General features: G+C 62.3%; 53 protein-coding genes, 1 pseudogene and 1 riboswitch (2 of these 55 running past the window's edge). Of the genes and pseudogenes, 29 read left to right on the top strand and 25 right to left on the bottom strand.

Features of this window, described 5'->3' with window-relative positions:
• On the top strand, nt 1-1,423 hold the 3' end of the coding sequence (gene pyc / locus QN224_RS18665) for a pyruvate carboxylase (RefSeq protein WP_283977894.1). It extends 2,036 nt beyond the left edge of the window; the window shows 1,423 of its 3,459 coding nt (coding positions 2,037-3,459); its start codon lies off the left edge, out of view; the stop codon is at nt 1,421-1,423.
• A 225-nt stretch (nt 1,424-1,648) separates the two neighbouring features.
• Complete coding sequence (locus tag QN224_RS18670) at nt 1,649-2,206, top strand: GrpB family protein (protein WP_283977895.1); 558 nt, start codon at nt 1,649-1,651, stop codon at nt 2,204-2,206.
• A 66-nt stretch (nt 2,207-2,272) separates the two neighbouring features.
• On the opposite strand, the gene QN224_RS18675 is transcribed toward QN224_RS18670, so the two are convergent.
• The 3 genes from QN224_RS18675 to QN224_RS18685 all read right to left on the bottom strand — a co-directional run bounded on the left by QN224_RS18675 (nt 2,273) and on the right by QN224_RS18685 (nt 4,777).
• The gene (locus QN224_RS18675; RefSeq protein WP_283977896.1) at nt 2,273-3,034 is read right to left on the bottom strand and encodes an amino acid ABC transporter ATP-binding protein; all 762 of its coding nucleotides are present in this window, start codon (nt 3,032-3,034) and stop codon (nt 2,273-2,275) included.
• Nucleotides 3,031-3,690 carry an amino acid ABC transporter permease gene (locus QN224_RS18680; protein WP_173508672.1) on the bottom strand — a complete coding sequence of 220 codons (660 nt, stop codon included), beginning with the start codon at nt 3,688-3,690 and terminating at the stop codon, nt 3,031-3,033. Before QN224_RS18680 ends, QN224_RS18675 begins: the two co-directional genes overlap by 4 nt.
• A 313-nt stretch (nt 3,691-4,003) precedes the next feature.
• Entirely contained in the window at nt 4,004-4,777 is a 774-nt protein-coding gene (locus QN224_RS18685; RefSeq protein WP_269284408.1) for an amino acid ABC transporter substrate-binding protein, read from the bottom strand.
• Between the two features lie 277 nt (nt 4,778-5,054).
• Here QN224_RS18685 and QN224_RS18690 point away from each other — a divergent pair, with 277 nt between their 5' ends.
• The 4 genes from QN224_RS18690 to ispG all read left to right on the top strand — a co-directional run bounded on the left by QN224_RS18690 (nt 5,055) and on the right by ispG (nt 8,893).
• The gene (locus QN224_RS18690; protein WP_283977897.1) at nt 5,055-5,837 is read left to right on the top strand and encodes a DeoR/GlpR family DNA-binding transcription regulator; all 783 of its coding nucleotides are present in this window, start codon (nt 5,055-5,057) and stop codon (nt 5,835-5,837) included.
• Complete coding sequence (locus tag QN224_RS18695; protein ID WP_283977898.1) at nt 5,834-6,220, top strand: VOC family protein; 387 nt, start codon at nt 5,834-5,836, stop codon at nt 6,218-6,220. Before QN224_RS18690 ends, QN224_RS18695 begins: the two co-directional genes overlap by 4 nt.
• A gap of 32 nt (nt 6,221-6,252) precedes the next feature.
• Complete coding sequence (locus tag QN224_RS18700) at nt 6,253-7,446, top strand: MFS transporter (RefSeq protein ID WP_283977899.1); 1,194 nt, start codon at nt 6,253-6,255, stop codon at nt 7,444-7,446.
• 193 nt (nt 7,447-7,639) lie between these two features.
• Complete coding sequence (gene ispG / locus QN224_RS18705) at nt 7,640-8,893, top strand: flavodoxin-dependent (E)-4-hydroxy-3-methylbut-2-enyl-diphosphate synthase (protein ID WP_173508676.1); 1,254 nt, start codon at nt 7,640-7,642, stop codon at nt 8,891-8,893.
• A 9-nt stretch (nt 8,894-8,902) separates the two neighbouring features.
• On the opposite strand, the gene QN224_RS18710 is transcribed toward ispG, so the two are convergent.
• The 3 genes from QN224_RS18710 to QN224_RS18720 all read right to left on the bottom strand — a co-directional run bounded on the left by QN224_RS18710 (nt 8,903) and on the right by QN224_RS18720 (nt 11,838).
• The gene (locus QN224_RS18710; protein ID WP_283977900.1) at nt 8,903-9,541 is read right to left on the bottom strand and encodes a LysE family translocator; all 639 of its coding nucleotides are present in this window, start codon (nt 9,539-9,541) and stop codon (nt 8,903-8,905) included.
• Nucleotides 9,542-9,865: 324 nt separating this feature from the next.
• A complete protein-coding gene (gene hisC, locus QN224_RS18715) occupies nt 9,866-10,921 on the bottom strand; it encodes a histidinol-phosphate transaminase (protein WP_283977901.1) in 1,056 nt (351 codons plus the stop codon).
• Nucleotides 10,922-10,926: 5 nt separating this feature from the next.
• Nucleotides 10,927-11,838, bottom strand: a complete 912-nt coding sequence (locus QN224_RS18720) for a polyprenyl synthetase family protein (RefSeq protein ID WP_283977902.1) — start codon at nt 11,836-11,838, stop codon at nt 10,927-10,929.
• Between the two features lie 310 nt (nt 11,839-12,148).
• On the opposite strand from QN224_RS18720, the gene mtgA reads away from it, so the two are divergent.
• The 3 genes from mtgA (at nt 12,149) to rpmF (ending at nt 13,936) form a co-directional block, all read left to right on the top strand.
• Nucleotides 12,149-12,850: a monofunctional biosynthetic peptidoglycan transglycosylase gene (gene mtgA / locus QN224_RS18725; protein WP_283978049.1), complete on the top strand. Its 702-nt coding sequence runs from the start codon at nt 12,149-12,151 to the stop codon at nt 12,848-12,850.
• 76 nt (nt 12,851-12,926) lie between these two features.
• The gene (locus QN224_RS18730; RefSeq protein WP_283977903.1) at nt 12,927-13,574 is read left to right on the top strand and encodes a glutathione S-transferase family protein; all 648 of its coding nucleotides are present in this window, start codon (nt 12,927-12,929) and stop codon (nt 13,572-13,574) included.
• Nucleotides 13,575-13,750: 176 nt separating this feature from the next.
• Nucleotides 13,751-13,936: a 50S ribosomal protein L32 gene (rpmF, locus tag QN224_RS18735; protein WP_012067326.1), complete on the top strand. Its 186-nt coding sequence runs from the start codon at nt 13,751-13,753 to the stop codon at nt 13,934-13,936.
• A 221-nt stretch (nt 13,937-14,157) separates the two neighbouring features.
• On the opposite strand, the gene phaR is transcribed toward rpmF, so the two are convergent.
• Entirely contained in the window at nt 14,158-14,736 is a 579-nt protein-coding gene (gene phaR, locus QN224_RS18740; protein ID WP_136505331.1) for a polyhydroxyalkanoate synthesis repressor PhaR, read from the bottom strand.
• Nucleotides 14,737-14,755: 19 nt separating this feature from the next.
• On the bottom strand, nt 14,756-14,962 hold the full coding sequence (locus tag QN224_RS18745) for a hypothetical protein (protein WP_173508681.1): 207 nt from the start codon (nt 14,960-14,962) through the stop codon (nt 14,756-14,758).
• Between QN224_RS18745 and QN224_RS18750 the strand changes: the two genes are divergently transcribed.
• The 7 genes and pseudogenes from QN224_RS18750 to QN224_RS18780 all read left to right on the top strand — a co-directional run bounded on the left by QN224_RS18750 (nt 14,961) and on the right by QN224_RS18780 (nt 24,039).
• Nucleotides 14,961-16,142: an acetyl-CoA C-acetyltransferase gene (locus tag QN224_RS18750; protein WP_283977906.1), complete on the top strand. Its 1,182-nt coding sequence runs from the start codon at nt 14,961-14,963 to the stop codon at nt 16,140-16,142. The two genes, QN224_RS18745 and QN224_RS18750, sit on opposite strands and share 2 nt — an antisense overlap.
• Before the next feature lie 178 nt (nt 16,143-16,320).
• Nucleotides 16,321-17,046 carry a beta-ketoacyl-ACP reductase gene (locus QN224_RS18755; RefSeq protein WP_283977907.1) on the top strand — a complete coding sequence of 242 codons (726 nt, stop codon included), beginning with the start codon at nt 16,321-16,323 and terminating at the stop codon, nt 17,044-17,046.
• A gap of 697 nt (nt 17,047-17,743) precedes the next feature.
• Nucleotides 17,744-20,710, top strand: coding sequence for a helicase-related protein (locus QN224_RS18760; protein WP_283978050.1), 2,967 nt, complete (start codon nt 17,744-17,746; stop codon nt 20,708-20,710).
• Nucleotides 20,711-20,717: 7 nt separating this feature from the next.
• Nucleotides 20,718-21,132, top strand: a pseudogene (locus QN224_RS18765) (RNA-binding S4 domain-containing protein).
• 299 nt (nt 21,133-21,431) lie between these two features.
• Nucleotides 21,432-21,770, top strand: coding sequence for a ferredoxin FdxA (gene fdxA, locus QN224_RS18770; protein ID WP_283977908.1), 339 nt, complete (start codon nt 21,432-21,434; stop codon nt 21,768-21,770).
• A gap of 412 nt (nt 21,771-22,182) precedes the next feature.
• Complete coding sequence (locus QN224_RS18775; RefSeq protein WP_173508686.1) at nt 22,183-22,752, top strand: CarD family transcriptional regulator; 570 nt, start codon at nt 22,183-22,185, stop codon at nt 22,750-22,752.
• Nucleotides 22,753-23,172: 420 nt separating this feature from the next.
• Entirely contained in the window at nt 23,173-24,039 is an 867-nt protein-coding gene (locus QN224_RS18780; RefSeq protein ID WP_173508687.1) for an RNA polymerase factor sigma-32, read from the top strand.
• Nucleotides 24,040-24,171: 132 nt separating this feature from the next.
• Here QN224_RS18780 and QN224_RS18785 read toward each other — a convergent pair whose 3' ends face one another.
• From QN224_RS18785 to thiB, 4 genes are all read right to left on the bottom strand, one after another.
• Complete coding sequence (locus tag QN224_RS18785; protein WP_173508688.1) at nt 24,172-25,683, bottom strand: M48 family metalloprotease; 1,512 nt, start codon at nt 25,681-25,683, stop codon at nt 24,172-24,174.
• A gap of 395 nt (nt 25,684-26,078) precedes the next feature.
• Nucleotides 26,079-26,807 (bottom strand): ATP-binding cassette domain-containing protein, encoded by a 729-nt coding sequence (locus QN224_RS18790; RefSeq protein ID WP_283977909.1) that lies wholly within the window; start codon nt 26,805-26,807, stop codon nt 26,079-26,081.
• Nucleotides 26,804-28,432 carry a thiamine/thiamine pyrophosphate ABC transporter permease ThiP gene (gene thiP / locus QN224_RS18795; protein WP_283977910.1) on the bottom strand — a complete coding sequence of 543 codons (1,629 nt, stop codon included), beginning with the start codon at nt 28,430-28,432 and terminating at the stop codon, nt 26,804-26,806. Before thiP ends, QN224_RS18790 begins: the two co-directional genes overlap by 4 nt.
• A 7-nt stretch (nt 28,433-28,439) precedes the next feature.
• The gene (thiB, locus tag QN224_RS18800; RefSeq protein WP_283977911.1) at nt 28,440-29,465 is read right to left on the bottom strand and encodes a thiamine ABC transporter substrate binding subunit; all 1,026 of its coding nucleotides are present in this window, start codon (nt 29,463-29,465) and stop codon (nt 28,440-28,442) included.
• A gap of 48 nt (nt 29,466-29,513) precedes the next feature.
• Nucleotides 29,514-29,627: riboswitch (TPP riboswitch) on the bottom strand.
• Nucleotides 29,628-29,810: 183 nt separating this feature from the next.
• Here thiB and QN224_RS18805 point away from each other — a divergent pair.
• The 5 genes from QN224_RS18805 (at nt 29,811) to QN224_RS18825 (ending at nt 34,799) form a co-directional block, all read left to right on the top strand.
• Nucleotides 29,811-30,296, top strand: coding sequence for a GNAT family N-acetyltransferase (locus QN224_RS18805; protein ID WP_173508692.1), 486 nt, complete (start codon nt 29,811-29,813; stop codon nt 30,294-30,296).
• A gap of 178 nt (nt 30,297-30,474) precedes the next feature.
• Nucleotides 30,475-31,125: a thiamine diphosphokinase gene (locus QN224_RS18810; RefSeq protein ID WP_283977912.1), complete on the top strand. Its 651-nt coding sequence runs from the start codon at nt 30,475-30,477 to the stop codon at nt 31,123-31,125.
• Between the two features lie 4 nt (nt 31,126-31,129).
• Nucleotides 31,130-32,956: an ABC-F family ATP-binding cassette domain-containing protein gene (locus QN224_RS18815; RefSeq protein WP_283977913.1), complete on the top strand. Its 1,827-nt coding sequence runs from the start codon at nt 31,130-31,132 to the stop codon at nt 32,954-32,956.
• A gap of 116 nt (nt 32,957-33,072) precedes the next feature.
• The gene (locus QN224_RS18820) at nt 33,073-33,564 is read left to right on the top strand and encodes a MarR family winged helix-turn-helix transcriptional regulator (RefSeq protein WP_173508695.1); all 492 of its coding nucleotides are present in this window, start codon (nt 33,073-33,075) and stop codon (nt 33,562-33,564) included.
• The gene (locus QN224_RS18825) at nt 33,561-34,799 is read left to right on the top strand and encodes a multidrug effflux MFS transporter (RefSeq protein ID WP_283977914.1); all 1,239 of its coding nucleotides are present in this window, start codon (nt 33,561-33,563) and stop codon (nt 34,797-34,799) included. The genes QN224_RS18820 and QN224_RS18825 overlap by 4 nt, the downstream gene beginning before the upstream one ends.
• 76 nt (nt 34,800-34,875) lie before the next feature.
• Here QN224_RS18825 and QN224_RS18830 read toward each other — a convergent pair whose 3' ends face one another.
• Nucleotides 34,876-36,093, bottom strand: a complete 1,218-nt coding sequence (locus QN224_RS18830; RefSeq protein ID WP_283977915.1) for an argininosuccinate synthase — start codon at nt 36,091-36,093, stop codon at nt 34,876-34,878.
• A gap of 221 nt (nt 36,094-36,314) precedes the next feature.
• Here QN224_RS18830 and QN224_RS18835 point away from each other — a divergent pair, with 221 nt between their 5' ends.
• Nucleotides 36,315-36,956, top strand: coding sequence for a LysE family translocator (locus tag QN224_RS18835; RefSeq protein ID WP_173510114.1), 642 nt, complete (start codon nt 36,315-36,317; stop codon nt 36,954-36,956).
• Between the two features lie 221 nt (nt 36,957-37,177).
• Here the strand turns inward: QN224_RS18835 and QN224_RS18840 are convergent, their stop codons facing one another.
• From QN224_RS18840 to QN224_RS18870, 7 genes are all read right to left on the bottom strand, one after another.
• Nucleotides 37,178-37,972 carry an ABC transporter ATP-binding protein gene (locus QN224_RS18840; RefSeq protein ID WP_283977916.1) on the bottom strand — a complete coding sequence of 265 codons (795 nt, stop codon included), beginning with the start codon at nt 37,970-37,972 and terminating at the stop codon, nt 37,178-37,180.
• Nucleotides 37,969-38,847 carry an ABC transporter permease gene (locus QN224_RS18845; protein ID WP_283977917.1) on the bottom strand — a complete coding sequence of 293 codons (879 nt, stop codon included), beginning with the start codon at nt 38,845-38,847 and terminating at the stop codon, nt 37,969-37,971. Before QN224_RS18845 ends, QN224_RS18840 begins: the two co-directional genes overlap by 4 nt.
• A gap of 239 nt (nt 38,848-39,086) precedes the next feature.
• Nucleotides 39,087-40,040 carry an ABC transporter substrate-binding protein gene (locus QN224_RS18850; protein ID WP_173508700.1) on the bottom strand — a complete coding sequence of 318 codons (954 nt, stop codon included), beginning with the start codon at nt 40,038-40,040 and terminating at the stop codon, nt 39,087-39,089.
• 260 nt (nt 40,041-40,300) lie between these two features.
• Entirely contained in the window at nt 40,301-41,536 is a 1,236-nt protein-coding gene (gene rlmN / locus QN224_RS18855; protein WP_283977918.1) for a 23S rRNA (adenine(2503)-C(2))-methyltransferase RlmN, read from the bottom strand.
• A gap of 335 nt (nt 41,537-41,871) precedes the next feature.
• On the bottom strand, nt 41,872-42,375 hold the full coding sequence (locus QN224_RS18860) for an invasion associated locus B family protein (RefSeq protein ID WP_173508702.1): 504 nt from the start codon (nt 42,373-42,375) through the stop codon (nt 41,872-41,874).
• Nucleotides 42,376-42,778: 403 nt separating this feature from the next.
• Nucleotides 42,779-43,159 (bottom strand): YkvA family protein, encoded by a 381-nt coding sequence (locus QN224_RS18865; RefSeq protein WP_283977919.1) that lies wholly within the window; start codon nt 43,157-43,159, stop codon nt 42,779-42,781.
• Between the two features lie 97 nt (nt 43,160-43,256).
• Nucleotides 43,257-43,574, bottom strand: a complete 318-nt coding sequence (locus QN224_RS18870; RefSeq protein ID WP_173508704.1) for a 4a-hydroxytetrahydrobiopterin dehydratase — start codon at nt 43,572-43,574, stop codon at nt 43,257-43,259.
• Nucleotides 43,575-43,770: 196 nt separating this feature from the next.
• On the opposite strand from QN224_RS18870, the gene QN224_RS18875 reads away from it, so the two are divergent.
• Nucleotides 43,771-44,250 carry a low molecular weight protein-tyrosine-phosphatase gene (locus QN224_RS18875; protein WP_283977920.1) on the top strand — a complete coding sequence of 160 codons (480 nt, stop codon included), beginning with the start codon at nt 43,771-43,773 and terminating at the stop codon, nt 44,248-44,250.
• Here QN224_RS18875 and thpR read toward each other — a convergent pair.
• A complete protein-coding gene (thpR, locus tag QN224_RS18880; RefSeq protein WP_269280402.1) occupies nt 44,187-44,777 on the bottom strand; it encodes an RNA 2',3'-cyclic phosphodiesterase in 591 nt (196 codons plus the stop codon). The genes QN224_RS18875 and thpR overlap by 64 nt on opposite strands.
• A 114-nt stretch (nt 44,778-44,891) precedes the next feature.
• Entirely contained in the window at nt 44,892-45,533 is a 642-nt protein-coding gene (locus QN224_RS18885; RefSeq protein ID WP_283977921.1) for an arylesterase, read from the bottom strand.
• Between the two features lie 73 nt (nt 45,534-45,606).
• On the opposite strand from QN224_RS18885, the gene QN224_RS18890 reads away from it, so the two are divergent.
• From QN224_RS18890 to QN224_RS18905, 4 genes are all read left to right on the top strand, one after another.
• Nucleotides 45,607-46,332, top strand: coding sequence for an ABC transporter ATP-binding protein (locus QN224_RS18890; RefSeq protein WP_283977922.1), 726 nt, complete (start codon nt 45,607-45,609; stop codon nt 46,330-46,332).
• Entirely contained in the window at nt 46,329-48,884 is a 2,556-nt protein-coding gene (locus QN224_RS18895) for an ABC transporter permease (protein WP_283977924.1), read from the top strand. The genes QN224_RS18890 and QN224_RS18895 overlap by 4 nt, the downstream gene beginning before the upstream one ends.
• 215 nt (nt 48,885-49,099) lie before the next feature.
• A complete protein-coding gene (locus tag QN224_RS18900; protein ID WP_173508710.1) occupies nt 49,100-49,837 on the top strand; it encodes a Bax inhibitor-1/YccA family protein in 738 nt (245 codons plus the stop codon).
• Between the two features lie 195 nt (nt 49,838-50,032).
• Nucleotides 50,033-50,593 (top strand): N-acetyltransferase family protein, encoded by a 561-nt coding sequence (locus QN224_RS18905; RefSeq protein WP_283977925.1) that lies wholly within the window; start codon nt 50,033-50,035, stop codon nt 50,591-50,593.
• Nucleotides 50,594-50,706: 113 nt separating this feature from the next.
• Here QN224_RS18905 and QN224_RS18910 read toward each other — a convergent pair whose 3' ends face one another.
• The 3 genes from QN224_RS18910 to acnA form a co-directional block, all read right to left on the bottom strand.
• Nucleotides 50,707-51,114: a DUF2794 domain-containing protein gene (locus QN224_RS18910; protein WP_283977926.1), complete on the bottom strand. Its 408-nt coding sequence runs from the start codon at nt 51,112-51,114 to the stop codon at nt 50,707-50,709.
• 331 nt (nt 51,115-51,445) lie between these two features.
• Nucleotides 51,446-52,219 carry a thioredoxin family protein gene (locus tag QN224_RS18915; RefSeq protein WP_283977927.1) on the bottom strand — a complete coding sequence of 258 codons (774 nt, stop codon included), beginning with the start codon at nt 52,217-52,219 and terminating at the stop codon, nt 51,446-51,448.
• Between the two features lie 174 nt (nt 52,220-52,393).
• Nucleotides 52,394-55,084: an aconitate hydratase AcnA gene (gene acnA, locus QN224_RS18920; protein WP_283977928.1), complete on the bottom strand. Its 2,691-nt coding sequence runs from the start codon at nt 55,082-55,084 to the stop codon at nt 52,394-52,396.
• 267 nt (nt 55,085-55,351) lie between these two features.
• Between acnA and ccmA the strand changes: the two genes are divergently transcribed.
• The gene (gene ccmA / locus QN224_RS18925) at nt 55,352-55,975 is read left to right on the top strand and encodes a heme ABC exporter ATP-binding protein CcmA (protein ID WP_283977929.1); all 624 of its coding nucleotides are present in this window, start codon (nt 55,352-55,354) and stop codon (nt 55,973-55,975) included.
• Nucleotides 55,972-56,150: the beginning of a heme exporter protein CcmB gene (ccmB, locus tag QN224_RS18930; protein ID WP_173508716.1), read on the top strand. Its footprint extends 481 nt past the window's final position; only the first 179 of its 660 coding nucleotides appear in the window; the start codon lies at nt 55,972-55,974; the stop codon falls past the right edge of the window. Before ccmA ends, ccmB begins: the two co-directional genes overlap by 4 nt.

The following is a 56,150-nucleotide window of genomic DNA, read 5'->3' on the forward strand; positions in this document are numbered from 1 at the left end:
GATCTGCTATACCGGCGATATTCTCAAGTCCGCCCGGCCGAAATACGACCTGAAATACTATACCGCGCTGGCGGCGGAACTTCAGAAAGCCGGCGCTCATATCATCGCCGTCAAGGACATGGCGGGCCTTCTGAAGCCGGCGGCGGCGCGCGTGCTGTTCAAGGCGCTGAGCGAGGCAACCGACCTGCCGATCCATTTCCATACGCACGACACTTCCGGCATTGCCGCCGCGACCGTGCTTGCCGCCGTCGAATCCGGCGTCGACATCGTCGATGCGGCGATGGATGCGCTCTCCGGCAACACCTCGCAGCCCTGCCTCGGCTCGATCGTCGAGGCTCTTTCCGGCTCGGACCGCGATCCCGGCCTCGATCCGGAATGGATCCGCCGCATCTCCTTCTACTGGGAGGCGGTGCGCCATCAGTACGCGGCCTTCGAAAGCGACCTCAAGGGGCCGGCCTCGGAAGTCTATCTGCACGAAATGCCGGGCGGCCAGTTCACCAACCTCAAGGAGCAGGCCCGTTCGCTCGGGTTGGAAACCCGCTGGCACGAGGTCGCGCAGGCCTATGCAGACGCCAACCAGATGTTCGGCGACATCGTCAAGGTGACGCCGTCGTCCAAGGTGGTCGGCGACATGGCACTGATGATGGTCTCCCAGGACCTGACGGTGACCGACGTCGAGAACCCGGCAAAGGACATTGCCTTCCCCGAATCGGTCGTCTCGATGCTGAAGGGCGATCTCGGCCAGCCGCCGGGTGGCTGGCCGGAGGCGCTGCAGAAAAAGGCGCTGAAGGGCGACAAGCCCTATACCGCCCGTCCCGGCTCGCTGCTTGCGGACGCCGATCTCGATCAGGAGCGTAAGGACATCGAAGAGAAGCTCGGCCGCGAACTCACAGACTTCGAGTTCGCGTCCTATCTCATGTACCCGAAGGTCTTCACCGATTACGCAATGGCTGCCGAGACCTATGGACCGGTCAGCGTGCTGCCGACGCCCGCCTATTTCTACGGCATGGCACCGGGCGAGGAACTCTTCGCCGACATCGAGAAGGGCAAGACGCTCGTCATCCTCAATCAGGCGCAGGGCGAGATCGACGAGAAGGGCATGGTCAAGATGTTCTTCGAAATGAACGGCCAGCCGCGTTCGATCAAGGTGCCGGACCGCAACCGCGGCGCCTCGAGCGCCATCCGGCGCAAGGCCGAGGCCGGCAACGCCGCCCATCTCGGCGCGCCGATGCCGGGCGTGGTCTCCACCGTCGCGGTTCACGCCGGCCAACCGGTCAAGGCCGGAGACGTGCTGCTCTCGATCGAGGCGATGAAGATGGAGACGGCGCTGCATGCCGAAAAGGACGGCGTGATCGCCGAGGTGCTGGTGCGCGCCGGCGACCAGATCGACGCCAAGGACTTGTTGATCGTTTTCGGGGTGTAACACCACCTGATCTTGTGGGGAACGGCCGGGGCGATTCCGCTTATCGCTTAACGGATCGCAAGCAACCGCTCGCGACAGCCTGCCGCGAGCGGTTTATGGCAAAAGCGATTCCCGGTGCGACTGCCAATCGCGACAGTCGCAAGCAGCTCTCCCGCGAAATCGCTAATGTCGGTCGTGAAAGCGTCGCCATGAACGAGGATTTCGCAACACCACGGGAAAAGACGCATGCCCACGTTAGTTGAAGTCGTCCCTTATCATGAAACATGGGCGAACAGCTTTTTAGAGATTGAGGAAACCATACGGCGATTGCTGGGAGCCAGCGTTGTCACCATCGATCACATTGGCAGCACCGCAGTTCCCGGTTTATCCGCTAAGCCGGTTATCGACATAGATGTCACCCTCCGGAGCCTATCGGATGTTCCCTCAGCGGGTTCCGTCCTGATTGCTGCTGGATATGAATCTCGCGGCAATCGCTACGACGACGATGTATGGGCCTTCATGGATCGGATAAGCGTTCCGAAACAACGCGTCTACCTCTGTCTACCCGCGAACGAAACGCACATTCGTCGCCTCATATTTCGGGACTACCTGCTGGCCCATAAGGACGTGGCCACCGCCTATGGCTCACTGAAGCAAGATCTTGCCAAAGAGTTTGCACACGACGGCGATGGCTATACCGCAGCAAAAACCCGGTTCATCAATGAGGTGATTGAACTCGCTTGCAAAAACACGAATTCTGCCACCAAACTTGCGACGAACACTCGAATTGACCCCGAGATTTAGGTTAACTGCCGGAAACGGTCCAGTCGTTGGCCCTGCCTTCGATTGCGCTGAGGTCGCCTGGATCGCTCAGATATCGTACCTCATCGGTGCACTCAGCGAGGCGATGAACTTCTTGGTGCGTTCCCGTTCCGGCGTCGAGAAGATCTTTCGCGGCGGTCCGCTTTCCACAACGATGCCGCCGTCGAGGAAGATCACGTGATCGGCGACGCGCGAGGCGAGGCGGAGGTCGTGGGTCGCCATGATCATCGTCGTGCCTTCGCGCGCTAAGCGGCTCAGGACTTCCACCACTTCCTCGGCGAGTTCCGGATCGAGCGCGGAGGTCGGCTCGTCACAAAGAAGAACACGCGGCGAGGGGGCGAGCGCGCGGGCGATAGCGACGCGCTGCTGCTGACCGCCGGAAAGGGTCGACGGCCAGGCATCCGCCTTGTGCGCCATGCCGACCTTCTCCAGGAGTTCGAGCGCGCGGGTGCGGGCACGGTCCGCCGGCCATTTGAGGACAGTCACAAGACCCTCCATCACGTTGCCGAGCGCGGTCTGATGGGGAAAGAGCTGGAAATTCTGAAAGACCATGCCGGTTTGCCGGCGCAGCTTTTGGATCGCCCGCCAGCCGACCGTGCGGTGAGGCGCGAACTCCAGCCGTTCGTCGCCAAGCCGGATCGCGCCATGTGTCGGGATCTCGAGCAAGTTGACGCATCTGAGCAACGTGCTCTTGCCGCCGCCGGAAGGGCCGACCAGCGCCGTTACCGTGCCTTCGGCCATCGTGACGCTGATTCCCTTGAGCACCAGGTTGGTGCCGAAGCGCTTTTCGATGTCGGTGAGTTCGATCATGCGCGTGCCTCCAGGAAGCCGCCGTAGCGGGCGAAGCGGCGCTCCAGCCTCACCTGCAGGGCCGACAATACGGAGCTCATCGCAAGATAGATCAGCGCCGCCTCGATATAAAGGATCAGCGGTTCATAGGTGGTCGCGACGATGCGCTGCGCCGTCTGGAAGAGTTCGGGTACCGTAATGGCTGCGGCGAGCGAGGTGTCCTTCACCAGCGAAATGAAAGTGTTCGAGAGGGGCGGGATTGCGACCCGGGTTGCCTGCGGCAGGATCGTCCGGCGCATCACCTGACTCCAGCTCATGCCGATCGAATAGGCCGCTTCCCACTGGCCGCGCGGCACGGAGGAGATCGTTGCGCGGATGATTTCGGACGTATAGGCACCGATGTTGAGCGTGAAGCCGATCAGGGCAGCGGGGAAGGCATCGAGCAATATGTTCATGCTCGGCAGGCCGTAGAAAATGACGAAGAGCTGGACGAGGAGCGGCGTTCCGCGGATCACCCAGACATAGAACCGCGCCACGGCGACGAAAGGCGCTGGTGCAAAGAGCCGGACGAGAGCGGTGACGAGGCCCAACACCAGGCCGAGGGCGAAGGAAAGCAGGGTCAGCGGGATCGTGAAGATCAACCCGGCCCAAAGCAGGGTCGGCAGCGATTCCGCCATCAGGGGAAGCCAATGAAGCCAGTTGGGCAAGGGAAAGCCTTTCAAAAAAGCGCGATCCGCTCCGGGGTCGGAACGGACCACAATTCATAAAGCAGGATGGGGAAGGGTGTGAAGCCCGCATTCCATGCAACTACCCGGTCGGACCCCTCCCGGCCCTGCGGGCTGCCCCTCTCCTCGGGTTTAACCCGAGGACTAGCCCTCTCCCCGCAGGCGGGGAGAGGGGACTAAGGCGACGTGGCATACACCTTCGCCCCGCTTACGGGGAAAGGTGCCGGCAGGCGGACGAGGGGCCGATCCGGCGGCCTTCCACACGTTACTTCGAGACGTCGGCGCCGAAATATTTCTGCGAGATTTTGTCGTAGGTGCCGTCGGCCTTGATTTCCGCAAGCGCCTTGTTGATCGCAGCCAGCAGGTCCGGCTCGTTCTTGCGGATGATGATGCCGGAATAATCGGCATCGGCCTGTTCGGCGGCGATCTTCACGTTTGCGTCGGGCTTCTGCTTCTTGAAGTCAAGGAAGGACAGGCTGTCGTTGATCGTCGCATCGGCGCGGCCGGTCAGCACCAGCTGGATCGACTGGTCGAAACCGTCGGTGCCGACGAGCTCGGCGCCCGAGGCCTCGGCGAGCTTGCCGAAGTTGCTGGTCAGCGACTGCGCGGATTTCTTGCCTTTCAGATCGGCGAAGTCCTTGATCTCCTCATTGTCGCCTTTAACGATGAGGACCGCCTTGGAGGCGATATAGGGTTCCGAGAAATCGTACTTCTTCTTGCGCTCTTCGGTGATGCCGACCTGGTTGATGACCGCATCGTAGCGGTTGGCGTCGAGGCCGGCGATCAGGCCATCCCACTTGCCTTCGAGGAATTCGGCCTTGACGCCAAGACGCTTGGCGACCTCCTGGCCGATCTCGACATCGAAGCCCACCAGCGCGCCGCTGGCATCGTGATAGGTGAAGGGAGCATAGGTGCCCTCGGTGCCGATTTTCAGAACGCCGGCAGACTTGATCTGCTCGAGGTTCGATTGCGCATGGGCCGGCACGAAGGCGGCGATTTGCAGAATGGCGGCAGCGAAAAGCGTCGGAAAGAGTTTCATTGTCTTGTTTTCCATCTTTCTTGTTCTCCGGCCCGTCGTCCGGATTGTGGCGAGATTCGCATAAAACCCGGCGCATCTGAGCGCATAAAACACCAATTCATCTGGCTTTCGATGAAGATTTTTCCTTGAACCGGTCGAAATCTCACTGAAAACACTCCTGTCGGAAAATGTGCTCGACCATTCGAAGTTCCGCCGGCGCAAGGCAATTGAATTTTCTGCGAAAGGCTGGTACTCACGTTTCAACCGATTAATGCACGTTTATGCACGATTGTGAAATATGGCGACGGACCTGCTGCTGCGCGAGAGAAAATCCCTGATCCAGGAACGGCTGAAAACAGACGGCCGTGTCCTTGCGGCCGATCTTGCGCGCGAGTTCGGGGTGTCGGAAGACACGATCCGTCGCGATCTGCGCGAGATGGCTGCGGCTGGCCTTTGCGAGCGCGTCTATGGGGGAGCTTTGCCGCTCGCTCCGATGACGGGGTCGCTTCGCCAGCGTGCCTCTTTCGCGCCGGAACGGAAGGCGGCGCTCGCCCGGGCCGCGGTCGGATTCATCCGGCGCGGCATGACGGTGTTTCTCGATGCGGGTTCGGCCAATCTGGCGATCGCCGAGGCGATCGAGCCGGATCTCTCGCTGACGATCGTCACCAATACGCCGCTCATTGCCGCCGCCTTGATGGAGAAGCCGGGCGTGGAACTTATTCTTGTCGGCGGGCCGCTAGACCGCGCCGTCGGCGCGGCGGTTGGCGCGCGGGCGCAACGGGATGCCGAGCTTCTCCGCCCCGACCTCTGCATTCTCGGTGCTTGCGGCGCCGACGCGGAAGCGGGACTCACAGCCTTCCATTTCGAGGACGCGGCATTCAAGCGTCTCATCGCGTCGAGGAGCCGATCGGTCCTCGCTGCCATAACGAGCGACAAGCTCGGAACGGCCGCGCCACACGCCGTCATCGGCATCGAGGCGGTGACGACGCTGGTTATCGAGGCCGATGCGCCCGAGGCTGAGATCACGGCCCTCCGCGCGCGCGGAGCCGATGTCGTCCTGGCGAAGGGGCCGGGCCGATGAATGTCGCGCATATCGCTCTCTGGACGACGGACATCGACCGGCTCGCCGCCTTCTGGGCCGAACTCTTTGGCGCCGAGGCCGGCGAAATCTATGAAAGCCGCCGCCGTCCCGGTTTCCGCTCTCGTTTCCTGACGCTTCGGAGCGGGCCTTCGATCGAAGTGATGGAGGGGCCATGGCTTGCTCCCCATGACGCGGCGACGGTAGAGCGTGCAGGCTATGCGCATGTTGCTCTTTCGCTGGGCAGCGGCGAGGCAGTGGACGACATGGCGGAGCGAGCAGACGGGAAGGGCATGCTCGTCTCGAAACCCCGATGGACGGGTGACGGCTTCTACGAGGCCGTGATCCGCGATCCCGACGGCAATCTCATCGAAATCACCATTTGAGCCGGACGGATCCGGCTGCGGGAAGGTTACTCATGGATCAGCGCACGCAAACTGCCTCTCAAGGCATCGTTCGACAAGGCTACATGTCGAAAACCCGGCTCGCCGTGTCGCTCCTGTTCCTGATGAACGGGTTCGTCACCGGCAGCTGGGCCCCCAAGATTCCGGAATTCAAGGACCGGCTCGGGATCGGCGAGGGCGTGCTTGGCCTTCTGATCCTGGTGTTCGGTATCGGCTCGCTGGTGCTGATGCCGATTGCCGGCGGGTTCATTGCCCGCGTCGGTTCGCAGAAGGTGGTGAAGGTCACCGCAATCATTCTGTCGCCGCTGCTCCTGCTCTTGACGCTGGCCCCGAATGTCTGGACGGCGGCGATCGGCATGTTCCTGCTCGGCGGCTTCGTCGGCGCCATGGACGTGGCGATGAATGCCAATGCGGTCGAGGTCGAAAAGTCGATGCGCCGCGCGATCATGTCCTCCTGCCACGCCTATTGGAGTCTCGGAGGGTTGATCGGCGCCGGCATCGGCGGCTTCCTGATGGCGCGCTTCGGCATTCTGCCGCACGTGCTTGTCGTCACGGTCCTTAGCATTCTGGTTCTGGCTATCGCCTGGCCGATGATCCTTGCCGACCAGCCTCATCCGGCGGCGGCGAAGGAGAAGCTGCGCCTGCCGCTCACGCCCCTGCCCTGGCTGATCGGTATCATGGCCTTGTTCTCGATGGTGCCGGAAGGCACGGTGCTCGATTGGGGCGCGCTCTATTTGCGCAACGAACTCGGCGCCTCGGTCGAACTCTCCGGCTTCGGCTTTGCCGCCTTCTCCGCAACGATGGCCGCGATGCGGTTTGCCGGGGACCATGTCCGCGATCTGCTCGGCGCGAAGCGGACCTTGCGTATCTGCACGGTCACGGCGCTTGTCGGCATTGTGCTTGCGGGCCTCGCGCCAAATGCGTTGGTCGCAATTCTCGGCTTCGCTATCGCCGGCATCGGCATTTCCAACATGGTGCCCATAGCCTTTTCGGCCGCCGGCAACATGCCGGGGCTGCAGCCCGGCATCGGTCTCTCGGTCGCGACGTTCATGGGCTATTCCGGCATGCTCTTCGCCCCCTCGCTGATCGGCTTCGTGGCCGAGCATACCGGCTTCGCGATCATCTTCATGTCCGTTCCGGCTCTCTTCATCGTCGTGCTGCTTCTCTCGCACCACGCCGTCCATGCGGATCACGGGAAAGGACATTAGATCACGCGGGATGCCCGGAAAGCCGAGTGCGCTTTCCGGATGCTGAGGTGGCGGCCGTGCCATCAATTCGCCGTCAGCGCATGATGTTGCCGTTGACAAGCAAGCATTCCTTCGCCACCTGAAAGGCGAAAGCGGTGGAGCGGGTCTCCGTCCGCATTCCGCCGCGACAAACGGACCCCAAGAAGAGGCCTCCATGTCTTCTGCCTTCGATTTCGAGCCACAGCCGCGCCGCGCTTCCGTCGCCGTCGATGTCGGCGGCGTGATCGTTGGCGGCGGCGCGCCGGTCGTCGTCCAGTCGATGACGAATACGGATACGGCCGACGTCGATCAGACGGTGGCGCAGGTGGCAGCGCTTCACAAGGCCGGTTCCGAGCTGGTGCGCATCACGGTCGATCGCGACGAAAGTGCAGCGGCGGTGCCGAAGATCCGCGAGCGGCTGCTGCGCCTCGGCATCGACGTGCCGCTCGTCGGCGACTTCCATTACATCGGCCACAAGCTCTTGGCAGATCATCCGGCCTGCGCCGAGGCGCTCGCGAAATACCGCATCAATCCGGGCAATGTCGGTTTCAAGGACAAGAAAGACAAGCAGTTCGCCGAGATCATCGAGATGGCGATGCGCTACGACAAGCCGGTGCGCATCGGCGTCAACTGGGGGTCGCTCGATCAGGAGCTGCTGACGCGGCTGATGAACGAGAACCAGGCAAGGGGCTTTCCGCTGACGGCGCAGCAGGTGACGCGCGAGACGATCGTGCAGTCGGCGCTGCTCTCGGCGGAGCTGGCCGAAGAGCTCGGCCTGCCGCGCAACCGCATCATCCTTTCCGCCAAGGTTTCGGGTGTTCAGGACCTGATTGCCGTCTATGCGATGCTCGCCGCCCGTTCGGACCACGCGCTCCATCTCGGACTTACCGAAGCCGGCATGGGAACGAAGGGCATCGTCGCTTCCTCCGCCTCGCTCGGCATCCTGATGCAGCAGGGCATCGGCGACACGATCCGCATTTCGCTGACCCCGGAACCGGGCGGCGACCGCACCCGCGAGGTGCAGGTGGCGCAGGAACTGTTGCAGGTCATGGGCTTCCGCCAGTTCATTCCCGTGGTCGCCGCCTGTCCCGGATGCGGCCGCACCACCTCGACGGTGTTCCAGGAGCTTGCCCAGAAGATCCAGGAGGATATCCGCGCAAGCATGCCGGTCTGGCGCGAGAAATATCCGGGCGTCGAGGCGCTGAAGGTCGCCGTCATGGGCTGCATCGTCAACGGACCCGGCGAAAGCAAGCATGCCGATATCGGCATTTCGCTTCCGGGAACCGGCGAGACGCCGGCGGCACCCGTCTTCATCGACGGCCAGAAGGCGATGACGCTGCGCGGACCGAAGATCGCCGAGGAATTCCAGCTTCTCGTCGCCGACTATATCGAAAAGCGCTACGGCCGCGGCCAGGCGGCCGCGGAATAGCCCGAACAATCAGAGTCTCGCCGTCAGCAGCTTCAGGCCGGCAAAGGCGAAGAAGCCTGCCATCAGGCTTTCGATCACGCGCCGCGATTTGAGATAGGCGCGGTGGACCGGCGAGAGCGAGAAGACGATCGCGAAGCCGCAGAAGGTCACGAGCCCGATCAGCATGCAGCCGCCGATGAAAGCGGCAGTAACGCCGACCGGCGCCCCTTCCGGCATGCCGAGCGAGACCAGCATGATCCAGGCAAAGATCGCCTTGGGATTGGTCAAGTGGATGCCGAGTCCCTTGAGATAGAGCTTTTTCAACGACATCTGCAGCGGAATGCGAAGCGCTGCCTGTGACTTGCCGCGCATCGCCGCCCTGAGGGCGTTGTAGGCGAGCCAGAAGAGGTAGCAGGCGCCGGCGATCTTCAGGACGATGATCGCCTGTCCATAGGTCCGGATAAGCGCCGAGAGGCCCGATGCTGTCAGCATCGCCCAGGTATAGCTGCCGCTGAGCACCCCGAAGGCAAGCGCGAGACCGGCCTTTCGCCCCTGGCTGACCGACGTTGCGATGATCGCCAGCACCGCCGGACCCGGCGACGCGACCGCGATGACATAGGCGGTCCAGGCGACGAGAAGCTGCGGCAGATAGGGCGTGAGGTCGAGCATGGCGCGGCGTCCGTCTGTGGTTCGGGCGAACAGTAGCCGAGGCTTCCGTGGATGCCAACTGGAGCGGGTCTCAAACCCGCTACCGCTCGGGCTGCGGGCGGGAAAAGGCGCGCTGTGCCATCCCCCTCATCCGGCCTGCCGGCCACCTTCTCCCCGCAAGCGGGGCGAAGGGGACTCGCGGCACCCGATCACCCGCTCTCGCCAACAGGCCCGTAAACGGGGGGTATGCCGCGCGACCAAGTCCCTTCCCGCGTGCAGGGGAGAGGGTCAGGCAAAACGAGCCGTTCGCCTGTTGGCGCTGTCCCGTCCGATCCAGATTCAGTCTCAGAGAATCTCGTCGAGCGCCGCGACCAGCCTTGCGCATTCCGCGTCGGTGCCGATGGTGATGCGCAGGAAGTCCGCAATTCGCGGCTTGGCGAAATGGCGCACGATGACCGCCCGTTCGCGCAGCTTCGCGGCCAAGGTTCCCCCCGCATGTTTCGGATGACGGGCGAAAATGAAATTCGCCTGGGAGGGAAGGACCTCGAAGCCGCGCGCTTCGAGCTCGCCTGTCAGCTTCGCCCGCGACGCTACGATCTTGCGGCACGTCGCCTCGAACCACGCCTCGTCCCTGATCGCGGCGGTGGCGCCAGCCTGGGCCGCCCGACCGAGGGGGTAGGAATTGAAACTGTCCTTGACGCGTTCCAGCCCCTCGATCAGCGGGCGCTGGCCGATCGCGAACCCGACCCGCAAGCCGGCAAGCGCCCTGGATTTGGAAAAGGTCTGTACGACGAGCAGGTTGTCGTATTTTGGCACGAGCGCGGCCGCGGATTCGCCGCCGAAATCGATATAGGCCTCGTCGATCACCACCGGCTGGTCAGGGTGGTCGGCGACCAAAGCTTCGATCTCGGCGAGTGGCAGGCCGATTCCCGTCGGAGCATTCGGATTGGGAAGGATGATCGCGCCCGCGGGGCGGCGGTAGTCGGCGATGTCGATGCGGAAGGCGACGTCGAGCGGCACCTCGATGGCGTCGATGCCGAAGAGGCCCGCATAGGTCGGATAGAAGCTGTAGGAAATGTCCGGATAGAGAAGCGGCTTGTCGTGCTTCAGGAATGCCGCGAAGGCGTGGGCCAGTACCTCGTCCGAGCCGTTGCCGACGAACACTTGCTCGGCTGCTACGCTAGATCGTGCGGCAATCGCTTGCCTGAGGTCGAGCGCGAGCGGGTCCGGATACAGCCTGAGATCGGCGCTGGCGGCCCCCCGGATCGCTTCGATCACCTTTTCTGAAGGCGCATAAGGGTTTTCGTTGGTGTTCAACTTGACGAGGTTCGCCATGCGCGGCTGTTCGCCCGGAACGTAGGGTTTCAGCGTGGAGACGATCGGCGACCAGTATTTGCTCACGGGGCTCAGCTCTTGCGGTTGGCGATGAAGCGCGCGGTTTCGGCCAATATGGCAGAGCGCGCGCCATAGGGGGCAAGCAGATTTCCCGCCTGTGCCACCAGTTCCTCGAGTTCACGCTCGGCCCAGGCCTGGCCATGAAGGGCAACGAGCGTACCCTTGCCGCGCGCGGCGTCCTTGCCGGTAGCCTTCCCCATCGCCTCCGCATCCGCCGTCAGATCGAGCAGGTCGTCGGCGAGCTGGAAGGCGAGGCCGATCTTGTCGCCGAAGGCGCGCAGCCGCCGCCGATCCTCGTCTGACGCATCGGCGATGATCGCGCCCGCCTCGCAGGCGAAACGGATGAGCGCCCCGGTCTTCATCGCCTGCAGCGTGACAATGCCGGCCTCGTCCGGCGCCTTCTTCTCGGCTGCGAGGTCAAGCGCCTGTCCGCCGGCCATGCCGCCGTGCCCGGAGGCACGCGCTAGCGCCAATATCAGCGCCGTCTTCTGCCCGTCGGAAAGCGGCGTTTCCGGCGCGGCGATGATGTCGAAGGCGAACGTCAGCAAGCTGTCGCCGGCCAGAATGGCGGTCGCCTCGTCGAAGGCGATGTGCACCGTCGGCTGCCCGCGTCTCAAGTCGTCATCATCCATCGCCGGCAGGTCGTCGTGGACGAGCGAGTAGCAATGCACGCATTCGAGTGCGGCGCCGATCCTGAGCGCCGCGTCGGCGTCGCCGCCGAGAAGCGCGGTGCATTCGCTCACGAGAAAAGGCCGCAGCCGTTTGCCGCCGTTGAGCACGCCGTGGCGCATGGCGGCAAGCAGGTTCGCGGGGCGCGCAATTTCATCGGCGCCGACGACCGGCCCCAGAAGCTTGGAAAGCAGCTCTTCCACCGCAAGCGCATTGGCCTTCAGGTGAGCGGAAAAGGATGATGTCTCTTTCATGCAGCGCTCTTTGGCATGCGCAAGAGGAGCTTTCAACGGGCATTCGCGTCGCAGGTCCCTGCATGATTCCTTAAATCGGAATCGATTTAAGGACAAAATCACCCAGCACTTCAAAGTGCTACAGCGATCTCAGCGCGTCCGATTGGACGCAGCGCTGTAGTGCTTTGCCTGGGATGAGTGTGCCAGCGACTTGCCTTTTGCCAGAAAGACCATTCAACTTTGCTTGCCCATGAAATAAGAGAGGCGGATGGACAAAGAGGTGGACAGTCAGGGCATGGACGTTGTTCCGGAAGCGTTGGAGGAGAGCGGGATGTCCACCAGTCGCTGGTCCGCCACATGGCGGACGAGGAGCCGCCGTCTCGTTCTTGCCGTCCTTTCCCTCTTCGTGTTGCCCTATGTGCTGATCGTCTTCTACCTGCTGGACTTCGTGCATCCGGTCTCGACGCTGATGCTGCGCGATCTTGTGCTCCTGCGCGGCTATGATCGGCAATGGGTAGAGTTCGACGACATCGCGCCGGTGCTCGTTCAGTCGGTGATGGTGTCTGAGGATGGGCAGTTCTGCGCCCATGCCGGGATCGACTGGAACCAGATGCGCGGCGTCGTCGAGGATGCGCTGGACGGTGAGCAGACGCGCGGCGCCAGCACGATTCCGATGCAGACGGTCAAGAACCTTTTTCTCTGGAATGGCCGTTCCTTCGTCCGCAAGGCGATGGAACTGCCGCTCGCGATCGCGGCTGATTTCGTCTGGAGCAAGCGGCGCATGATGGAGATCTACCTGAACGTCGCCGAATGGGGCGACGGCATCTATGGCATCGAGGCCGCCGCGCGGCACCATTTCGGCGTTTCGGCGGCGAAGCTTTCGCGCCGCCAAGCCGCCCTGCTGGCGGTGTCGCTGCCCAACCCGATCGACCGCAATGCGGGCAAACCCGCACGGGGCCTAAGGCGGCTTGCATCTGTCATCGAGCGGCGCGCCAGCCGCTCCGGCGGTTACATCACATGCCTTTATGACTGAGATGACAGCAATTCATTGGTCTCGCTGTCGCCGATGTGGCAAGCCTGCCACCTGAAAGCAGGTGGGAGACACGCAGATGACCAAGCTCGTCCTTTATGTCGGCAACAAGAACTATTCCTCCTGGTCGCTTCGACCGTGGCTGGCGCTGGAAGCCTGCGGGGTTCCGTTCGAGGATGTCGTCATTCCCTTCGATTTTCCTGCCGGAAATCCGCGCTTCCGTGAGATTTCGCCGACGGGCCGTGTGCCGGTGCTCCATCATGGCGATGTCCGTGTGTGGGAATCGCTGTCGATCATCGAATATGTGGCGGAACTTTTCCCCGAGGCCGGTCTCTGGCCCGAGAAAAGGGAAGATCGCGCCCGCGCTCGCAGCTATTCGATGGAAATGCTCTCCGGCTTCCGCGCTCTGCGCGGCGCTTGCCCGATGAACATCCGGCGCCCGAGAAAGGCGATTGCGCTGCCGGAGGGGGTCGCGGCCGACGTCGCCCGGATCGAGGAAATCTGGCGGGAAGCAATCGCCCGCTCCGGCGGACCGTTTCTCTTCGGTCGTTTTACCGCGGCGGACGCGATGTTTGCCCCGGTTGTCAACCGTTTCGACGTCTACGAACTGGTGACCGCGCCCGGCACTCTCGCCTATATGGATGCCGTCAAGACGCACCCGGCCTTCCGCAAATGGGAGGAAGCGGCGAGGGCCGAACCCTGGATCGTGCCGGAGGACGAAGCCTGACCTGACGAGGAGCGGGCGGGCGCTCCGTTCCCGTCTCGAATCGAAAATTTGTGTACGGGGACTGGTCAAACTGCGGTCGGCCATGTATAAGCGCGCGAAATTCCGAGATCGACATCTGTTTGACCCGGCCATTTTCGGCTGCTGAACAGTGTTTTGCCCGATAAGTGGAGAATGAAATGGCTGTACCGAAAAGAAAAACGAGCCCGTCCAAGCGTGGCATGCGCCGTTCCGCTGACGCCCTCAAGGCTCCGACCTACATCGAAGACAAGAACTCCGGCGAACTGCGCCGTCCGCACCACATCGACCTGAAGACCGGCATGTACCGCGGTCGCCAGGTTCTGACGCCGAAGGAAAGCGCATAAGCGCTGCCGTTCGCTGATGAAGTTCAAGGGCTGGCTTTGCCGGCCCTTTTTCTTTGGCGCGCATCTCCGCCTTGGCGCACGCACGAAATCCGGAGGGAGCCCACCGGCCGCCGCCGTATTCCCGCTTCTCATCTCTTGGAAATCGCCCCGTTCGCGATTTTGGACCGTTGATCCCGGCTCTTCGCGATCCGGGTGTAACGCTTCGATCGGGCGCCGGGAGGTCAGCCGAGATTGTCGAGCTTCGTCTGAAGGGCGCGCAATTGTTCCTTGAGCTCGTCGATATCCTTCGCCTCGGCCTTTTTCGTTTCCTTGGCCGGCGGGGCGGCCATGAAGGGCGAGAACATCTGCATGGCCTGGTGGAACATTTCGGTGTTCCGCCGCACCTGCTCCTCGACCAATTGCAGCGGCACCTGCAGGTTCTTGCCAAGCGGCGTGTCGCCGAACGCCTTGTTGATCTGCTCGCGCATCTGCGCCTGCTGTTCGGTGAAGGCCTGCATCGAGTGTTCGAGGTAGCTCGGCACCACCATCTGCATCTGGTCGCCGTAGAAGGAAATCAGCTGGCGCAGGAAGGAAATCGGCAGAAGCGTGTTGCCGGTTTTCGATTCCTGCTCGAAGATGATCTGCGTCAATACGGAGTGGGTGATGTCTTCGCCGGACTTGGCGTCCTGCACCACGAATTCCTCACCCTTCTTTACCATCACGGCCAGGTCGTCGAGGGTCACATAGGTGCTGGTGCCGGTATTGTAGAGGCGCCGGTTCGCATATTTCTTGATAACGATCTGGCCTTCGTTCTTCGCCATCAGGGTCTCCTCTTACCCATCATCCCGTCTTTATTGTATTTTTCAGAGTATCCGCAAAATCGAGGCTCTGACAATCTCTTTGTGCAATGCGGCGACGCACGTGCGAAATATGGTGCTCGCGCGAAGCGTGAAGCTTTTGCGGCAGCGCATCAAGGCGTTTGACTTGCGCTCCAGGCTTTGCCAGTCTGCTTGCATCAGGCAAACGAAATATGAGGAAACGTCCCATGAGCAATCCCTCCGTCGTGATCGCCAGCGCGGCTCGCACCGCCGTCGGGTCCTTTAACGGTGCCTTCGGCAACACAACCGCGCACGAGTTGGGTGCCGGTGTCATCAAGGCGGTGCTCGAGCGGGCGGGCGTCAATGCGGCAGAGGTGGACGAGGTGATCCTTGGCCAGGTTCTTCCCGCCGGCGAAGGGCAGAACCCGGCGCGTCAGGCCGCGATGAAGGCGGGCATCCCGCAGGAAAAGACGGCTTGGGGCATGAACCAGCTTTGCGGTTCGGGCCTGCGGGCCGTCGCGCTCGGCATGCAGCAGATCGTAACTGGCGATGCGGATATCATCGTGGCCGGCGGCATGGAGTCGATGTCGATGGCGCCGCATTGCGCACACCTTCGCGGCGGCGTGAAAATGGGCGACTTCAAGATGATCGACACGATGATCAAGGACGGCCTGACGGATGCCTTCTACGGCTACCACATGGGCATCACCGCCGAGAACGTCGCGCGCAAGTGGCAGCTTACCCGTGAAGAGCAGGACGAATTCGCGCTTGCTTCGCAGAACAAGGCCGAAGCCGCGCAGAAGGCCGGTCGTTTCGCCGACGAGATCGTGCCCTTCATCGTGAAGACTCGTAAGGGCGATGTGACGGTCGACCAGGACGAATATATCCGCCATGGCGCGACGCTCGATTCGATGGCCAAGCTTCGCCCCGCCTTCGACAAGGAGGGAACAGTGACCGCCGGAAACGCGTCCGGCTTGAACGACGGCGCGGCCGCGACGCTCTTGATGACCGAAGCGCAGGCGGAAAAGCGCGGCATTCAGCCGCTTGCCCGCATCGTCTCCTGGGCAACGGCCGGTGTCGATCCGCAGGTCATGGGTACCGGGCCGATCCCCGCTTCCCGCAAGGCGCTGGAGAAGGCCGGCTGGTCGGTCGGCGACGTGCAGCTTGTGGAAGCGAACGAAGCCTTCGCGGCACAGGCCTGTGCGGTCAACAAGGACCTCGGCTGGGATCCGTCGATCGTCAACGTCAATGGCGGTGCTATCGCGATCGGCCATCCGATCGGCGCTTCCGGTGCCCGCGTTCTCAACACGTTGCTCTTCGAGATGAAGCGGCGCGGCGTTTCCAAGGGCCTGGCCACCTTGTGCATCGGTGGCGGCATGGGCGTCGCCATGTGCGTCGAGCGCCTGTAACCGGCCGCAATAATATGCAGCAGGCCGGCCGAACAGTTTTCCGGTGCATTTGCCGGTCTTCCGGCCTGCTGTCCCTATGTGACATCCGCGAAATTGATCGAGCACATGTGGCCCGTCTATGCCGGGCCGCGTGCGGATTACCTATGCAAAACTGAAATCAACCTTGTGGGAGGCGAGCATGAGCAGGGTAGCGTTGGTTACGGGTGGATCCCGCGGGATCGGTGCAGCCATTTCGGTGGCTTTGAAAACGGCGGGATACAAGGTGGCTGCGAACTATGCCGGCAACGACGAGAAGGCTCAGGCCTTCAAGCAAGAGACCGGCATCCCCGTCTACAAATGGGACGTCTCCAACTATCAGGCCTGCGCCGACGGTATCGCGCAGGTGGAGGCCGATCTCGGGCCGGTCGACGTTCTCGTCAACAATGCCGGCATCACGCGCGATGCGATGTTCCACAAGATGACGCCGGAACAATGGGGCGAAGTGATCAGCACCAATCTGACCGGCCTCTTCAACATGACGCATCCGCTCTGGTCGGGAATGCGTGACCGCGGTTTCGGACGCGTCATCAACATCTCCTCGATCAACGGCCAGAAAGGGCAGATGGGCCAGGCGAATTATTCCGCGGCGAAGGCGGGCGATCTCGGCTTCACCAAGGCGCTGGCGCAGGAAGGGGCGGCAAAGGGAATCACCGTCAACGCAATCTGCCCCGGCTATATCGGCACGGAGATGGTCAGGGCCGTACCGGAAAAGGTGCTCAACGAACGCATCATTCCGCAGATCCCCGTCGGGCGTCTCGGCGAACCGGAGGAAATCGCGCGCTGCGTCGTGTTCCTCGCATCGGACGACGCCGGTTTCATCACCGGTTCGACGATTTCGGCCAATGGTGGCCAGTTCTTCGTCTGACAAGGGCGACACAAAAACACATCATCTCGCGCGGCGCCCTTTGGGGCGCCGCATTTGTTTTCTGACCGCAGGCAGGATCGCTCGACCAAATGTTAACAGCGCCGTTGCGCGGTGTTCGGATTCAAAAAATCGAGCCATGATTCTATTGTGCCGAAGGCACCTGAGCCCCTATATGTTGTGGTGAACAAAACGGGAAAATGGTCGTGTCAGCGATTCGTCGCCGATTCGTTCCGGCTTTGGTCGAAAGGTTAATCCGACGATTCTCATTCCTTGATTCGCCGAGTCCGCAGACGAATCCGGGTTAAAATTTTCTAAACTTTCCAGAGTCTTGGATTCGGAATCCTTGATGGCGATTAACGATCTGGAAGGAAACATTAACGCCGCCGAGGGCTTCGGTTTGCACGATGTTCCAGCAGATTCAGCATGTGGTGCGACTCTTGTTCTGGCGAACTACATGTAGCCGTGAACATACAGTGAATCGGCGGGAGTCAGCGATTCGTCGCTGATTCGTTCCACCGCTGTTCCAAATGTTAATGTGGAGGCACGAAATATGCCTCCCGGAGGAGGCCGTAAGTGGTTTTAATTGCCCGCGCCCCTTGCGTTTGCCCCGGAGCGTGGGCATGTGTTCCCCGCCGGCACGCGAAGGCGCGCCGGCTCGTTGAGAATGCCCGGGATCGATGAAGTGTCCTTTCAATCCATGATCCTGAGTGGTCGCGGCGTGACCGCGGTGCTCGGGCCAACCAACACCGGCAAGACACACTATGCGATCGAGCGCATGGTTGCGCATGACAGCGGCGTCATCGGTCTGCCGCTGCGTCTGCTCGCGCGCGAGGTCTATACGCGTCTCGTCGAAAAGGTCGGCCACCATAACGTCGCGCTGATCACCGGCGAGGAGAAGATCACGCCGCACCGCGCGCGCTATTCGGTCTGCACAGTCGAAGCCATGCCGCGAGAGACGACGGCGTCGTTCGTCGCAATCGACGAGGTGCAGCTTGCCGCCGACCTGGAGCGTGGCCACATCTTCACCGACCGCCTGCTGCATCTGCGCGGCCGCGGGGAAACGCTGCTGCTCGGTGCCGCGACTATGCGGCCGATTCTCCAGCAGCTGCTGCCGGGGATCACGATCATCGAGCGCCCGCGCCTGTCGCAGCTTCTCTATGCCGGGTCGAAAAAAATCACCCGGCTCCCGCATCGTTCCGCAATCGTCGCTTTCTCGGCGGACGAGGTCTATGCGATCGCCGAGCTAATCCGGCGGCAGCGCGGCGGCGCCGCCGTCGTGCTTGGGGCGCTGTCACCGCGCACCCGCAACGCCCAGGTCGCGCTCTATCAGGAGGGAGACGTCGAGTACCTGGTGGCGACCGATGCCATCGGCATGGGACTCAATCTCGACGTCGATCATGTCGCCTTCGCGCAGGACCGGAAGTTCGACGGCTATCAGTACCGGAATCTCAACCCGGCAGAGCTCGCCCAGGTCGCGGGGCGCGCAGGCCGGCATGTGCGGGACGGAACCTTCGGCGTCACCGGACGCGTCGATCCTTTCGAGAACGAACTCGTGCATCGCATGGAGTCGCACGAATTCGATACCGTCAAGGTCTTGCAATGGCGCTCCAAGGCGGTCGATTATTCCTCGCTGAAGGCGCTCAAGAAAAGCCTCGAGGCGGCCCCCGCTGTTGCCGGCCTGACGCGTGCGCTTCCGGCCGTCGATCAGCAGGCGCTGGAGCATCTGATGCGCTATCCCGAGATCGTTGACGTCGCGACGACGGCCGAGCGGGTCGAGACGCTCTGGGAAGCCTGTGCGCTGCCCGACTACCGGCGCATAACGCCGGCGCAGCACGCCGACCTGATCTCGACGATCTACGCCGATCTCATTCGCGAGGGCACGGTAAACGAAGACTTCATGGCCGAGCAGGTCCGCCGCGCGGATCACACCGACGGCGAGATTGACACACTTTCGGCGCGAATTGCGCAGATCAGGACCTGGACCTATGTGTCCAATCGGCCCGGATGGCTTGCCGATCCGACACACTGGCAAGAAAAGACGCGGGAAATTGAAGATCGATTGTCCGACGCGCTACATGAAAGGTTGACGAAACGCTTTGTTGATCGCAGGACATCTGTGCTCATGAAGCGCCTGAGAGAGAATGCGATGCTGGAAGCTGAAATCAGTGTGAATGGTGATGTCTTCGTCGAGGGACACCACGTAGGCCAATTGACCGGGTTCCGGTTCACGTTGGCGGCCGGTGGCGAGGGGTCGGATGCGAAGGCCGTCCAGGGCGCTGCCCAGAAGGCGCTTGCGCTTGAATTTGAGGCGCGGGCCGCCCGCCTGCACGCGGCCGGCAACGGTGATCTGGCGCTTTCGTCGGACGGCCTCGTGCGCTGGCTCGGCGATCCCGTTGCGCGGCTTACCGCCAGCGACCACGTCATGCGTCCCCGCGTCATTCTACTGGCGGACGAACAGCTCCAGGCCAATGCCCGCGAGCATGTGCTGGCCCGGATCGAACGGTTCGTCAATCACCATATCGGCACGGTGTTGAAGCCGCTTGACGACATTTCCCGGGCGGAGGACCTCGAAGGTCTCGCGAAGGGCCTGGCCTTCCAGCTCGTCGAGAATCTCGGCGTGCTTTTCCGTCGCGACGTCGCCGAGGAGGTGAAGTCGCTCGACCAGGACGGTCGCGCGTCTATCCGCAAATATGGCGTTCGCTTCGGCGCCTATCATATCTTCCTGCCGGCTCTCTTGAAGCCGGCGCCGGCGGAGCTGATCACGCTGCTCTGGGCATTGAAGAATGATGGGCTCGACAAGCCGGGCTACGGCGAACTCATTCCGATGCTTGCCGCCGGCCGTACCTCTGTCGTCACCGATCCGTCGTTCGAGCGGACATTCTACAAGCTCGCGGGCTTCCGATTCCTCGGCAAACGGGCTGTGCGGATCGACATCCTCGAGCGGCTCGCCGATCTCATCCGCCCGTTGCTGCAATGGAAACCCGGCGTCGAGCCGCGTCCGGAAGGCGCCTATGATGGCCGCCGCTTCATGGCGACGACCTCGATGCTGTCCATTCTCGGCGCAACGCCGGACGACATGGAAGAGATCCTCAAGGGACTTGGCTATCGTGCCGACAGCGTGACCGCCGAAGAGGCGGCTGCGTTCCTTGCAAGTCAACGCGGCGAAGTGGCCTCGTCGGAGACTCCGGCCGAAAGCGTCGAGACCGAAAGCGCCGATGCGGATGCAAAGCCGGAGGGCGAACCGGCCGATGCGGAACAGGCGGACGCTCCGGCAGCGGAAGCAACCGGCGACGTACCGGCTGAAGCAAGTCAGGCGGAAGAGCCTGCCGAAGCCAAGCTCGTGCTCCTTTGGCGTCCCGGCACGCGCCAGGACAACCAGCGTCAGGGCGGTCGCCATCAGGGCGATCAACGCCGCGGCGGCCAGCGTCACGGCCAGGGCGAAGGCAGGGAAGGTGGCCGCAAGGGCGGAGCGCCCATGCGCGGCAAGGCACAGGAGAGCAGACCGGCTGGCGGCCAGCGCAAGGATCGGCCCGACCGGCATGATCGGGGCGGCAAGCCGGGCGGCCAGAAGTTCGAGGGACGCCCGCCGCGCAAGGAAAAGCCGCTGGATCCGGATTCGCCCTTTGCCAAGCTTGCCGCTCTCAAGGAGCAACTGAAAAAGTAGGAATGCAATGGAGAAACAGCCACCGTCCGCGCCCGCATCTCGTCAGCGGCTCGACAAGTGGCTGTTCTTCGCGCGGCTGATCAAATCGCGCTCGCTCGCTCAAAAGGCGATCGAGTCCGGTCATGTCGCGGTCAATGGCGCTCGGGTGACGCAATCCTCCGCTCAAAATAAAGGCGGGCGATACGCTCGAATTGTCGCTGGAGCGGCGAGATATCGTCGTTCGCGTGCTCTTGCCTGGAACACGGCGGGGGCCTTACGAGGAAGCCCGCTTGCTTTACGAGGACCTGACGCCGCCGGCCTCATCCCCGAGACTCACGGCCTTCGAGCAGGCGACGCGCGAACGAGGCGCGGGGCGCCCGACGAAGCGGGAACGGCGCGAGACGGATCGCCTCAAGCCGGACCTCGGTGAGCAGGACGACTGAGCTCGCCAGCAGGCGGTTTCCGTGCCGTCGCGCCTGCGGAATCGACCGCATCCGCGGTTTTGGATCGAAGCAACCGAAAATCATCCCGCTCTAGAAAAACTCTGCCCGCTTCCCGGCAAATGGCGCATGGATTATTCTTGCAATGGCCATCCAAAGCCTTTACCTGACAAGCCACGTTGAGTGGCATTCGGGTCTCGTCCGGCAGCTATGCGCGCCGAACATTCCTAGCATGCATGGACGACGAGCATCACCATTGATTGCCGTCTGCCATCAAATGTGAGCATTGGCTGGAGTACCTCATGACGTATGTCGTGACCGACAATTGCATTCGCTGCAAGTATACGGACTGCGTGGAAGTCTGCCCGGTGGACTGCTTCTACGAAGGGGAGAATTTCCTCGTCATCCACCCCGATGAGTGCATCGATTGCGGCGTGTGCGAGCCGGAATGTCCTGCCAATGCGATCAAGCCGGACACCGAGCCGGGTCTCGACATGTGGTTGAAATTGAACGCTGATTTTTCCACGAAGTGGCCGAATATCACGGTGAAGCGGGATCCGCTGCCGGAGGCCAAGGAGATGGATGGCGTCGACGGGAAATACGAGAAGTATTTCTCCTCCGAGCCGGGACAGGGCGACTGACGCTAGTTGCCCGTGCTCGGTTCGCCGACGCTGACGAACGGATATAAAGCGAGGGCCGAAATCTGGGGAAATCCGGCCTCAGCCTCACAAGCGCGAGCACGGCAGCTTGATCGCTGCCATGCAGCAAATTATTGATTTGCGCACTTTTTTGTGATAGCTTCCCTTTACTGATCCACCGAGGGTGTTTTTGCGCGCCCGAAAACCATCACGAAAGCAAACGATCTCCACGGCGCGGCTCTTCCCAAATACGCAACGTACCGTTGCTTGCGACCGCGATACATGAGGCCGTTTGCGTTCCGTTGGACGGACCAGGATTGACCCCACCCGGCGGTATCCCCGTCTATCCCGGGCCTGACCGACCCGGCCCCGGCCTTTGAGAGGCCGGGTGCGCAATAGGGAGTTTTTGAAACGAATGACGACCCAGCAGAAAAAATCTTCAACGCGCCAAGGCTTCAAGACCGGTGAATCGATCGTTTATCCGGCACACGGTGTTGGCCAGATCGTCGCGATTGAGGAGCAGGAAGTCGCTGGCATGAAGCTCGAGCTTTTTGTCATCGATTTCGAGAAGGACAAGATGCGTCTCAAAGTGCCGGTGGCGAAGGCCGTCACGATCGGCATGCGCAAGCTGTCCGAAACCGATTTCGTCGATCGTGCGCTGAAGGTCGTGCAGGGCAAGGCACGCGTTAAGCGGACCATGTGGTCCCGTCGTGCCCAGGAATACGATGCCAAGATCAATTCCGGCGATCTCATCTCCATCGCGGAAGTGGTGCGCGATCTCTACCGCGCGGAAAACCAGCCGGAACAGTCCTATTCCGAACGCCAGCTTTATGAAGCCGCCCTCGATCGCATGGCGCGCGAAATCGCTGCCGTGAACAAGATGTCGGAAACGGAGGCGGTACGTCTCGTTGAGGCAAACCTGAACAAGGGGCCGAAGCGCGGCAAGGCCATCGACGACGAGGACACCCAGGACGAGGCCGCTTAAGCCACTGTCCCACGACGCTGCGCGTCTTAAAATCGGCGACGATTTAAGAAAACTGCGGCAAGACACGACCCAAAAGCCCGGCCCTTGCGCCGGGCTTTTTCTTTCCGCTCGGCTCGCGAGGCTATAGGCGGTGATCGTCTCTGGAGAGACAATATCCCGGAATCACTGCAAGCGAGGGAACTTTTTGCGCTGGCACGCGTTTAGGATGGCCGGTGCGAAGGTGTTCGCCTTTGCTGCTCGGACGGCCTTGGTTCTGTGATGTTTCACCGTTTCAGGTTCGTATCTTCGATTTAGGGCGCCGCATCGGTTCTTCAAGCACGACCATAGCGCTCGCCGTTCCTGTCGCCGGATGCTCCGACAAGCGTTTGGCCCTTCGAGTTCAATCGTTAACGGCGCCCGGCGCCAGCTACGGAGCGATCGATGAAGACCCTTACAGCAGACAGGCGCATGATCAAGATTGCCATGGACGCGCCCTATCTCGAACGGGAAGAGGAGCATGCGCTGGCGCAGGCCTGGAGGAACGACAACGATCAGGAAGCGCGCAACAAGATCGCCATGTCGCACATGCGCCTGGTGATCGCCATGGCGGCCAAGTTCCGCAGCTTCGGGTTGCCGATGAGCGACCTTGTCCAGGAGGGGCATGTGGGCCTGCTGGAGGCTGCCGCACGTTTCGAGCCAAGTCGGGAGGTTCGCTTCTCGACCTATGCCACGTGGTGGATCCGCGCATCGATGCAGGACTATGTCCTGCGCAACTGGTCGATCGTCCGCGGGGGGACAAGCTCGGCGCAAAAGGCGCTATTCTTCAACCTGCGGAGATTACGCGCGCGCCTTGCCCAGGGAGACAGGCAGCTGACCTCGCAGGCGGTGCATGAGGAGATTGCCGCAGCGCTTGGCGTCAGCCTTGCCGACGTACAGACGATGGATGCGCGCCTGTCCGGAAGCGATGCGTCGCTGCAGGCCCCCGTCGGTCACGGCGATTCAGACGGCGGCGAGCGGCTCGACTTTCTTGCGAGCGAAGCGCCGCTCCCCGACGAACAGGTCAGCGACATGATCGACGGCGAGCGCGCCCGGCGTTGGCTTCATATCGCGCTCGGCGAACTGAGCGAGCGCGAGATGAAGATCATCCGCGCCCGCCGTCTATCGGAAGACGGCGCGACGCTGGAGGAGCTCGGCGTCCACCTCGGCATCTCGAAGGAGCGCGTCAGGCAGATCGAAACCCGGGCGCTCGAAAAGTTGCGCGCTGCACTCGCTGCCAAGGCGCCGGCATTGACATCCGGCATACACTGACGACCATCGTGGCGCTTGCAGCGCCACGCGTCTTTTCAGACGCATGGCGCTGCTTAAATCGATTCCGATTTAAGGAACCATCCAGTAAGCCAACCAATTCAAAGAATTGCGCACTCGCCAGCCTGCCGGGTGCTACTCCGCAATGATCTTCACCTTGTCACCGGGCTTGACGGTGGAGGTGATCTGCATGGCGTTGATCAAGCGGAAGAGATCGAGTTTGCGATCCGTTCCCATCATCCGGGCGGCGAGCGTCGCCATCGTGTCGCCTGACCTCACAGTAACCACGCGGATCCGCAGCGGCTTCAGCGATTGAACCTCCGCCTGCGTCATCCGGCGGAAGGAGCCGCGCAACTGACTCGCCGTGCCTTCGAGCGCGCTTGATCCCTTGGGTACGGCGGTCAGGAAACGGTAGATTTGGTTGTCGATACGGATCACGGTGACATCGAAGTCCCAGCGATCGGCGGACGCCCGCGCCGTTGCAGCCTCGAGACCATTGACGGAGATCGGGCGAATTGTATCGGGCTGCAGGCCGGTCACCCAGCCGCTGGCGATGTAGTCGGTGAGGCTGCGCCGTGCCGTGTCGGCCACACCGTCAAAGCGGATGGCGATGTCGCCCGGGCCGGTCGCGAGCACCGCCTCGGCCTTGTTGTCGATCTGAAAGCCGACCGGAACGTCGAAGCGGATGCCGAGCTGGCCGTGCAGGAATGTCTGGCCGCGGACATAGCCCTCCTGCGGGCTGTCGCCGTAGAGAAGCCCGTCGATGCCGGCCAGATAGTAATCGCGCCCGCGATCGCCGATCGCGCTTTCGACGCCGAAGGCGCGCGCGTGCCGGCGCGCCAGCTCCACCCGCTGCGGGGCGTTCGGATGGCTCGACAGGAAGTCGAGACTCTGGTCGGATTCCGGATCGACCGCCGTGAAGCGGGCGTAGGCCGCCATCGAATCGAGGAAGCGGCCGGCGGCATAAGGGTCGTATCCCGCCTCTCCGAGCATGCGAACGCCGATCACGTCGGCCTGGAGCTCCTGATTGCGCGAGAAGGCGGCGAGCCGCAGCTTGCCGCGGGCGAGCGCCTGTTTTCCCGCCAGATTCGAGGAAAGCACCTCGGAGACGACCCGGCTCGCGATCACCTCGGCCTCTTCGCGCTGCTGGCGCTCGATGCCGTGGTTGGCGGTGACGTGCGCCATCTCGTGCGAGAGCACGGCAGCGACCTCCGAAGCGTCGTTGGCAAGAGCCAGAAGGCCGCGCGTGACATAAAGATAGCCGCCCGGGAGCGCGAAGGCGTTGATCGCCGGCGAATTGAGAATGGTGATGCGATAGGACTGCTGCGGATTTTCCGAAACCGCCGTCAGAGCGCCGGTGATGCGCGCCACCAGCCGTTCGGTCTTGGCGTCCTTGTATTCGCCGCCATAGCTCGCGACGATCCGCGGGTGCTCGCGCGCACCCAGCTGGGCGCGCGGATCGTTCTTCTGCACTTCCTCGACGATCTGCGGATTTGACGAGGGGGTGACGGTCGGCTCGTAGGCCTGTTCGATCATCGACTGGCAGGCCGACAGGAGCGTGGTCGCCAGGAATACAACCAATACTCGTGCGTTCTTGCCGCCGCGTCGCGTCGGAATCCGGCCGTCGATGACTGTCTGCCTAACCATGCCTCAGCCCGTTCCCCTCCGTCGGCGCGTGCCACAGCCCGAGCGCCGGCGTTGAAAAATCCTACCTTTTCAGCCGGATACAGCGCTCCAGCCTGGGTGTTCCAGCCATGATCGTGCTGTATCGATTTCAGCGCCGTCTGCCTAGCTGATCCCCGTAGAAATAGTTGCCCCGTGGTATCACAGCAACGGATGCGCGAACATCGCGCTGCCTGCGGATATTCCGCGCGTCGCACAGCGCGGCGGTCAAATTGTGGCGAACGGCGATTTTCGAGAATTCTCTGCAGCGCCGTGCGTCTCCTGGGCGCACAAAGGGCCGCTGTAACACTTCAAATTGCTGCATGTTCTTAAAATCGGCTCCGATTTAAGGAAACATGATTTGGCGAGACCGACCGGCCTCATTCGCGGCCGAGGAACCGGTTGATCGCCGTGACGTCGCGCCGTTCGACGAAGCGCTCGACTGGGTCATGCGCGATGATACGCCCCTGATCGAGAAAAAGCACGCTGTCGGCAAGTAGCTTCACGTCATCGGGATGATGCGTGATCATCAGGATCGTGTTGCCCTCCTCTGCATGGAGGTCGCGCAACAATTCGCGCATTTCCGCCCTCATACCCGGGTCGAGAGCGGCAAATGGTTCGTCAACCAGGAGCAGCGGACGGTGGCGCACGAGCGCGCGTGCAAGCGCCACGCGCTGGCGCTCGCCGCCGGAAAGCGTCGGCGGCAACCTGCCGCCGAAGCCGGCAAGGCCGACGCGCTTCAACGCATCGGCCACTTTCGCACGGTCGACGGCGGACAGACGCATTGTCGGGCTGATGCCGAGGCCGACATTGGTCGCGGCGTCCAGATGGGCAAAGAGGTTGTGTTCCTGGAAGATAACCGATACCGGGCGTTCCGCCGGCAGATGACCGGCCATCTCTTCTCCAAGAATGTGGACGTCGCCCCGTTCCGGTTCCTCGAAACCGGCGATGACGTTGAACAGTGTGGATTTCCCCGAACCCGATGCGCCTGTGACCGCGATGATCTGCCCGGCCGGAATCACGCAGTCGAACAGGAGTGTCGTCGTTTCGAAACGGACCTCGACGTCCTTGAGCATGACGGCCGCGGAAGGGGAGACTGTCGAGTTCATGCGTTTCTTCCTTCGCGCGCTCCATCCTCTCCCGCCGTGCCAAGCACGGTGAGGACCAGGCAGATGACGCCGAGCATCAATGCAAGCCCTACGGCGTCGGCGGTGCGGTAGCTTCCCATGCGGCTGTAGAGCAGCCAAGGTAAGGTCGTCATGTCCTGCGATCCGAACAGGGCCACCGCTCCAAGATCGCCGAGAGACAAGGCCATGGCGAAAGAGAACGCCATCAGGAGGGGTTTGCGCAGCGGCGGCCAGTCGATCCATCGCAGGCGATGAAAACCCACTATGCCGAGGCTTGCCACCAGTCGATCCGTGCGTGCCGTATGGGTGGCCATCGCCGGCGCGAGCACGCGGTAAACGAAGGGAAGCGCCATCAGCGCATTGATGGCGACGACGACGGCGGGGGCAAAACGCGCGACGTCGCCGAATGGTCGCAAAAGCAGGAACCAGCCCGCGCCGAGGACGACCGGCGGCACCAGCAGGATGAAGGAACTACTGGCGCTGATTGTGCCGGCAAGTCCGCGGGCAGCGGCCCCGGCGTGCCGTCGCATCAGGGCCACCTGCTGCGCCCGGATCATCACGGCCGTGGCCCCGACGGATACCGCAGCCGAAAGCAGGGCAATCACGGCACTGGTGGCGAGCGCGCGATGAAATGCCGGATCGCGGAGGAGCCTCGCCAAATCCGCCTGCAGGCCGGAATAGGCGATTGCGACGAACGGCAGGCCGACGAAGATGAGCGCAAGAATGAGCCAGAGCGCGTCGGCGAGCCGTGATCGCCCGCGCAAGCCGTCAAACCGCCTTATTGCCTTGCCGCTCGTTTCGCTCTCCTGCGGTGGCGGCGCAACGAACTTCAGAACGAGAAGCAGCGCGCCTGTCAACGCGATCTGCAGCCCGGAAAGGGCGATCGCCCGCGGAGGGTCGAAGTCGAAACGCAGCGCCTGATAGATCGCCACCTCGATCGTGCTTGCGGCGGGACCGCCGCCGAGCGTCAGCACAAGCGTGAAACTGGTGGCGCAAAGCATGAAGATCAGACCGGCGATGCCGGGCAGCAGTCCCCGGATCGCCGGCCATTCGATCAAGCGGAAGACCGCGGCCGAGGGCATTCCGAGATTTGCGGCAGTGCGCCAGTACTCTCCCGGTATCCGCTCGATCCCGGCAAGCATCAGCCTCGCCGCGAGCGGCATGTTAAAGAAGACGTGGGCGAGAAGAATGCCGAAGAGACCATAGATGCTGATCGGCTCCTCGAGCCCGAGCGCGACGAGGCCAGTATTCAGAAAACCCTGACGGCCCCAGACCTGAATGAGGCCGAGCGCCGCGACCAGCGCCGGCAGGCCGAGCGGCAGCGCCATCAGCCGAAGCAACCAGATGCGGCCGGGAAAAGATGCCTGGCGGGCGAGCGCGCGTGCCACGGGGATCGCAAAAAGGACGGAGAGGATCGTCGAGAGGCTCGCCTGAAGCAATGTGAAGCGGGTGACGCGCCAGACATAGGTGTCGAAGAGGGCGCCGGCATCACCGCCGCCGGATTGGGCGAGGAGGACGATGACGGCGAGGCCGACGAACAGCAGAATGCCGCCGAGGCTGAAAACCCCGGCGGCAATCGTCATCCGTTTTTCGGCAGCACCGGACAATCCCGCCTCAGTTCTTGCTCATGGCGGTCAGCCATTCGTCGATCCAGGCCTTGCGGTTGGCCGCGACTTCCTCGGAAGACATCAGAAATGTCTTTTCCGGATTGACGAGCTTGCCGAAGGCGTCCGGCAGCGGTTCCCTGGTTGCCGCCACCGGCATCATCCAGTTGGTCGTCGGAATGATCGACTGGAAGTCGGGGCCGGTCATGAACGCCAGAAACTCCTTGGCGAGTTCCGGCTCCTTCGCGTTCTTCGTCATGCCGGCCACTTCGATCTGGATGTAGTGCCCTTCGGCGAAGGAAGCGGCCTGATAGCGCTCGGTGTTTTCCGTCACCATGTGGTAGGCGGGCGAGGTGGTGTAGGAGAGCACCATCGGCGCTTCGCCCTTGGTGAAGAGGCCGTAGGCTTCCGACCAGCCGGGGGTCACGGTCAGCACGCGGTTCTTGAGCTTGGCCCAGGCGGCGGCGGCCTCCTCGCCATAGACTGACTTCACCCAGAGCAGCAGTCCCAGGCCCGGGGTCGAGGTGCGGGGATCCTCGATGACGATCTTTTGCGAAGGATCGCCCTCGACCAGTTCCTTCAGGCTCTTCGGCGGGTTCTTCAGCGTTTCGGTATCGTAGATCACGGCGAAATGGCCGTAGTCGTAGGGGACGAAAGTTTCGTCCGAAAAGTTGCCGGGAACTTTGACGGCGGAAGTGTCGAGGCCGTGCGGCGCGAAAAAGCCTGTCGCCTTGGCTTCCGCGACGAGGTTGGTATCGAGGCCAAGCACGATATCGGCCTTCGTTTGCTCGCCTTCGAGCTTCAGTCGGGTCAGAAGCTCGACGCCGTCGGCGACACCGACATAGTCGACGTCGCAGCCGCAGGTCTTCTCGAAGGCCTCGGCGACTTTCGTGCCCGGCCCCCATTCGGTGATGAAGCTCTCATAGGTGTAGATCGTCAGCTTCTTTTCGGCGGCGCTGGCGCCGAACGGCAAGGCTGCCGCGATTGCAGTTAGCGCAAGCCGGCTAAGCAATTTGGTGTAAAGCGGACTGGACATGACGGGCACCTCTCTCCCTCTGTTGATGTTGCGGGAAAAGGGCGCATCGGTCCGATCGCTTCTAATCCCTCCGCCGGTATGAACCGGATCAGGTTCCGCGGGTTGGCTTGAGCCTCTCAGCCTTGGTTCCGCAAGCGGACCGAGGCACCCCGTTAGAGCAGCAAAGATTTAGCTTTCGGCGGCAGGTCTGGCAAGCCGGGTTTCGGCGGAAACATTTGCCGTCCAAGCCATCTGCGCTATTAAACCAAACAACTGTCGGCGGCGTTTGTTCGCCTGCTGCGGCAATTCAACGTACAGCGTCCTTTGCGCGTCCAATCAGACGCGATGTAGCCGGGAGATACTCTCATGCCAGACATGCTCGTTCGCCTCTATGCCTTGCCTGAAAGGCGCGCTTCCCGGCTCGGGCCCGGCATCAGCGTTCGCCGGGCGATGGCTCCGGAACGCGGGATCGTGCTTGCCTGGATCGAAGAGCGGTTTGGCGCCGGTTGGGTCGGCGAGGCTGAAGCCGCCTTCTCGTCAATGCCGACCAGAATTCACATCGCCGTCCACGAAGGCCGCGTCGTCGGCTTCGCTTGCCATGACGTGACGGCGCTTGGCTTCTTCGGGCCGACGGGCGTCGAGGAAAGCATGCGTGGTCAGGGGATCGGCGAGGCGTTGCTCATCGAGAGCCTGATGGCGATGCGGGCCGCGGGCTACGGCTATGCCGTCATCGGTGGCGTCGGTCCCGCCGATTTCTATGCCCGTGCAGTCGGTGCCGTGGAGATACCGGATTCGACGCCCGGTATTTATGCGGGCATGCTCTTTCCCGGCGAGGCCCCGTCGGAAAGCTGATGCGCACCTTTGCTGCCGCAAAATGGCTTTCGGCCTTTAGAGCGGGATGAGGAAAAGTGCGCGGTTTTCCGCGCGCGTCCCGGTCTAACCCGTTAGAATCGATCACGGTTATGATTTTGGTCGATTCGACCCAAAATCATCGTGATCTGGTCGTGCCTTTGCGCTATGGGCTTCTGCCATGGCCCAATCGACCTTCACCATCCTTCTCGGCGGTACGCTCACCCGCACCGAGCGGCTTGCGAGCCAGCTTTCGGGTAGCCGCTTCATCGCGGCCGACGGCGGCATGCGCCACGCGAGCACGCTTGGCATCGTTCCCGAACTCTGGGTAGGCGATTTCGACTCGACCGACGATGCGTTGCTTGCCACGTTCGCCGAGGTTCCGCGTGAGAGCTATCCGGCGGCAAAAGGCGCGACCGACGGGGAGATCGCGGTCGAGGCTGCGGTCGCGCGCGGCGCAACGTCGCTGATCTTCGCCGGCGCCCTCGGCGGCACCAGAAGCGACCACGCCTTCCTGCATCTGCTGCGAGCCGTGGCGATCGCCGAAGAGGGGCTGCCGGCGCTAATGACCTCAGGCGAGGAGGAAGCCTATCCGCTGCTGCCCGGCGCACGGGAGATCGACCTGCCGAAAGGCAGCCTTTTTTCAATTCTCGGGCTCAGTGCGCTTTCCGGCCTTTCCATCGAAAACGCGCGCTATCCGCTCGACGGCTTCGCCTTGCCCTTCGGTTCCTCCCGGACCATTTCCAACATTGCGGAGGGACCGGTCCGCTTTTCCTTGAAATCCGGCCGGGCGGTTATTCTCGCCCGTCCCTATGATCTTTCCGGAGCCTGAAGCCTTGGCGCCACCCATTCTGAAGCTCGATGACATCTTCCTGACCTTCGGCGGCGCGCCGCTGCTTGCGGGCGCCAACCTGCAGGTCGAGCCTGGCGACCGCATCTGCCTCGTCGGGCGCAACGGCTCCGGCAAGTCCACGCTCATGAAGATGGCCGCCGGCCTCGTCGAACCGCAATCGGGCGAAATCTTCCGTCACCCGTCGGCGACCGTTCGCTATCTGCATCAGGCGCCGGATTTCGAAGGCTTCGACACCGTCCAGGCCTATGCGGAAGCGGGGCTCGGCCCGGGCGACGATCCCTATCGCGTCGCCTATCTGCTGCAGCATCTTGGGCTGACAGGCGAGGAGGATCCGAAGCGGCTCTCGGGGGGCGAGGCGCGGCGTGCGGCACTTGCCCGTGTGCTGGCACCGGAGCCGGACATCCTGCTCCTCGACGAGCCCACCAACCATCTCGATCTCCCGACCATCGAATGGCTGGAGGACGAACTCACCCGCAGCCGCTCGGCACTCGTGCTCATCTCGCACGACCGGCGCTTTCTCGAAAAGGTCTCGACGGCGACCGTCTGGCTCGACCGGGGCCAGTCGCGCCGGCTCGACCGCGGCTTTGGCCATTTCGAGGCGTGGCGTGACGAGGTGCTGGAGGCCGAGGAACTGGAGCAGCACAAGCTCGGCAAGGCGATCGAGCGCGAGGAGCATTGGCTGCGCTACGGCGTCACGGCCCGGCGCAAGCGCAATATGCGTCGTCTTGGCGAACTGCAGGACATGCGGACGCGTTATCGCGGCCACAAGGGGCCGCAGGGCACGGTGCAGGCTGCGGCGGCGGACGCCAAGGAATCCGGCAAGCTCGTCATCGAAGCGGAAAAGATCACCAAGGCTTATAGCGATCGCACGATCGTCGCGCCCTTCTCGATCCGTGTCCACCGCGGCGACCGGATCGGCCTCGTCGGCCCGAATGGCGCCGGCAAGACGACGCTGCTCAAACTTCTGACCGGCCAGATCGAGCCGGACTCCGGAACCGTCAAGCTCGGAACCAACCTCGAGATGGCGACGCTCGACCAGAAGCGCGAGGACCTGAACCTAGACGAGACGCTGGCGCACTACCTGACCGACGGCCGTGGCGACAACCTCCTCGTCAATGGCGAGCAGCGCCACGTCACCGGCTACATGAAGGACTTCCTCTTCCAGCCGGAGCAGGCCCGCACGCCGATCCGCGAGCTTTCGGGCGGCGAACGGGCGCGGCTGATGCTGGCGCGCATTCTGGCGCGCGCCACCAACCTTCTGATCCTCGACGAGCCGACCAACGACCTCGACATCGAAACGCTCGACCTCCTGCAGGAGATCGTCGCCGGATTCGCCGGCACCGTCATTCTCGTCAGCCACGACCGCGATTTTCTCGATCGTACGGTGACCTCGACCATCGCGCCGGCCAATCCGGAGGCGCCGGACGGCCGCTGGATCGAATATGCGGGCGGCTATTCCGACATGATGGCGCAGCGCAAAGGTGCGATCGAAGAGAGGCGGAAGGTCGAAAAGGCGGAAAAGGCAAAGTCGAGCGATGCTCCGGCTGCTCCGTCCGAAGCGCCAAAGGCCAAGGCCAAGCTCTCCTACAAGCAGAAGTTTGCGCTCGAAAACCTGCCGAAGGAGATCGCCAGGACCGAAGCCGAGATCGCCAAGCACGAAGAGAAGATGGCCGACCCCAATCTCTTTTCGAAAGACCCGAATGGCTTTGCAAAAATCGCCGCCGAACTGGAGAAGTTGAGGGAAGGGCTCGCGCGGATGGAAGAGGAATGGCTGGAGCTTGAAATGCTGCGCGAGGAACTAGAGGGCTGACCCCACAGCGCCACGCGTCTTATCAGACACGCAAAGGACGCTGCAGCACTCGCTCGTTGAACGGCTGCGTCGGATATGATAAGGAAAACTTATTATTCCGCTCATGAATGATTGTGATGCCGATAAAGATCGAATCCGAAACGATCGGGATGCTGTTGACTGATGTCTCCCGGCTGCTGCGCGGCGCGTTCGACCGGAAGGTGAATGCGATGGATCTCGGGATCACGCCCGGCGAGGCCCGCACGCTGATCCAGGTCGCGCTGACCGAAGGCATCAAACAGGCGGAAATCGCCACCCGGATGGGTATAGAACCGATGACGCTCTCGGCCTATCTCGACCGGCTCGAGGGGCTGGGACTGGTTGCGCGTGTGCCGGATCCGGCCGATCGGCGCGCAAAAAACGTCGTCATCACCGACAGCGCCGATCCGTTGTTGACGGAGCTTATGGCCGGGCTTCGCGAAATGATAAACGCCTATACCGCAGGTCTCGATGAAGCGGAGCGCGAAATGCTCTGCGGCAACCTCAGGATCCTGCGCGACAATCTCCGGCGGCTCGACCCCTGCCTCGCCGGCAAGGAAACCGGCAAGGAAAAAGGACCAGCCCAATGACGCTCAAGATGAGCGAACGGCGCACGAGCATCATCGGCGCGTTCCTGGTGGCGCTCGGCCCGGTCTCCATGGCGCTCTATACGCCAGCGATGCCGGAGCTCGTCCGCGCCTTTGCCTCGAGCGAAGCGGCGATCAAGATGACGCTATCGCTTTATTTCGGCGGCTTCGCTTTCGCCCAGCTCGTCTCGGGCACGCTCTCCGACGTCATCGGCCGCCGCCCGGCGACATTGATCTTCATGGCCATCTATCTTGCCGGCAGCCTGATGGCCGCCTTTGCACCCTCGGTCGGCGTGTTGCTGGCCGGACGCCTGGTGCAGGGGATTGGTGCCTCCGTCGGCATGACCGTGGCGCGCGCCATCGTGCGCGACCAGTTCACCGGCACTACGGCCGCCCGCATCATGAACATGATCGGGATGATGCTGGCGATCGGTCCTGCGGTTTCGCCGACGCTTGGCGGCCTTGCCCTCGGCCTCTTCGGCTGGCAGTCGATCTTCTTCCTGATGGTGGGCTTCGCGTTGATGGCCTGCTTCACCGTTCAGTTCTCCATGCTGGAAACGGTGACGCCCGACCGCAGCAAGGGGCGTATCGGGCCCATTTTCGCCGCCTATCGCGAACTCCTGAAGGACAGCCGCTTTCTGTCGTCGACGCTGGTGATCGCCGGGGCCGTCGGCGCGCTCTATGCACAGGCGACGATGCTGCCCTTCGTGCTGATCGGGCAAGTCGGCCTGACGCCGACCGAATTCGGTGTCGGCATGCTCATGCAGTCGGGCTTCTTCTTTTCCGGCACGGTCAGCGTGCGGCTGCTGATGCGGCGCTTCACCCCGCAGGCGCTCGTCCCCGTCGGCCTTTCTTTCATCGGTGCCGCCAGCGTTCTGCTCGCCTTCACCATGCATGCGCTCACGCCCGGTTTCCTGTCGGTGATGGCGCCGGTCGGCGTCTATGCCTTCGGCATCGCCTTCGTCATGCCTTACATGATGACCGCTGCCATGGTGCCCTTTCCGCATATCGCCGGCACGGCCTCCGCGATGATGGGCTTCATCCAGATGAGCGCGGGACTTCTCGGCGGCGCGCTTGCCGCCCTCGTCGGCGTGCCGGCGCTAGCGCTCGGCACGATCATCCCGGGCTTTGGGCTCGCCTCCATAGCCAGCTATTTCTGGTACCGCAAGACCGTTCGCCTGCGGCCGTTGTCCGCGCCGGCGGCCGCCGATGACGGGCTGCGCGAAGCGGCGGAATAGACTTCCATCCGAAACAGAAAGACCGCGGCAGATTGCTTTGCCGCGGTCTTTGATTTCAAACGATTCTGCAGCCGCTTCAGCGGTTGCGCGCGGCGAGGGTGCGCAGGCGCAGCGCATTGAGCTTGATGAAGCCGGCGGCATCCTTCTGGTCGTAGGCGCCCTGGTCGTCCTCGAAGGTGACCAGCTTGTCGGAATAGAGCGACTTCGGACTTTCGCGGCCGGTGACCATGACATTGCCCTTGTAGAGCTTCAGCGTCACTTCGCCTTCGACATGCTCCTGGCTCTTGTCGATCGCCGCCTGCAGCATTTCGCGTTCCGGCGAGAACCAGAAGCCGTAGTAGATGAGCTCGGCATAGCGCGGCATCAGCTCGTCCTTCAAGTGCGCGGCGCCGCGGTCGAGCGTGATGCTCTCGATCGCGCGGTGCGCCGCCAGCAGGATGGTGCCGCCGGGCGTTTCGTAGACACCACGCGACTTCATGCCGACAAAGCGGTTCTCGACGAGATCGATGCGGCCGATGCCGTTGTCGCGGCCGTATTCGTTGAGCTTGGCAAGCAGCGTCGCCGGCGACATGCGCACGCCGTTGATCGAAACCGCGTCGCCGCGCTCGAAGCCGACCTTGATGATGGTGGCCTTGTCGGGTGCGGCTTCCGGCGAAATCGTGCGCATATGCACGTATTCAGGGGCCTCCTGCGCCGGGTCTTCCAGCACCTTGCCCTCGGAGGAGGAGTGCAGGAGGTTGGCGTCGACGGAGAAGGGCGCTTCGCCCTTCTTGTCCTTGGCGACCGGAATCTGGTGCTTCTCGGCGAATTCCAGCAGGTCCGTGCGGCTCTTGAACGACCAGTCGCGCCAGGGCGCAATGATCTTGATGTCCGGGTTCAACGCATAGGCCGAGAGTTCGAAGCGGACCTGGTCGTTGCCCTTGCCGGTCGCGCCATGGGCGATCGCGTCGGCGCCGGTCTTCCTGGCGATGTCGATCAGGTGCTTGGAGATCAGCGGACGGGCGATCGAGGTGCCGAGCAGGTAGACGCCCTCATAGACGGCATTGGCGCGGAACATCGGGAACACGAAGTCCCTGACGAACTCTTCGCGCACGTCCTCGATGTAGATTTCCTTGATGCCGAGCATTTCGGCCTTCTTGCGCGCCGGTTCCAGTTCTTCGCCCTGACCGAGGTCGGCGGTGAAGGTCACCACTTCGGCGCCCAGTTCCGTCTGCAGCCACTTGAGGATGATCGAGGTGTCGAGACCGCCGGAATAGGCGAGAACGACCTTCTTCACGTCTTTGTGCGATGCCATGATGTTTGTCCGTCTGCTCTGGGAAGCGGCAATGCCGCGTGCAAAATCTGCGGCACTTTAGCCAGAACTTGAAGGGATACAAGCATTACAGCGGCGCCCGGCGAAAATTGACACGCAAGGAGACATCGCGACAGCCAGTATCATGAGCGGACAGAGGAATCCGCTGGCAAAAGAGCGTGTCCGGCGGTATCACCGGCAATCATCTCATTGAGGAATTCGCCATGGACTTCGTGCCCAGCCTGCCGACGCTGCTCGCCTTTGCCGCCGCTAGCCTGCTGCTGGCGGCAACGCCCGGACCGGACATGACGCTTTCGATCAGCCGATCCCTGGCGCAAGGGAGGAAGGCCGCGCTCTTCGTCGTACTCGGCACCGGCCTCGGCATCGTCGTTCACACGATGCTCGTCGCCTTCGGCATTTCGGCGCTCATCACCGCGTCGCCGACCGCTTTCATGGTGCTGAAGACGGGCGGGGCCGCCTATCTCTTCTGGCTCGCCCTTCAGGCAATTCGCCACGGCTCGACGCTTTCGGTGAAGAAGATCGACGGGGCGAAGGGAACGGCCGTCTCGAACGTCGCGACCGGCTTCTGGGTGAACATCCTCAACCCAAAGGTCGTGATCTTCTTCATGACCTTCCTGCCGCAGTTCGTCAGCGCGAACGATCCGTCGGTCACCGGCAAGCTCCTGTTCCTCGGTTTCTTCTTCATCGTCATCGGCATGCCGGTGAATGCCATGGTCGTGCTTGCCGCCGATTGGCTCGCCGCCTGGCTGCAGAACAACAAGCGCTTCATGCGCGCTCTCGACTTCAGCTTCGCCGGCGTATTCTCGGTCTTTGCGGTCAAGATCTTCCTGACACAGGCGCGGTGAGGTACGCGGCGGCTGGTTTTTGCCCCTCATCTGCCTGCCGGCATCTTCTCCCCGCAAGCGGGGAGAAGGGACGAGCGGCACGCTCCCCCGTTTCCTCGCTATGCATGCAGCAGCTTGAGGCGCTGACGTCGCGGCATGCGTTCTTCTCCCCGTGATGACGGGGAGAAGATGCCCGCAGGCAGATGAGGGGGCGATGGCGGCGGAAGGGCCGATGTGGCGGCTCAGCCGATCAGCAGTGCGTCGTCGTCCAGCGTCTGGCCGCGGACGCGGCGGAACATGGCGATGAGGTCCTCGACCTCAAGCGTCTTGCGGCTGTCGCCGGCGACGTCGAGCACGATCTCGCCGCCGTGAAGCATGATCGTGCGATGGCCGTAGTCGAGCGCCTGCCGCATCGAGTGGGTGACCATCATCGTCGTCAGCTTGCGTTCGGTGACGATCTTCTGCGTGAGGTTCATGACGAATTCCGCCATGCCCGGATCGAGCGCCGCGGTGTGCTCGTCGAGAAGCAGCACCTCCGATCCGGCAAGGGTCGCCATCACCAGCGAGACGGCCTGCCTCTGGCCGCCGGACAGGAGATCCATGCGGTCGCCCAGGCGGTTTTCGAGCCCGAGATTGAGTTCGGCGATCCGTTCGCGGAAGTGTTCGCGACGTTTCGCGCCGAGCGCCGGCGTCAGGCCGCGGCTTTCGCCGCGCCTCGCAGCAAGCGCCAGATTCTCCTCGATCGAAAGCGCGCCGCAACTGCCGGCGAGCGGATCCTGGAAAACGCGCGCAACGAGGCCGGCGCGCGCCGCCGTGCCTTTGCGTGTAACGTCCGTGTGCCCGATCGTAACCTCGCCTTCGCTCGGCAGCACATCTCCGGCGAGCACGCCGAGCAGCGTCGATTTGCCGGCCCCGTTCGAGCCGATCACGGTGACGAAGGAACCTTCCTCGATGGTCAAGGTGACGCCGTTCAGCGCCTGCTTTTGCAAGGGCGTGCCCTTGCCGAAAACGACCTTGATGTTCTTGACGCTGATCATGCGGCACCTCCGCGACGCAGACGAGGAAGGACGAGCGCCACGGTGACGAGAGCCGCGGTCACGAAATTGAGGTCGGAGGCCTGCAGGCCGAGCATGTCGGTCGACAGCGCGAGCTGGATGGCGATGCGGTAGAGGATCGAGCCGAGCACGCAGCCGGCGAGCGCGATCAGGATGCCGCGGGCGCCGAACAGCGTTTCGCCGATGATGACGGCCGCAAGGCCGACGACGATCGTGCCGACGCCGGAGGTTACGTCGGCAAAGCCGTTCGTCTGGGCGAAGAGTGCGCCGCCAAAAGCAACCAGCGCGTTGGAGATCGCTATGCCGAGATAGATCTGGCGGCTGGTATCGACCCCTTGGGCGCGGGCCATGCGGGCATTGGCGCCGGTCGCGCGCATGGCGAGGCCGGCGTCGCTCTCAAGAAAGCGCCAGACGATGAGGACGGCCGCGAGCACAAGAATGCCGACGAAGAGCGGGCGAACGTAGAAGTCCCGGAGGCCCAGCCCATAAAATGGCGAAAGCATGGTGTCGGCATTGATCAGCGCGACGTTCGGCTTGCCCATGACGCGCAGGTTCACCGAGAAGAGCGCGATCATCGTCAGGATCGAGGCGAGCAGATTGAGGATGCGGAAGCGCACGTTAAGCAGCGCCGTGACGATGCCGGCCGCGGCACCGGCGACCATCGCGACGGCTGCGGCGAGCCACGGATTGACACCCGCAATGATCAGGACCGCGGTGACCGCCGCGCCGAGCGGAAACGACCCGTCGACCGTCAGGTCGGGAAAGTCGAGCACGCGGAAGGCAAGGAAGACGCCGACGGCGACAAAGGCATAGACGAGCCCCAGTTCCACGGCTCCCCAGAAAGCGATTTGACTCAACGCTCGGCCCTTTTCAGTCATGTTTCGCGCAAAACCCGCCGGATGCGCGAAACGTGTTTGGTTCCTACGGCGCCACACGTCTTATCAGACGCAGGGGTCGCTATAGCACTTTTGAGTTGCTGCATGTTTTTGTCCTTAAAACGGCTCCGATTTACGGAACATGCAGTCGTGAAGCGCCCCCGTATGGAACGGGGGCGGCAAAAAGGCAACCAACTTGCGTCGGTAAAGGAACGCAGTCGTTATTCGATGACGCGGGTCGCGCGCTTGATGAGGCTTTCCGGCAGGGTCACGCCCATCTTCGTCGCGGCGGCCTTGTTGAGGACGAGGTCGGTGCCGGCAGCAACCTTGACAGCGATATCGCCCGGGTTTTCACCTTTGAGAATACGGACGACCACGTCGCCGGTCTGCTTGCCGACGTCGTAGTAGTTGAAGCCGAGGGCCGCGACCGAGCCGCGCGAAACGGAATCGGTGTCGGCGGTGAAGAGCGGCAGCTTGCTTTCCTCGGCCACCGCGACGGCACCTTCAAGCGCGGAGATGATCGTGTTGTCGGTCGGAACGTAGATCGCGTCAGCGCGGCCGACGAGCGCGCGGGCGGCGCCCTGGACTTCCGCCGATTTCGTCGCGGCGGACTCGACTACGGTCAGACCTGCCTTCTCGGCTTCGGCCTTCAGGGCGGCGAGCAGCGAGACGGAGTTCGCCTCACCGGAATTGTAGAGATAGCCGATCGACTTGGCGTTCGGCAGGATCTCCTTGATCAGCGCCACGTGCTCGGCAACCGGCGACATGTCGGAGAGGCCGGTCACGTTGCCGCCGGGCTTTTCCATGTCCCTGACGAGCTGCGCGCCGAGCGGATCGGAAACGGCGGTGAAGACGACGGGGATGTCGCGCGTGGAGGAAACCACGGCCTGCGCGGAAGGCGTCGAGATCGGCACGATGACACTCGGCGCTTCGCCGGCGAACTGACGGGCGATCTGCGCCGCGGTCGCCGGATTGCCCTGCGCCGACTCGTAGATGAACTTGAGGTTCTCGCCTTCCTTGTAGCCGGCAGCGGCGAGCGCATCCTTGACGCCGTCGCGGGCAGCATCGAGCGCGGGATGCTCGACGATTGCGGTTACGGCAACCGTTACCTCGTCGGCGCGTGCCGGCAGCGAAAGCGCCACGGTGGCGGCAAGGGCGATGAGAAGTGAGCGCATGGATGTCCTCCGTTTGGCGAGCGGGATGCTGGCGGAAAAGCCGCCTTGCAAGTTCCTCATCCCGCTCCAGATGATTTCGCAGCTTTCTTAGGAAAGCGAAGCAATGAAATCAATCGATGGGAACAGCTTCATCCATCAAACTTCTTCATCGATTGCGACGACTTTGGATAAGCCGCCGGCGAGATTGCCCCTCACGCAACTCCTCTTCCCGCCTGCGGGGAGAGGGTGCCGGGAGACGGATAAGAGGCCAATCAGCCGTGTCAATCCTCGCCGTGATTGGCGATCATCATTGCCTCGAAGGCAAGGCGGTCGACCTTGCGCATGCGTTCGGATTCCGACTTGAGCTGGCCGCAGGCGGCCAGGATGTCGCGACCGCGCGGCGTGCGGATCGGCGATGCATAGCCGGCCTGATTGATGAAGTCGGCGAATTTCTCGATCTGTTCCCAGTCCGAACACTGATAGTTGGTGCCCGGCCAGGGATTGAAGGGGATGAGATTGATCTTCGCCGGAATGCCCTTCAAGAGTTTCACCAGTTCCTTGGCGTCCTCGAGACTGTCGTTGACGTCCTTCAGCATCACATATTCGAAGGTGATGCGGCGCGCATTGGACAGGCCCGGATAGGCGCGGCAGGCTTCCATCAGTTCCTTGAGCGGATACTTCTTGTTGATCGGCACCAGCATGTCGCGCAGATCGTCGCGCACGGCATGCAGCGAGATCGCCAGCATCACCCCGATTTCCTCGCCGGTGCGGTAGATCTCGGGCACGATGCCGGAGGTCGAGAGCGTGATGCGGCGCTTCGAGAGCGAAAGGCCGTCGCCGTCGGACGCGATCAGGAGCGCGGTCTTGACGGCCTCGAAATTGTAGAGTGGCTCGCCCATGCCCATCATCACGATATTGGTGATCTTACGGCCTTCCGCAGGCACGATGGCGCCTTGCGGCGTATCGCGCTCGGGAAAATCGCCGAGCCGGTCGCGGGCAAGGAGCAACTGAGCGAGAATTTCTTCCGCCGTCAGGTTGCGCACCAGCTTCTGAGTGCCGGTGTGGCAGAAGGAACAGGTGAGCGTGCAGCCGACCTGGCTCGAGATGCAGAGCGTGCCACGGCCTTCCTCCGGGATGTAGACGGTCTCGATTTCGACCGGCCGGCCGGCGCCGCGCGGCGGAAAGCGCAAGAGCCACTTGCGCGTGCCGTCGTTGGAAATCTGCTCCTCGACGATCTCCGGCCGGGCAATGGTAAAATGCTCCTTGAGCATTTCGCGCATGTCCTTGGAGACGTTCGACATCTGGTCGAATTCGGAAACGCCGCGCACATAAAGCCAGTGCCAGAGCTGACTGACGCGCATCTTGACCTGACGCTCCGGCACGCCTCTTTCAACGAGCAGCTTGGCCATGTCCTCGCGCACAAGGCCGATCAGCGATGGCTTCTCGGTCTGCGGCATCGGGCGCACCTGCGGCGCCTTGACGATGTCCACCCTGTTCAAGATTTCAGTGGCTGCCATGCTTGATGTCCTGTCATACAGCGAAGGCCCGTCCGGAGAAGGATCCCGGATCATGTCCCGATGCTCGAATTGAAAACTGGCGAGCCTTCGAGCGCGGCAATGAGGCGCGGGGCTCTGAATTTGGCGGCGCTTTAGCATTCTTTTCGCCGCGAGTCACCATGACGCCGCGGTTCGAATGCAAAAAGGCCGGCGCCAATGGCCCGGCCCTCGCATCGGATTGTGCCGTGTTACTGCATGTTTCCTCAAAATCGGCGCCGATTCGAGGATAAAACGCGACAATTCAAGGGTGCTATGTCGACCTTTGTGCTTCTAAAGGACGTAAAGCGCCGCAGGTGTTATTTGCAGGCTTCGATCTGCTTCAGCGCAGCCGAGATGCCGGAGAGGGAATAGGAATAGGACGTCGCGGTTCCCTTGCGGGATTTTGCGCTGACCGACATGTCTTTGCCCGATCTCATCGCCGCCACCAGCGCCGGTTCTTCCGCGGCGTTTTCGACCCAAGCGGAATTGCCCTTGGTGAACATGGTGAAGGTCCGGCCGTCGATGATCACGTTGACCTTGGAATTGTCCTGCAGCGGATAGCCCATCATCGCCTGCGGTTCGTAGCTGATGTTCTGCCCCGGGCGCTGTGAGACGAGGAAGAAGATATCGCCATGATCTACACCGGCAGGGCTCCTCTCCTTCGGAACCGACAGGACGTAGCAAACCTTGCCGGCGCCGGCCTGATAGGAATAGGCGCCCCAGGCGTTGAACTGCTGGATGCGTGTGGGAGATTGAGCGGCAGCAACGCCGGCCGCTGCCAGTACGAGTGCGATTGCAGTTGCGATCTTTCTTACAAACATGAGGTCCTGCCGCTTGTCTTGCTTGCGATCGCCCGAAACAGGTGAGACGGCCGATGCATAGTCACGATTTGATTTATTTTGACTTAATTCAGGTTACTAAACCGTCAACGATCACTGAAATCCGCTCGTTTCCGCCCCGAAACAGGCCAGCGAAACACCCGTGCAGTCGAAGCTGGCCACATGTCGGCGTGCCGTTCTTCATGCCTGCGGATTGCCGGTTCGGTCGATCGTCAATTCTGGAGGGCCGTGGCCGGTAGGAGTTCCCTGTCTCAAATCTCGCCGCAACGCACTGTCCTGCAGCCGTTTTCGCCCACAGCCGTCACGTTTGCGGAATCTATGTCACAAAGAATCGGGCAAGAGTTTGTCTTTCAGGCAGAAATGCGGCGGTCGCGCATTGTGAGGATCATTCGTCATCCGACCTGTCGCGCAGGGCCTCGTCGGCCTTGTGGTAATGCGCTTCCTTGATCTGGCCGCTGATCGCGGCAAAGGCAGCCGTCAGCACGGCGATGTCGTCGGAAAAGCCTACGACGGCGAGCATGTCCGGCACGAAGTCGAGGGGCAGGACGAAATAGGCTAGGGCCGCGAGCAGGATGCCGCGTGTACGCGTCGGAGTCTTTGGATCCACCGCACAATAAAAGGCGGCGACGAGATCACGGCTGAAGGGAATCTGACGGGCTGCGCGGCGAAAGGTCGGCCAGAACCGGCGGCGCACCTTGCGTTCCCGGCGTTCCTGTTCGGATTCCTCGCCGGGGAGGAGAATTTCACCGATCTTGATATCGTCCATCGCGTCTGTTCCGGTAGTTCAAAGTGCTGGCGATCTTTGTGCGTCAAACAAGACGCGCGGGGTTGTGAGCCGCAGTCTGATATGGGGAAGGCATGCGCTATTTCAAATGGTCGGGCATCCGCCCGGTCGCCGCGCGATCCATTTTCGCCGCCAGCTTGAAATCGAGCTCCGTCAGCCCATTCGCGTCGTGCGTCGAAAGCGTGACATCGACCCTGTTGTAGACATTGAACCATTCGGGGTGGTGATCGAGTTTCTCGGCGGCAAGGGCGCATTGCGTCATGAAGCTGAACGCTTCCGCAAAATTCTTGAAGCGAAACGCTTTCCAGATCGATGCGCCATCCTCGGCGAGAACCCAGCCCTCCATCTTGTGCAAATGATCGGCGACAGCCTCGGCATCCAGTTTTTCCGGCCTCATGCTGTTTCTCCCTGTCTTCGTGCCTGACACGGACCACATCAGGTTATCCTCAAATCGGAACCGATTTAAGGATAAAAGCTGCTGCAATTCGAAGTGCTACAGCGACCTTTGTGCGTCCGAAGAGATGCACGGCGCTGTGGTCTCGAATAAACTCCGCGCGGCGATGCCGCGCAACTCTCAATGCCAGCTGGATAACATGAAACCGGTCAGAATTCTCTTTGTTTGTCTTGGCAATATTTGTCGTTCACCCCTGGCCGAGGGCATCCTGCGGGACCTCGCGGAAAGGGCGGGCCATGGCGGCGCGGTCTCCATCGATTCCGCCGGCATCGGCGGTTGGCACATCGGCGCTCCGCCGGATCAACGGTCGATTTCGGTGGCGAAGGCGCACGGGATCGATATAGCGGCCCTGCGCGGGCGCAAAATCACGACGGCGGATTTTTCGGCCTTCGACCTGATCCTCGGCATGGACATGAGCAACGTCCGCGACCTCAGCGTGCTCGCGCCTTCGGCAATGGCAGGCAAGGTGCATCTTTTCATGCACTATGCCACCGGCCGGGACGGAGATGTTCCTGATCCCTATTACGAAGAAGCGGCGGACGCCTTCGAAGCGGTCTACCAGATGCTGGAAGCCGGATGCTTGTCGCTGTTGGCGAGACTCGGGGAACGCGCCTCGTGAAGCGGAAAAACCTCTTCGGTCAGGTAAGGGCCGCCGCCGACGGAATCGCGCGACGACAGGAGAACGAAGCGGGAGACCGTAAAGGGTGAGGTGAGAAAATTGCCGCGCCCCGAGAGATAGTTCACGACGTCCTCGACGCGCGAGGAACGCAATCTCGCGAGAGTCACGTGTGGCGTGAACTTGCGCGGGTCCGGCGACAGGCCGATGCGCTGGCAGATGCGTTCGATTTCCGCCTGAAGCGCAAACATTTCGGGTTCGTTGCTGACGCCGGCCCAGACCGAATGCGGTTTTTTGGAGCCGAAGGCGCCCGTGCCTGTCAATTGCAACTGGAACTCGGGGCGCTCGATCCGGTCGAGCCTTTCGACGATCTCGTCGGCGGTGCGTCCGTCGACATCGCCGATGAAACGCAGAGTGATGTGATAGTTTTCCACATCAATCCATCGAGCTCCGGGAAGACCTCCGCGCAGCAAGGAAAGGCTCATCGCTGCATTGCGCGGAATTTCGAGGGCGGTGAACAGTCTCGGCATGGCGAGCTCCCCGAATCTCTTGCAGATATCTCAGCGAATCACGCATCGAGTCTGCACGCAACTGTTATTTATCGTGACAGAGCGTTAACGTTCTCTTAACTGTGGACCGAAACATCACTCCGCTTTGTCCAGCGAGGCGATGAACCGCTCCGCAACAGGCAGAAAACGCTCCACCATCTTGCCGATGCCCTGGCTGTTTGGGTGCATTCCGTCTTCGAGCTTCAGCGCCGCATCGATCGCCACGCCGTCGAGGAAAAACGGATAGAATTCGAGATTATATTTCGCCGCCAGCTCCGGGTAGATGGGGTTGAAGCGGGCGGCATAGTCGGTGCCCATGTTGGGAGGGGCCATCATGCCGGCAAGCAATACCGCGATACCGCGCTCCTTGAGCCGGGTGATCATCGCCTCGAGATTTTTTCGCGACTCCTCCGGCGGAATGCCGCGCAACGCGTCGTTCGCGCCAAGCTCGAGGATTACGCCTTTCGTTCCATCCGGCACCGACCAATCGATGCGGGCAAGGCCGCCGGAGGTGGTGTCGCCGGAAACGCCGGCATTGACGATCGCGACGTCCAAACCCTTGTCTTTCAAAGCCTTTTCGAGGCGGGCAGGGAAGGCGTCCTCGGGCGGGAGCTGGTAGCCGGCCATCAGGCTGTCGCCGAAGCCGACGAGACTTACACTCTCGGCGCGCACCGCTGACGATAACGCGATTGTCATTGCCAGGCTCAAGAAAAAGCGCAGAAAATCTTTTAATGCCATAGGCTCGTTCCTAAATGCCCGAGGGGCAATCATTTTCGTCATCCAGTCTCGTTTTCATATAGGACTGTTTCGCGTGGCAAAAACCATCATCGAGCTGAAAAACGCCGACTTGACGCTGGGCGAGGCCGCGGCGGCGGTCCATGTGCTGAAAGGCGTGAGCCTGACAGTCGACGTCGGCGAATCCGTGGGGATCGTCGGCCCCTCCGGATCCGGGAAATCGACATTGCTGATGGTGCTTGCCGGCCTGGAGCGGCTCGACAGCGGCGAGATCGTCATCGACGGCACGCCCCTGCACGGGTTGAGCGAGGATCGGCTCGCGGATTTCCGAGGCCGCAACATCGGCATCGTCTTCCAATCCTTTCATCTCATTCCCAACATGACCGCGCTTGAAAATGTCGCGGTGCCGCTTGAGCTTGCGAATGTCCGCGATGCCTTCGACATCGCGCGCCAGGAACTCGTTGCGGTTGGTCTGGGCGAGCGCCTGACGCATTATCCGGGGCAGCTTTCGGGAGGCGAGCAGCAGCGCGTGGCGATCGCCCGCGCGCTGGCGCCTTCACCGAAACTGCTGATCGCCGACGAACCGACCGGCAACCTCGACGCCGAGACCGGCCGGCAGATCGCCGATCTTCTCTTCGCGGAACAGCGCGAGCGCGGCATGACGCTGGTTCTCGTCACGCATGATGCCGCGCTTGCCGGGCGCTGCGTGCGACAGGTGCAGGTGCGCTCCGGCGAGATCGTCTCGGGCGAGTATGCCGAACCGAGGGCGACTGCGGCTCGCCAGGAGGCGGCGTCGGCATGAGCGAGGCAAGCGCCATCAACCGCTTTCGCCCGCTGCTCGCCCTCCGGCTGGCGCTGCGGGAAATGCGCGGCGGCCTCAAGGGCTTCTACATCTTCCTAGCATGCATCGCACTCGGCACGGCGGCGATCGCCGGTGTCAATTCGCTCTCGCAGTCGATCAGCGCGACAATCGCTTCACAAGGGCAGGAACTCCTTGCCGGCGATATCCGCTTCGAACTCAACAATCGCGTGGCGACAGTCGAAGAACGAGCCTTTCTCGACAGTCTCGGCAGTGTCTCCGTTTCCTCGGGCCTGCGCTCCATGGCGCGGCTTGCCGATGGTTCCAACCAGGCCCTGGTTGAGCTGAAGGCCGTCGACGGTGCCTACCCGCTCTACGGCGCGTTTGAAAGCGAACCGGGAAGGCCACTCGCGGAACTCCTGTCCAAACGGGCTGAAGCGTTCGGTGCGGTGGCCGCGCCGCTGCTCCTGGAGCGTCTGGGTATAGGGCTTGGAGAGGAAATCCTGCTCGGCAATGCGCGGGTTCGGATCAACGCCACAATCGTCCGGGAGCCGGACGCGCTTTCCGATGGCTTCGGCTTTGCGCCGCGGCTGATGGTCTCGGCGGAGGCACTCGCCGCCTCGGGGCTGGTGCAGACCGGCAGCCTCGTCGAGCATGGCTACAAGGTCAAGCTTGCCGATCCGGAGCGCGTCGCATCTGCTCGCACCGAGGCGGAGAAGCGATTCCCGTCGGCTGGCTGGTCGATCCGGACGAGCGGTAATGCCGCGCCGTCGCTCAACGCCAATATCACGCGGTTCTCGCAGTTCCTGACGCTCGTCGGCCTGACGGCGCTGATCGTCGGCGGCGTGGGCGTCGCCAATGCGGTGCGTGCCTATCTCGATGGCAAGCGCAGCGTCATCGCGACCTTCAAGTGCCTCGGCGCCCCCGCGTCACTGGTCGCGATGGTCTATCTCGCGCAGATCCTGATGATCGCTTTGATCGGTATCGGCGTCGGCCTGATTTTCGGCGCACTGATCCCCTTCGTCGCAGCCCAGTTCCTCGCCGATGTGCTCCCCGTTCCGACGTCGTTCCAGCTATATCCTTCGGCGCTCGGCCTTGCGGCGCTTTTCGGCCTTTTGACGGCGCTTGCTTTCGCCATCCTTCCGCTCGGCCGCGCGCGCCGGGTGCCGGCGACCGCGCTTTTCCGGCAGCAGGGATTCGAACCAACAGGCTTTCCGGCCTGGCCTTATCTCGTGGGTGCTCTCGCCTGCCTTATGGCGCTCGCCGGGCTTGCCGTCTGGACGGCCTACGATCGCAGCATTTCGCTGATCTTTCTCGGCGCGATCGCCTTTGCCTTCATCGTCCTGCGCGGCGTGTCGCTGCTGATCTCCTGGCTGGCACGGCGCAGCCCGCGCGTGAATTCGCCCGCGCTAAGGCTGGCGATCGGCAATATCCACCGCCCGGGCGCCCTCACACCATCGGTGGTGCTGTCGCTCGGTCTCGGCCTCGCCCTGCTCGTGACACTGGCGCTCATCGACGGCAATCTTCGGCGCGAACTCACCGGCGACATGGCCGAGCGCGCGCCCAACTTCTTCTTCGTCGATATCCAGGGCAGCGAGATCGGGGGGTTCCGGTCGCTGCTTTCCCAGGCGATGCCGAAGGGCAAGGTCGTCGAAGTGCCGATGCTGCGCGGGCGTATCGTGGCGTTCAACGGCGAGGACGTGAACAGCCACAACGTACCACCCGGCGGGCAATGGGTGCTGCGCGGCGACCGTGGCATCACCTATGCCAAGAACCGGCCGGAGAATTCGACGCTCACCGAAGGTACCTGGTGGCCCGAAGACTATGCCGGTGAACCGCTGGTCTCGTTCTCGGCGGAGGAAGCCGGCGAACTCGGCCTGAAACTCGGCGACACGGTTACGGTCAACGTGCTCGGCCGCAACATCACGGCGAAGATCGCCAATTTCCGCAATGTCGAATGGGAATCGCTGTCGATCAATTTCGTCATGGTCTTCTCGCCGAACACCTTTGCCGGCGCGCCGCATGCCTGGCTCGCAACCGTCATCGATCCCGATGCCACCGCCAAGGAGGAAGCGGCGGTCTTGAAGTCGGTCACCAATACTTATCCGACGATCACGAGCGTGCGTGTCAAGGATGCGCTCGATATCGTCAACACGCTTCTCGCGCAACTTGCGACGGCCATTCGCGCCGCCGCGGCCGTTGCCCTCATCGCGTCGGTTCTCGTCCTTGCAGGAGCGCTCGCCGCCGGTAACCGCGCGCGCATTCACGATGCGGTGGTGCTGAAGACGCTGGGCGCCACGCGCGGCACGCTGATCCGCGCCTTCAGTTACGAGTACGTCATTCTCGGCTTCGCGACGGCCGTCTTCGCGCTGTTTGCTGGGGGCGTCTCCGCCTGGTTCGTTGTCAGCCGCGTGATGACGCTACCGTCCGATTTCCTGCCGGACGTTGCCGTCGCCACCATCGTCGTCGCGCTTGTCATGACTGTCGGCATCGGTCTTGCCGGGACCTGGCGCATTCTCGGCCAGAAAGCCGCACCGGTGCTGCGTGAATTGTGAGGGCGGAAATTAACCGTCAATCACCCTTGTTTGATGAGCGAGTGCCCGGCTTTGCGCGATTCCGGGGGTTCCGGGTCTTGTGCCTGATCGTTTTCGACATCATATTTGTCCACAGGCATGCTGGAGCCCCGCAGCGGCGCCTGGGCGCTTGAAGGACAAACACTTCACTTGTCGCCCGACACCGTCAATTCAACCGGGGCTTAAATGAGGAAACAATGGCTGATCTGAGAAACTACCAAACCCGAATGTCGCCCGCCGGCGCTCAAGCGGGTGCCGTGATCGACGAAGGCCTTCGCGCTTACATGCTGAAGGTCTACAACCTGATGGCTCTCGGGCTGGCGATCACAGGTGTAGCAGCTTACGGCACCTATGCGCTTGCCGTCTCCAATCCGGCATTCGCCCAGCTCATCTACGCTTCGCCCTTGAAGTGGGTGGTAATGCTCGCGCCGCTGGCGCTGGTATTCTTCATGAGCTTCCGTATCAATTCGATGAGCGTCTCCGCAGCGCAGACGACGTTCTGGATCTACGCCGCCTTGATGGGGCTTTCGCTGTCCTCGATCTTCCTGGTCTTCACCGGCCAGAGCATCGTGCAGACGTTCTTCGTCACGGCCGCCTCCTTCGGCGCCCTGTCGCTCTATGGCTACACGACGAAGAAGGATCTGTCCGGCTTCGGCACGTTCCTGATCATGGGCCTCTTCGGCCTGATCATCGCGTCGATCGTCAACATCTTCCTGGCGTCTTCGGCGCTCGGCTTCGCGATCTCGGTGATCGGCGTGCTGATCTTCGCAGGCCTGACAGCCTATGACACCCAGAAGATCAAGGAAATGTACTTCGAGGCCGATGACGTCGCGGTTGCTGGCCGCAAGGCCATCATGGGCGCGCTGACGCTCTATCTCGACTTCATCAACCTGTTCATGTTCCTGCTGCAGTTCCTTGGCAACAAGAACGAGTAGTGCATGCGCATTCACGGAAAAGGCGGCTTCGGCCGCCTTTTTTGTTTGCTGTAGCGCTCAGCCTCTTTTCTGACGAGGACAGGTTGCCGCGAGGCTTTGAACCGTAAACCGATCTAATGAGCTGCAGCCGAACAGCCTTGATCGCCTCGCCCGATCCATGCGATTGGTCGCATAGTCCTAACGCCACGAAGTCCCATGCCTGTCACTCTCCGCGACGCCGTCGCTGCCGATCTTCCAGCAATTACCGGGATCTATCGCGAGTCCGTTTTGAACGGCGTCGCGACCTACGAGATAACGCCGCCCTCCGAGGCGGAGATGGCACTGCGCTTTTCGACGATTACCGGCAATGGCTATCCCTACATCGTGGCACAGGAAGATCACGGAAGAGAGATCATCGGCTACGCCTATGCTTCCGCATTCCGCACGCGGACGGCCTATCGGTTCCTGGTGGAGGACTCCATCTATCTTGCGCCGGAGGCCCGCGGCAAAGGCGTCGGCAGGGCCCTGCTCGCGGAACTGGTCAGACGATGCACCGCGCTTGGTTTCCGCCAGATGGTGGCGGTGATCGGCGGCGCGCATCCGTCATCGATCGCGCTGCATCGGGCTCTCGGCTTCGAGCACCAGGGATTGATGAAGGCGACCGGCTTCAAGCACGGCCGGTGGCTCGACACGGCCATCATGCAGCTTGCGCTCGGCGAAGGAACGGCCAGCGATCCGGCCGAAGGCGTCTATCCGGATACGCTCTACCGGTCTTAGACATGAGCGAAGAGGGCGGCGGAAAACTGCGCACACTTTTCCTCATCCCGCGCTGAATTGCGGCAAACGTAGGCTTTTCCGTCATTGTACCGCGCTGGCTTCGGAGAAGCGTCTCAGGTCTCGACGAGCTTCAGCACCTTGTCGAACACCTTGAGCACCTGGGCAAGCTCATGGCCACGCTTCAATATCGTGCCATGGGCATTGAGCACACTATAGGCACCCTGTTTTGCCGCAAGCTTCGGATTTTTCTCGATCCGGTAAAGCGGCGTTTCCCCCGATCGCTTGAACACTGAGAAAACAGCTCGATCCCTCGTGTGGTCGATCGCATAATCGCGCCATTCGCCTTCGCCGACCATGCGGCCATAGAGTCGCAAAATCTGGTCCAGCTCGCGGCGATGAAATGTAACGGGAGGGGGATTTCTGGCGTTCTTGTACTCGTGGAAGTCGACCACTTCCGACGTGGTCTGGCCCTGGCGACGCGTTTCGCCTTGCGGCAAATCCGGTTCATCGGTCATCGGCATTCCGGCCTTCTGATGTGACAGAACCACGACAGTGTGCCTGACACGATCTGAAAAGCAAGACGGAAGCTGTTGAACAATACCGGCAATTCTTGTCCTTGCCGCAATTCAGTCAAATCGCCGCCCCAATTCACGGCAAAACTCCGACCGCTGCCGGACAGAGTCGTTGCCACCGTATGTCCGGACAGGTCGTCATGCTGCGGGAGATTACGAACGCAGACATGACCGGTTCGGTCCGGTAACTTCGAACCCTCAGCCCCAGCCCCTCGATGCTGCCGGGCCGAACCACCCCCGTTTCAGAAAAATTCCGTGTTCAAAGCTTACCCTGCGGGGTTCAAAGCTTGCCCTGCGGGCCGGCAAGAACGGCGGCTGCTCCGACGATGGCGCCCGGGGTATCCGCATCCTTCATCGATTGCAGCAGAATGGCGCAGCCGCTATTGCCACGTCCCTCGATCAGGACGGAAGCGGGCAATCTGAATTCGGCGGGCTTGCCGTCCCACATGCCGATCGTTTGTATGTCGCGCACGGCATGCCAGTAGGCGATCTGCTTGCCACTGTTTTCGCCCTTCTCGACATCGACCACCTTGGCCCGGTCGAAATAGACGACGACGACATTTGCCTTGCCTTCGCCGGCACCGATCTTGATCGAGATTTCATCGGCGGCGATCGCGGCATCGACCGGAACGGCCAGGCCCCGGCCGTCGGTGTTCATCGTGTCGAGCCGGCTCCTGATCGCCTGTAGATTGGCGCCGTTGAGATGATCGCGCCCGTTCAGGACGGCCTGGGGCGTATAGACGCCGTTGCTGCCGAGCATGCGGGCATAGGCATATTGCCGTTCGGTATTTTCCTTGGAAGCGAGCGTGTCGGCCCAGCCCAGATAGTTCCAGTAGTCGACGTGATAGGCGAGCGCGACGACGTCACCCTCGTCGACGAGCTTCTTCAGCGCGGCATCCGCGGGCGGGCAGGACGAACAGCCCTGGCTGGTGAAGAGTTCGACAACACCCTTGATTGTCGTTCCATCATCCGCAGCCACCGCCCCGCAGCCGGCCCCCAGAAACGCTATCGTCAGGGCGAGACGCCGGATGGTCGTTTTGCAGGCGGATGTCATGGCGTCACTTCTTGGTCGGCAGGCTCGAATGCGGGAAATCATACATACGACGGCCGTTCTTCAACGGAAAGTCACGTTGGAGTGAGTATCTCGCCGCTTACCGGTACGGGGACGTGAAAAAGCCGGAGCATCATTCGATGCCCCGGCTTTCAAGCCGTAAGACGGTCGGCAGACTCAGGCCGCGAGGTCGCGCAGAACCGTCTGCAGGATGCCGCCGTTGTTGACGTAGGTGACCTCGTCAAGCGTGTCGATGCGGCAGATCAGCGGAACTTCCTTGACCGAGCCGTCACCATAGGTGATCCGAGCCACGCGCCTTTCGCGCGGCTGAACATTGGCGAGGTTGTCGATCGTCACGATTTCATCGCCCTTCAAGCCCAGCGACTCCCAGGTCATGCCTTCTTCGAAGACGAAGGGAATGACGCCCATGCCGACGAGGTTCGAACGGTGAATGCGCTCGAAGGACTGGGCGATCACGGCCTTGACGCCGAGCAGGTTGGTGCCCTTGGCCGCCCAGTCGCGCGACGAACCGTTGCCGTATTCGACCCCGGCGAAGATGACAAGCGGAACGCCCTCTTCCTTGTACATCATGGCCGCATCGTAGATCGACATCTCTTCCTTCGACGGATAGTGAATGGTGTAGCCACCTTCCTTGCCGTTCGGGCCGAGCATGTGGTTGCGGATGCGGATGTTGGCGAAGGTGCCGCGCATCATCACTTCATGATTGCCGCGGCGGGTGCCGTACTGGTTGAAGTCGGCAACAGTCACGCCATGGCCGAGCAGGTAGGAGCCCGCCGGAGACGCGGCCTTGATCGAGCCGGCCGGAGAAATGTGGTCGGTCGTGATCTTGTCGCCGAAGAGGCCGAGGACACGAGCGCCCTTGATGTCGGAAATGCCGGCGCCCGTCTTGCCCATGCCGACGAAGTAAGGCGGGTTCTGGACATAGGTGGAAGCCTCGTCCCAGGCATAGGTCTGCCCGGCCGGAACCTGAACCGCCTGCCAGTTGGCGTCGCCCTTGAACACGTCCGCATATTTCGTCGCGTAGAGTTCGCGGGTGACGTATTTGAAAATGAAGTCCTGGATCTCCTGCGAGGTCGGCCAAATGTCCTTGAGGTAGACCGGCTTGCCGTCCTTGTCTTCGCCGATCGGTTCGCTGGTCAGGTCCTTCTGGACCGTGCCTGCGAGAGCATAGGCGACGACGAGCGGCGGCGAGGCGAGGTAGTTCGCCTGGACGTCCGGCGAGATGCGGCCTTCGAAGTTGCGGTTGCCGGAGAGAACGCCGGCGGCGATCAGGCCCTTGTCGTTGATCGTCTTGGAGATAGGGCCCGGCAGCGGACCGGAGTTGCCGATGCAGGTGGTGCAGCCGAAGCCGACGAGATTGAAGCCGAGCTTGTCGAGGTCAGCCTGCAGGCCGGACTTCGCCAGATATTCACCGACGACCTGCGATCCCGGTGCGAGCGACGTCTTGACCCAGGGCTTCGTCTTCAGGCCCTTGGCGACGGCGTTGCGGGCGAGCAGGCCGGCCGCGATCAGCACCGACGGGTTCGAGGTGTTGGTGCAGGAGGTGATCGCCGCGATTGCGACGTCGCCATGGCCAAGATCGAAATCCGTGCCTTCGACAGCGTAACGGTTCGAAAGCTGGCCGGGCTTCTTGTAATCGCCTTCGAGCGCGGTAGCGAAGCCGGACGCGATGTTTTCCAGCGCAATGCGGCCTTCCGGACGCTTGGGGCCAGCCATCGACGGCACGACGTCGCCAAGGTCGAGTTCCAAGGTGTCGGTGAATACGAGCTCGGAGCCGTCGCCTTCGCGCCACATGCCCTGCGCCTTGGAATAGGCTTCGACCAGCGCGATGCGCTGCTCTTCACGGCCGGACATGGTGAGATAGTTGATCGTTTCGGCATCGACCGGGAAGAAGCCGCAGGTCGCGCCGTATTCCGGACCCATGTTGCCGATCGTCGCGCGGTCGGCAAGCGTCATGTTGTCGAGGCCGGGGCCGAAGAATTCGACGAACTTCGAGACCACGCCTTTCTTGCGCAGCATCTGCACGACGGTCAGCACCAGGTCGGTCGCGGTGACGCCTTCCTTGAGCTTGCCCGTCAGCTTGAAGCCGATGACTTCCGGCAGCAGCATCGAGACCGGCTGGCCGAGCATTGCGGCTTCGGCTTCGATGCCTCCGACGCCCCAGCCGAGCACGCCGAGGCCGTTGATCATCGTGGTGTGGCTGTCGGTGCCGACGCAGGTGTCCGGATAGGCGGTGATTTCGCCGTCCTCTTCGCGGGTCCAGACGGTCTGACCGAGATATTCGAGGTTCACCTGGTGACAGATGCCGGTGCCGGGGGGCACGACGCGGAAGTTCTTGAAGGCCTGCTGGCCCCATTTCAGGAAGCGGTAGCGCTCGCCGTTGCGCTGGTATTCCAGTTCGACGTTGCGGGCAAAGGCCTGCGGCGTGCCGAATTCGTCGACGATGACCGAGTGGTCGATGACGAGATCGACGGGAACCAGCGGGTTGATCTTCTCCGCGTCGCCGCCGAGCGAGACCATGGCGTCGCGCATTGCCGCGAGATCGACAACGGCCGGGACGCCGGTGAAGTCCTGCATCAGCACGCGTGCGGGACGATAGGCGATTTCGTTTTCCGCGGTGCCCTTGTCGCTCAGCCAGGCAGCGACGTTCTCGATGTCCTTCTTGGTGACCGAGCGGCCATCCTCGTTGCGCAGCAGGTTTTCCAGCAGCACCTTCATCGAATAGGGAAGCTTCGAAACGCCGGCAAGGCCGTTCGCTTCCGCCTTCGGCAGGCTGTAGTAAACATAATCCACACCGTTGACGGTGAGCGTGGAGCGACATTTGAAGCTGTCGAGGGATTTGGACACTGGATAATACCCCGTTCCGTCTGATCGCCAAAAACTGACGTACGAACGCCCGAGCGCAGGAAGCGCGAATTGGGATGCGGGTGCGGCCATTTCCGCTGTCCGTACGTGGAATGTCATTCCATGTTCGGCGCTTGGATGAAATTCACGCCGACCGCTGGCGTGTTGGCCGCGTTATAGATAATTTCTCCAAATGGTGCCAGACCAACCAACGTCCAATCGGAACTTTTTTTGCTGTGCGGCAAAGAGCGTCAAGGAAGCTGAAAATACATGCGCCTGCTGGCTGAAGGTTTGAGTGCAAGGCGCGGCGAGGACCTGATTTTTAACGATATTTCCTTTTCCCTCGGAGAGGGAGAGGCTCTTGTGGTGACGGGTCCGAACGGCTCCGGCAAGTCGACCCTGCTCAGGGTTCTGGCCGGTCTCTTGCAGGCCGAATCGGGCAGGCTCGGGATCGAGGAAGGACCGGCGGAATTCGACCACCCACGCGAGCTCAGCCACTATCTCGGCCACCGCAACGCGATGAAGCGCGAGTTGACCGTACGGGAAAATCTTTCCTTCTGGCAGCGATTCATGGGTGATTCGCCGGGAGGCTCCGGCGTCGATATCGCCGCTGCGGCCGAAGCCGTAGGCCTTGCCGACATCACGCACCTGCCCTTCGGCTACCTTTCGGCCGGCCAGCAGCGGCGCATGGCCATGGCCAAGCTTCTTGTCGCCCATAGACCGATCTGGCTGCTCGACGAGCCGACCGCAGCGCTCGATGCGGGGGCGGACAGACTGTTCGCCGGGCTTGTGACGGGGCATCTCGAACGCGGCGGCATCGTCATCGCCGCCACCCATCAGCCTCTGGGGCTCCGGTCGACGCAGGGCCTGCAGATGAAGGGGTTCACACTTTGATTGCCCTCTTCTTTCGCGACCTCAAGCTCTCCGTGCGCGCAGGCGGAGGCGCCATGATCGGCGTGCTGTTCTTCATGACGGTCGTTGCCGTCGTGCCTTTCGGGGTGGGACCGGATCTCAACCTGCTCGCGCGCATCGGTCCGGCGATGCTCTGGATCGGGGCGTTGCTCGCCTC

Source organism: Sinorhizobium sp. 7-81 (genome assembly GCF_030124405.1).
GTDB lineage: Bacteria > Pseudomonadota > Alphaproteobacteria > Rhizobiales > Rhizobiaceae > Sinorhizobium > Sinorhizobium psoraleae.

Bases quoted from the DNA above. Each gene is read 5' to 3' on its own strand.
- QN224_RS18915 (WP_283977927.1), bottom strand. From the start codon at position 52,219: ATGACATCCGCCTGCAAAACGACCATCCGGCGTCTCGCCCTGACGATA.
- QN224_RS18750 (WP_283977906.1), top strand. From the start codon at position 14,961: ATGAGCAATCCCTCCGTCGTGATCGCCAGCGCGGCTCGCACCGCCGTC.
- QN224_RS18670 (WP_283977895.1), top strand. From the start codon at position 1,649: ATGCCCACGTTAGTTGAAGTCGTCCCTTATCATGAAACATGGGCGAAC.
- QN224_RS18680 (WP_173508672.1), bottom strand. From the start codon at position 3,690: ATGGCGGAATCGCTGCCGACCCTGCTTTGGGCCGGGTTGATCTTCACG.
- rpmF (WP_012067326.1), top strand. From the start codon at position 13,751: ATGGCTGTACCGAAAAGAAAAACGAGCCCGTCCAAGCGTGGCATGCGC.
- thpR (WP_269280402.1), bottom strand. From the start codon at position 44,777: ATGCCGAGACTGTTCACCGCCCTCGAAATTCCGCGCAATGCAGCGATG.
- QN224_RS18835 (WP_173510114.1), top strand. From the start codon at position 36,315: ATGGACTTCGTGCCCAGCCTGCCGACGCTGCTCGCCTTTGCCGCCGCT.
- thiB (WP_283977911.1), bottom strand. From the start codon at position 29,465: ATGTCCAGTCCGCTTTACACCAAATTGCTTAGCCGGCTTGCGCTAACT.
- QN224_RS18730 (WP_283977903.1), top strand. From the start codon at position 12,927: ATGACCAAGCTCGTCCTTTATGTCGGCAACAAGAACTATTCCTCCTGG.
- QN224_RS18850 (WP_173508700.1), bottom strand. From the start codon at position 40,040: ATGCGCTCACTTCTCATCGCCCTTGCCGCCACCGTGGCGCTTTCGCTG.
- QN224_RS18755 (WP_283977907.1), top strand. From the start codon at position 16,321: ATGAGCAGGGTAGCGTTGGTTACGGGTGGATCCCGCGGGATCGGTGCA.
- QN224_RS18810 (WP_283977912.1), top strand. From the start codon at position 30,475: ATGGCCCAATCGACCTTCACCATCCTTCTCGGCGGTACGCTCACCCGC.
- QN224_RS18865 (WP_283977919.1), bottom strand. From the start codon at position 43,159: ATGGACGATATCAAGATCGGTGAAATTCTCCTCCCCGGCGAGGAATCC.
- QN224_RS18790 (WP_283977909.1), bottom strand. From the start codon at position 26,807: ATGAACTCGACAGTCTCCCCTTCCGCGGCCGTCATGCTCAAGGACGTC.
- QN224_RS18885 (WP_283977921.1), bottom strand. From the start codon at position 45,533: ATGGCATTAAAAGATTTTCTGCGCTTTTTCTTGAGCCTGGCAATGACA.
- QN224_RS18780 (WP_173508687.1), top strand. From the start codon at position 23,173: ATGAAGACCCTTACAGCAGACAGGCGCATGATCAAGATTGCCATGGAC.
- QN224_RS18840 (WP_283977916.1), bottom strand. From the start codon at position 37,972: ATGATCAGCGTCAAGAACATCAAGGTCGTTTTCGGCAAGGGCACGCCC.
- fdxA (WP_283977908.1), top strand. From the start codon at position 21,432: ATGACGTATGTCGTGACCGACAATTGCATTCGCTGCAAGTATACGGAC.
- QN224_RS18870 (WP_173508704.1), bottom strand. From the start codon at position 43,574: ATGAGGCCGGAAAAACTGGATGCCGAGGCTGTCGCCGATCATTTGCAC.
- QN224_RS18745 (WP_173508681.1), bottom strand. From the start codon at position 14,962: ATGGGACGTTTCCTCATATTTCGTTTGCCTGATGCAAGCAGACTGGCA.
- ispG (WP_173508676.1), top strand. From the start codon at position 7,640: ATGTCTTCTGCCTTCGATTTCGAGCCACAGCCGCGCCGCGCTTCCGTC.
- rlmN (WP_283977918.1), bottom strand. From the start codon at position 41,536: ATGGCAGCCACTGAAATCTTGAACAGGGTGGACATCGTCAAGGCGCCG.
- QN224_RS18720 (WP_283977902.1), bottom strand. From the start codon at position 11,838: ATGAAAGAGACATCATCCTTTTCCGCTCACCTGAAGGCCAATGCGCTT.
- QN224_RS18685 (WP_269284408.1), bottom strand. From the start codon at position 4,777: ATGAAACTCTTTCCGACGCTTTTCGCTGCCGCCATTCTGCAAATCGCC.
- QN224_RS18695 (WP_283977898.1), top strand. From the start codon at position 5,834: ATGAATGTCGCGCATATCGCTCTCTGGACGACGGACATCGACCGGCTC.
- QN224_RS18775 (WP_173508686.1), top strand. From the start codon at position 22,183: ATGACGACCCAGCAGAAAAAATCTTCAACGCGCCAAGGCTTCAAGACC.
- QN224_RS18700 (WP_283977899.1), top strand. From the start codon at position 6,253: ATGGATCAGCGCACGCAAACTGCCTCTCAAGGCATCGTTCGACAAGGC.
- QN224_RS18900 (WP_173508710.1), top strand. From the start codon at position 49,100: ATGGCTGATCTGAGAAACTACCAAACCCGAATGTCGCCCGCCGGCGCT.
- QN224_RS18820 (WP_173508695.1), top strand. From the start codon at position 33,073: ATGCCGATAAAGATCGAATCCGAAACGATCGGGATGCTGTTGACTGAT.
- QN224_RS18860 (WP_173508702.1), bottom strand. From the start codon at position 42,375: ATGTTTGTAAGAAAGATCGCAACTGCAATCGCACTCGTACTGGCAGCG.
- QN224_RS18760 (WP_283978050.1), top strand. From the start codon at position 17,744: ATGATCCTGAGTGGTCGCGGCGTGACCGCGGTGCTCGGGCCAACCAAC.
- phaR (WP_136505331.1), bottom strand. From the start codon at position 14,736: ATGGCGAAGAACGAAGGCCAGATCGTTATCAAGAAATATGCGAACCGG.
- QN224_RS18675 (WP_283977896.1), bottom strand. From the start codon at position 3,034: ATGATCGAACTCACCGACATCGAAAAGCGCTTCGGCACCAACCTGGTG.
- QN224_RS18830 (WP_283977915.1), bottom strand. From the start codon at position 36,093: ATGGCATCGCACAAAGACGTGAAGAAGGTCGTTCTCGCCTATTCCGGC.
- QN224_RS18825 (WP_283977914.1), top strand. From the start codon at position 33,561: ATGACGCTCAAGATGAGCGAACGGCGCACGAGCATCATCGGCGCGTTC.
- QN224_RS18785 (WP_173508688.1), bottom strand. From the start codon at position 25,683: ATGGTTAGGCAGACAGTCATCGACGGCCGGATTCCGACGCGACGCGGC.
- QN224_RS18905 (WP_283977925.1), top strand. From the start codon at position 50,033: ATGCCTGTCACTCTCCGCGACGCCGTCGCTGCCGATCTTCCAGCAATT.
- QN224_RS18805 (WP_173508692.1), top strand. From the start codon at position 29,811: ATGCCAGACATGCTCGTTCGCCTCTATGCCTTGCCTGAAAGGCGCGCT.
- QN224_RS18895 (WP_283977924.1), top strand. From the start codon at position 46,329: ATGAGCGAGGCAAGCGCCATCAACCGCTTTCGCCCGCTGCTCGCCCTC.
- QN224_RS18710 (WP_283977900.1), bottom strand. From the start codon at position 9,541: ATGCTCGACCTCACGCCCTATCTGCCGCAGCTTCTCGTCGCCTGGACC.
- mtgA (WP_283978049.1), top strand. From the start codon at position 12,149: ATGTCCACCAGTCGCTGGTCCGCCACATGGCGGACGAGGAGCCGCCGT.
- QN224_RS18875 (WP_283977920.1), top strand. From the start codon at position 43,771: ATGAAACCGGTCAGAATTCTCTTTGTTTGTCTTGGCAATATTTGTCGT.
- ccmA (WP_283977929.1), top strand. From the start codon at position 55,352: ATGCGCCTGCTGGCTGAAGGTTTGAGTGCAAGGCGCGGCGAGGACCTG.
- QN224_RS18910 (WP_283977926.1), bottom strand. From the start codon at position 51,114: ATGCCGATGACCGATGAACCGGATTTGCCGCAAGGCGAAACGCGTCGC.
- QN224_RS18690 (WP_283977897.1), top strand. From the start codon at position 5,055: ATGGCGACGGACCTGCTGCTGCGCGAGAGAAAATCCCTGATCCAGGAA.